The 57,358-nt window shown below is 34.8% G+C and carries 62 protein-coding genes and 1 pseudogene (1 of these 63 cut by a window edge); 43 read left to right on the top strand and 20 right to left on the bottom strand.

Translation table 11 applies throughout. From position 1 onward, the window contains the following. The first annotated feature begins 261 nt into the window (after positions 1-261). The 3 genes from I5M32_RS01320 to I5M32_RS01330 all read left to right on the top strand — a co-directional run bounded on the left by I5M32_RS01320 (position 262) and on the right by I5M32_RS01330 (position 1,853). Positions 262-537 (top strand): SelT/SelW/SelH family protein, encoded by a 276-nt coding sequence (locus tag I5M32_RS01320; protein ID WP_200584269.1) that lies wholly within the window; start codon positions 262-264, stop codon positions 535-537. A 127-nt stretch (positions 538-664) separates the two neighbouring features. Continuing rightward, positions 665-1,249, top strand: a complete 585-nt coding sequence (locus tag I5M32_RS01325; protein ID WP_200584272.1) for a molybdenum cofactor guanylyltransferase — start codon at positions 665-667, stop codon at positions 1,247-1,249. Between the two features lie 61 nt (positions 1,250-1,310). Continuing rightward, entirely contained in the window at positions 1,311-1,853 is a 543-nt protein-coding gene (locus I5M32_RS01330) for an META domain-containing protein (protein ID WP_200584274.1), read from the top strand. Between the two features lie 262 nt (positions 1,854-2,115). On the opposite strand, the gene I5M32_RS01335 is transcribed toward I5M32_RS01330, so the two are convergent. Then, positions 2,116-3,168: a helix-turn-helix transcriptional regulator gene (locus I5M32_RS01335; protein ID WP_200584276.1), complete on the bottom strand. Its 1,053-nt coding sequence runs from the start codon at positions 3,166-3,168 to the stop codon at positions 2,116-2,118. A gap of 270 nt (positions 3,169-3,438) precedes the next feature. Between I5M32_RS01335 and I5M32_RS01340 the strand changes: the two genes are divergently transcribed. Next, positions 3,439-4,644, top strand: a complete 1,206-nt coding sequence (locus tag I5M32_RS01340; RefSeq protein ID WP_200584278.1) for a DEAD/DEAH box helicase — start codon at positions 3,439-3,441, stop codon at positions 4,642-4,644. Here the strand turns inward: I5M32_RS01340 and I5M32_RS01345 are convergent. Next, positions 4,641-5,030, bottom strand: coding sequence for an acyl-CoA thioesterase (locus tag I5M32_RS01345; RefSeq protein WP_200584559.1), 390 nt, complete (start codon positions 5,028-5,030; stop codon positions 4,641-4,643). The two genes, I5M32_RS01340 and I5M32_RS01345, sit on opposite strands and share 4 nt — an antisense overlap. 127 nt (positions 5,031-5,157) lie before the next feature. On the opposite strand from I5M32_RS01345, the gene I5M32_RS01350 reads away from it, so the two are divergent. The 12 genes from I5M32_RS01350 to I5M32_RS01400 all read left to right on the top strand — a co-directional run bounded on the left by I5M32_RS01350 (position 5,158) and on the right by I5M32_RS01400 (position 13,730). Next, on the top strand, positions 5,158-5,307 hold the full coding sequence (locus I5M32_RS01350; RefSeq protein WP_317193086.1) for an FAD-dependent oxidoreductase: 150 nt from the start codon (positions 5,158-5,160) through the stop codon (positions 5,305-5,307). A gap of 140 nt (positions 5,308-5,447) precedes the next feature. After that, positions 5,448-5,579: a hypothetical protein gene (locus tag I5M32_RS16805; RefSeq protein ID WP_262895576.1), complete on the top strand. Its 132-nt coding sequence runs from the start codon at positions 5,448-5,450 to the stop codon at positions 5,577-5,579. 215 nt (positions 5,580-5,794) lie between these two features. Further along, positions 5,795-6,868 (top strand): HindVP family restriction endonuclease, encoded by a 1,074-nt coding sequence (locus I5M32_RS01355; protein WP_200584282.1) that lies wholly within the window; start codon positions 5,795-5,797, stop codon positions 6,866-6,868. Continuing rightward, positions 6,868-7,812: a DNA cytosine methyltransferase gene (locus tag I5M32_RS01360; RefSeq protein WP_200584284.1), complete on the top strand. Its 945-nt coding sequence runs from the start codon at positions 6,868-6,870 to the stop codon at positions 7,810-7,812. The genes I5M32_RS01355 and I5M32_RS01360 overlap by 1 nt, the downstream gene beginning before the upstream one ends. Positions 7,813-7,996: 184 nt before the next feature. Next, a complete protein-coding gene (locus tag I5M32_RS01365; protein WP_200584286.1) occupies positions 7,997-8,257 on the top strand; it encodes a hypothetical protein in 261 nt (86 codons plus the stop codon). Between the two features lie 14 nt (positions 8,258-8,271). Beyond that, on the top strand, positions 8,272-8,616 hold the full coding sequence (locus I5M32_RS01370) for a hypothetical protein (protein WP_200584288.1): 345 nt from the start codon (positions 8,272-8,274) through the stop codon (positions 8,614-8,616). Positions 8,617-8,871: 255 nt separating this feature from the next. Beyond that, positions 8,872-9,444, top strand: coding sequence for a UbiX family flavin prenyltransferase (locus I5M32_RS01375; protein WP_200584291.1), 573 nt, complete (start codon positions 8,872-8,874; stop codon positions 9,442-9,444). A 38-nt stretch (positions 9,445-9,482) separates the two neighbouring features. Then, positions 9,483-10,802: a tRNA (N(6)-L-threonylcarbamoyladenosine(37)-C(2))-methylthiotransferase MtaB gene (gene mtaB, locus I5M32_RS01380; RefSeq protein ID WP_200584294.1), complete on the top strand. Its 1,320-nt coding sequence runs from the start codon at positions 9,483-9,485 to the stop codon at positions 10,800-10,802. A 16-nt stretch (positions 10,803-10,818) separates the two neighbouring features. After that, a complete protein-coding gene (locus I5M32_RS01385) occupies positions 10,819-11,982 on the top strand; it encodes a prolipoprotein diacylglyceryl transferase (RefSeq protein ID WP_200584296.1) in 1,164 nt (387 codons plus the stop codon). A gap of 1 nt (position 11,983) precedes the next feature. Beyond that, on the top strand, positions 11,984-12,454 hold the full coding sequence (locus tag I5M32_RS01390; protein ID WP_200584299.1) for a GtrA family protein: 471 nt from the start codon (positions 11,984-11,986) through the stop codon (positions 12,452-12,454). Further along, on the top strand, positions 12,447-13,244 hold the full coding sequence (locus I5M32_RS01395; protein WP_234461828.1) for an inositol monophosphatase family protein: 798 nt from the start codon (positions 12,447-12,449) through the stop codon (positions 13,242-13,244). The genes I5M32_RS01390 and I5M32_RS01395 overlap by 8 nt, the downstream gene beginning before the upstream one ends. 3 nt (positions 13,245-13,247) lie before the next feature. Further along, positions 13,248-13,730: a heme-binding domain-containing protein gene (locus tag I5M32_RS01400; protein WP_200584302.1), complete on the top strand. Its 483-nt coding sequence runs from the start codon at positions 13,248-13,250 to the stop codon at positions 13,728-13,730. A 384-nt stretch (positions 13,731-14,114) separates the two neighbouring features. On the opposite strand, the gene lpdA is transcribed toward I5M32_RS01400, so the two are convergent. Continuing rightward, positions 14,115-15,503, bottom strand: a complete 1,389-nt coding sequence (lpdA, locus tag I5M32_RS01405) for a dihydrolipoyl dehydrogenase (RefSeq protein ID WP_200584305.1) — start codon at positions 15,501-15,503, stop codon at positions 14,115-14,117. 202 nt (positions 15,504-15,705) lie between these two features. On the opposite strand from lpdA, the gene I5M32_RS01410 reads away from it, so the two are divergent. After that, positions 15,706-19,026 (top strand): TonB-dependent receptor, encoded by a 3,321-nt coding sequence (locus tag I5M32_RS01410; RefSeq protein WP_200584308.1) that lies wholly within the window; start codon positions 15,706-15,708, stop codon positions 19,024-19,026. Between the two features lie 75 nt (positions 19,027-19,101). Here the strand turns inward: I5M32_RS01410 and I5M32_RS01415 are convergent, their stop codons facing one another. The 3 genes from I5M32_RS01415 to I5M32_RS01425 all read right to left on the bottom strand — a co-directional run bounded on the left by I5M32_RS01415 (position 19,102) and on the right by I5M32_RS01425 (position 20,190). After that, entirely contained in the window at positions 19,102-19,263 is a 162-nt protein-coding gene (locus tag I5M32_RS01415) for a hypothetical protein (RefSeq protein WP_200584311.1), read from the bottom strand. Between the two features lie 10 nt (positions 19,264-19,273). After that, positions 19,274-19,633: a SpoIIAA family protein gene (locus I5M32_RS01420; RefSeq protein ID WP_200584314.1), complete on the bottom strand. Its 360-nt coding sequence runs from the start codon at positions 19,631-19,633 to the stop codon at positions 19,274-19,276. A gap of 95 nt (positions 19,634-19,728) precedes the next feature. After that, positions 19,729-20,190: a DUF4126 family protein gene (locus I5M32_RS01425; RefSeq protein WP_200584317.1), complete on the bottom strand. Its 462-nt coding sequence runs from the start codon at positions 20,188-20,190 to the stop codon at positions 19,729-19,731. A 169-nt stretch (positions 20,191-20,359) separates the two neighbouring features. On the opposite strand from I5M32_RS01425, the gene I5M32_RS01430 reads away from it, so the two are divergent. From I5M32_RS01430 to I5M32_RS01440, 3 genes are all read left to right on the top strand, one after another. Then, positions 20,360-21,394, top strand: a complete 1,035-nt coding sequence (locus tag I5M32_RS01430) for a quinone-dependent dihydroorotate dehydrogenase (protein WP_200584320.1) — start codon at positions 20,360-20,362, stop codon at positions 21,392-21,394. Further along, the gene (locus I5M32_RS01435) at positions 21,395-21,751 is read left to right on the top strand and encodes a DoxX family protein (RefSeq protein WP_200584322.1); all 357 of its coding nucleotides are present in this window, start codon (positions 21,395-21,397) and stop codon (positions 21,749-21,751) included. Between the two features lie 243 nt (positions 21,752-21,994). Continuing rightward, complete coding sequence (locus tag I5M32_RS01440; RefSeq protein WP_200584325.1) at positions 21,995-22,978, top strand: acyl-ACP desaturase; 984 nt, start codon at positions 21,995-21,997, stop codon at positions 22,976-22,978. Positions 22,979-23,227: 249 nt separating this feature from the next. Here I5M32_RS01440 and I5M32_RS01445 read toward each other — a convergent pair whose 3' ends face one another. The 7 genes from I5M32_RS01445 to I5M32_RS01475 form a co-directional block, all read right to left on the bottom strand. After that, positions 23,228-23,902 carry a hypothetical protein gene (locus tag I5M32_RS01445; protein WP_200584561.1) on the bottom strand — a complete coding sequence of 225 codons (675 nt, stop codon included), beginning with the start codon at positions 23,900-23,902 and terminating at the stop codon, positions 23,228-23,230. Positions 23,903-24,517: 615 nt separating this feature from the next. Continuing rightward, positions 24,518-25,171 (bottom strand): YceH family protein, encoded by a 654-nt coding sequence (locus tag I5M32_RS01450; RefSeq protein WP_200584328.1) that lies wholly within the window; start codon positions 25,169-25,171, stop codon positions 24,518-24,520. A gap of 22 nt (positions 25,172-25,193) precedes the next feature. Next, positions 25,194-26,333: an MFS transporter gene (locus I5M32_RS01455; RefSeq protein WP_200584330.1), complete on the bottom strand. Its 1,140-nt coding sequence runs from the start codon at positions 26,331-26,333 to the stop codon at positions 25,194-25,196. Between the two features lie 52 nt (positions 26,334-26,385). Continuing rightward, on the bottom strand, positions 26,386-28,299 hold the full coding sequence (locus I5M32_RS01460) for an AMP-dependent synthetase/ligase (protein ID WP_200584332.1): 1,914 nt from the start codon (positions 28,297-28,299) through the stop codon (positions 26,386-26,388). Positions 28,300-28,411: 112 nt separating this feature from the next. Then, complete coding sequence (locus tag I5M32_RS01465) at positions 28,412-28,738, bottom strand: HesB/IscA family protein (RefSeq protein WP_200584334.1); 327 nt, start codon at positions 28,736-28,738, stop codon at positions 28,412-28,414. A gap of 93 nt (positions 28,739-28,831) precedes the next feature. Further along, positions 28,832-29,245 carry a Fe-S cluster assembly scaffold IscU gene (gene iscU / locus I5M32_RS01470; protein ID WP_200584336.1) on the bottom strand — a complete coding sequence of 138 codons (414 nt, stop codon included), beginning with the start codon at positions 29,243-29,245 and terminating at the stop codon, positions 28,832-28,834. A gap of 117 nt (positions 29,246-29,362) precedes the next feature. Continuing rightward, complete coding sequence (locus I5M32_RS01475) at positions 29,363-30,577, bottom strand: IscS subfamily cysteine desulfurase (protein ID WP_200584338.1); 1,215 nt, start codon at positions 30,575-30,577, stop codon at positions 29,363-29,365. A gap of 118 nt (positions 30,578-30,695) precedes the next feature. Here I5M32_RS01475 and mce point away from each other — a divergent pair, with 118 nt between their 5' ends. The 8 genes from mce to I5M32_RS01515 all read left to right on the top strand — a co-directional run bounded on the left by mce (position 30,696) and on the right by I5M32_RS01515 (position 36,916). Further along, the gene (gene mce, locus I5M32_RS01480) at positions 30,696-31,097 is read left to right on the top strand and encodes a methylmalonyl-CoA epimerase (protein ID WP_200584340.1); all 402 of its coding nucleotides are present in this window, start codon (positions 30,696-30,698) and stop codon (positions 31,095-31,097) included. A gap of 3 nt (positions 31,098-31,100) precedes the next feature. Next, positions 31,101-31,787, top strand: a complete 687-nt coding sequence (locus I5M32_RS01485) for a sensor histidine kinase (protein ID WP_200584342.1) — start codon at positions 31,101-31,103, stop codon at positions 31,785-31,787. An 80-nt stretch (positions 31,788-31,867) separates the two neighbouring features. Beyond that, positions 31,868-32,116 carry a type B 50S ribosomal protein L31 gene (locus I5M32_RS01490; RefSeq protein ID WP_200584344.1) on the top strand — a complete coding sequence of 83 codons (249 nt, stop codon included), beginning with the start codon at positions 31,868-31,870 and terminating at the stop codon, positions 32,114-32,116. A 69-nt stretch (positions 32,117-32,185) separates the two neighbouring features. After that, a complete protein-coding gene (locus I5M32_RS01495; RefSeq protein ID WP_200584347.1) occupies positions 32,186-33,361 on the top strand; it encodes a putative sugar nucleotidyl transferase in 1,176 nt (391 codons plus the stop codon). Between the two features lie 9 nt (positions 33,362-33,370). Beyond that, complete coding sequence (gene tpiA / locus I5M32_RS01500) at positions 33,371-34,141, top strand: triose-phosphate isomerase (protein WP_200584351.1); 771 nt, start codon at positions 33,371-33,373, stop codon at positions 34,139-34,141. A 163-nt stretch (positions 34,142-34,304) separates the two neighbouring features. Then, entirely contained in the window at positions 34,305-35,141 is an 837-nt protein-coding gene (gene prmA, locus I5M32_RS01505) for a 50S ribosomal protein L11 methyltransferase (protein ID WP_200584353.1), read from the top strand. A 5-nt stretch (positions 35,142-35,146) separates the two neighbouring features. After that, on the top strand, positions 35,147-36,511 hold the full coding sequence (locus I5M32_RS01510; protein WP_200584356.1) for a UDP-N-acetylmuramate--L-alanine ligase: 1,365 nt from the start codon (positions 35,147-35,149) through the stop codon (positions 36,509-36,511). A gap of 63 nt (positions 36,512-36,574) precedes the next feature. Then, positions 36,575-36,916 (top strand): helix-turn-helix domain-containing protein, encoded by a 342-nt coding sequence (locus tag I5M32_RS01515; RefSeq protein WP_200584359.1) that lies wholly within the window; start codon positions 36,575-36,577, stop codon positions 36,914-36,916. A gap of 45 nt (positions 36,917-36,961) precedes the next feature. Here the strand turns inward: I5M32_RS01515 and I5M32_RS01520 are convergent, their stop codons facing one another. After that, positions 36,962-37,513: a NifU family protein gene (locus I5M32_RS01520; RefSeq protein ID WP_200584362.1), complete on the bottom strand. Its 552-nt coding sequence runs from the start codon at positions 37,511-37,513 to the stop codon at positions 36,962-36,964. Between the two features lie 80 nt (positions 37,514-37,593). Then, the gene (gene purB / locus I5M32_RS01525) at positions 37,594-38,937 is read right to left on the bottom strand and encodes an adenylosuccinate lyase (RefSeq protein ID WP_200584365.1); all 1,344 of its coding nucleotides are present in this window, start codon (positions 38,935-38,937) and stop codon (positions 37,594-37,596) included. 160 nt (positions 38,938-39,097) lie between these two features. Here purB and I5M32_RS01530 point away from each other — a divergent pair, with 160 nt between their 5' ends. The 15 genes and pseudogenes from I5M32_RS01530 to I5M32_RS01595 all read left to right on the top strand — a co-directional run bounded on the left by I5M32_RS01530 (position 39,098) and on the right by I5M32_RS01595 (position 53,172). Next, positions 39,098-39,721, top strand: coding sequence for a TetR/AcrR family transcriptional regulator (locus tag I5M32_RS01530; protein WP_200584368.1), 624 nt, complete (start codon positions 39,098-39,100; stop codon positions 39,719-39,721). After that, on the top strand, positions 39,721-41,061 hold the full coding sequence (locus tag I5M32_RS01535; RefSeq protein WP_200584371.1) for a TolC family protein: 1,341 nt from the start codon (positions 39,721-39,723) through the stop codon (positions 41,059-41,061). Before I5M32_RS01530 ends, I5M32_RS01535 begins: the two co-directional genes overlap by 1 nt. 27 nt (positions 41,062-41,088) lie before the next feature. Then, positions 41,089-42,177, top strand: coding sequence for an efflux RND transporter periplasmic adaptor subunit (locus I5M32_RS01540; RefSeq protein WP_200584373.1), 1,089 nt, complete (start codon positions 41,089-41,091; stop codon positions 42,175-42,177). Positions 42,178-42,225: 48 nt separating this feature from the next. After that, positions 42,226-45,609: an efflux RND transporter permease subunit gene (locus I5M32_RS01545; RefSeq protein ID WP_200584375.1), complete on the top strand. Its 3,384-nt coding sequence runs from the start codon at positions 42,226-42,228 to the stop codon at positions 45,607-45,609. Positions 45,610-45,741: 132 nt separating this feature from the next. Continuing rightward, positions 45,742-46,281 carry a C40 family peptidase gene (locus I5M32_RS01550; protein ID WP_200584377.1) on the top strand — a complete coding sequence of 180 codons (540 nt, stop codon included), beginning with the start codon at positions 45,742-45,744 and terminating at the stop codon, positions 46,279-46,281. Next, complete coding sequence (locus I5M32_RS01555; protein ID WP_200584379.1) at positions 46,278-46,961, top strand: mutarotase; 684 nt, start codon at positions 46,278-46,280, stop codon at positions 46,959-46,961. Before I5M32_RS01550 ends, I5M32_RS01555 begins: the two co-directional genes overlap by 4 nt. A gap of 33 nt (positions 46,962-46,994) precedes the next feature. Next, positions 46,995-47,477, top strand: coding sequence for a TlpA disulfide reductase family protein (locus tag I5M32_RS01560; RefSeq protein ID WP_200584381.1), 483 nt, complete (start codon positions 46,995-46,997; stop codon positions 47,475-47,477). A 5-nt stretch (positions 47,478-47,482) separates the two neighbouring features. Then, the gene (locus I5M32_RS01565) at positions 47,483-48,115 is read left to right on the top strand and encodes a thioredoxin family protein (RefSeq protein ID WP_200584383.1); all 633 of its coding nucleotides are present in this window, start codon (positions 47,483-47,485) and stop codon (positions 48,113-48,115) included. Then, positions 48,105-48,716 (top strand): redoxin domain-containing protein, encoded by a 612-nt coding sequence (locus I5M32_RS01570; protein ID WP_200584384.1) that lies wholly within the window; start codon positions 48,105-48,107, stop codon positions 48,714-48,716. Before I5M32_RS01565 ends, I5M32_RS01570 begins: the two co-directional genes overlap by 11 nt. Positions 48,717-48,810: 94 nt before the next feature. Then, the gene (locus tag I5M32_RS16810) at positions 48,811-48,933 is read left to right on the top strand and encodes a hypothetical protein (RefSeq protein WP_262895577.1); all 123 of its coding nucleotides are present in this window, start codon (positions 48,811-48,813) and stop codon (positions 48,931-48,933) included. Between the two features lie 109 nt (positions 48,934-49,042). Then, positions 49,043-50,053 (top strand): 3'-5' exonuclease, encoded by a 1,011-nt coding sequence (locus I5M32_RS01575; protein WP_200584385.1) that lies wholly within the window; start codon positions 49,043-49,045, stop codon positions 50,051-50,053. Between the two features lie 5 nt (positions 50,054-50,058). Continuing rightward, the gene (locus I5M32_RS01580) at positions 50,059-50,925 is read left to right on the top strand and encodes an aldose 1-epimerase family protein (protein WP_200584386.1); all 867 of its coding nucleotides are present in this window, start codon (positions 50,059-50,061) and stop codon (positions 50,923-50,925) included. A 66-nt stretch (positions 50,926-50,991) separates the two neighbouring features. After that, entirely contained in the window at positions 50,992-51,264 is a 273-nt protein-coding gene (locus tag I5M32_RS16625; protein WP_317193087.1) for a nucleotidyltransferase family protein, read from the top strand. A gap of 95 nt (positions 51,265-51,359) precedes the next feature. Continuing rightward, positions 51,360-51,605: pseudogene (locus I5M32_RS16960) on the top strand (HepT-like ribonuclease domain-containing protein); the annotation flags it as partial. A 202-nt stretch (positions 51,606-51,807) separates the two neighbouring features. Beyond that, positions 51,808-53,172 carry a GH1 family beta-glucosidase gene (locus I5M32_RS01595; RefSeq protein WP_200584387.1) on the top strand — a complete coding sequence of 455 codons (1,365 nt, stop codon included), beginning with the start codon at positions 51,808-51,810 and terminating at the stop codon, positions 53,170-53,172. Here the strand turns inward: I5M32_RS01595 and I5M32_RS01600 are convergent. The 5 genes from I5M32_RS01600 to I5M32_RS01620 all read right to left on the bottom strand — a co-directional run. Then, positions 53,169-53,861 carry a class I SAM-dependent methyltransferase gene (locus I5M32_RS01600; protein WP_200584388.1) on the bottom strand — a complete coding sequence of 231 codons (693 nt, stop codon included), beginning with the start codon at positions 53,859-53,861 and terminating at the stop codon, positions 53,169-53,171. The genes I5M32_RS01595 and I5M32_RS01600 overlap by 4 nt on opposite strands. Continuing rightward, the gene (locus I5M32_RS01605; RefSeq protein WP_200584389.1) at positions 53,858-54,880 is read right to left on the bottom strand and encodes a patatin-like phospholipase family protein; all 1,023 of its coding nucleotides are present in this window, start codon (positions 54,878-54,880) and stop codon (positions 53,858-53,860) included. The genes I5M32_RS01600 and I5M32_RS01605 overlap by 4 nt, the downstream gene beginning before the upstream one ends. Positions 54,881-54,922: 42 nt before the next feature. Continuing rightward, positions 54,923-55,882 carry a CvpA family protein gene (locus I5M32_RS01610; RefSeq protein WP_200584390.1) on the bottom strand — a complete coding sequence of 320 codons (960 nt, stop codon included), beginning with the start codon at positions 55,880-55,882 and terminating at the stop codon, positions 54,923-54,925. A gap of 64 nt (positions 55,883-55,946) precedes the next feature. Continuing rightward, positions 55,947-56,630, bottom strand: coding sequence for a VIT1/CCC1 transporter family protein (locus I5M32_RS01615; RefSeq protein WP_200584391.1), 684 nt, complete (start codon positions 56,628-56,630; stop codon positions 55,947-55,949). An 82-nt stretch (positions 56,631-56,712) separates the two neighbouring features. Beyond that, positions 56,713-57,358, bottom strand: the 3' portion of a protein-coding gene (locus tag I5M32_RS01620; protein WP_200584392.1) for a type I phosphomannose isomerase catalytic subunit. The gene runs 329 nt beyond the window's last position; 646 of the gene's 975 nt are visible here — the last part of the coding sequence; its start codon lies beyond the right edge, outside the window; its stop codon occupies positions 56,713-56,715.

A 57,358-nucleotide genomic window follows, 5' to 3' on the forward strand; every position in this document is an offset into this window, starting at 1 on the left:
ACCTTATGTTATGGTGATTAAATTTAAGAGTTAAGATGCAAGAAACAAGTATCAAGAAGCAAGAACATATTTAATAAAAATAATGAACTAATAAACCACAACGCAAAACACCAATGAACCAATGCCTAATGAACTAATAAACCACAACGCAAAACACCAATGAACCAATGCCTAATGAACTAAAAGACTGCAACGCAAATACCAATGAACTAATGCCTAATGAACTAAAAAAGCCATTTTGTATGTACTAATAAACCATTTATGAAACCAATAATACAAATAGAATACTGCCCAAAATGTGGTTGGATGTTGCGATCGGCATATATGGCGCAAGAGATATTGAATACTTTTGTAGATGAGATTAAAGGAGTAATGTTGGTTCCGAGTGAAACAGGAGGCAAATTTACCATCAAAATAAATGAAGAATCAATTTTTGATAGGGCAAAAATGGATCGTTTTCCAGAAATTAAGGAGCTTAAAAAGCTGATAAGGGATGTGGTCAATCCGGATAAAAGTTTAGGACATACAGATAGGTAATTGAATGTGAAGAGATAAACATCAAGAATTAATAACCAAGAATAAGGAGCTAAGAATCCAGAGCCAAGAATCAAGAATTTACGGCATGGCAACTAAATACTAGCACTTAGCAAATACCAATAAACCAATGCCTAATAAACTAAAAAACAATAACTTAAAAGGTTTGATCCTCTGCGGTGGCGAGAGCAAAAGAGCGGGTACAGATAAAGGTTTGAAAACTGGCAATGGAACAACTTGGGTAAAATTGGTGGCCAATAAATTGGAAAATTTAGGTCTAGATTATTTCGTTAGCATTAATTCTTCACAGATCGAAAAATATAAAAATGAAATAACTGAAAAACTATTTATCTTAGATGATTTAGATATTCTAGGGCCTTTAAGGGGCATTTTATCTGCGCACCAAAAATACCCGAAAAACAATTGGCTCATCTTGGCCTGTGATATGATAGATATGGATTTGCAAACTATCCGTAGCTTAATCAATGAATTTCTATATACAGAAAAGCATGATTTTTATGTTTATAAAAACGAAGAATTTTACCAGCCTTTTTGTGGGATATATACTGCTGATGGACTTTCTAAACTGTTAAAAAAATACTCAAATAAAGAACTGGATACTTTCAAATTGCAAAATGTCTTCAAAAACCATGATACCTTGGCTATCCCGATTAATTTGAACGATCCATCTTTCAATAATTACAACCAACCCTAAAAAATATAAAACAAATTATGGCATAATTATTTCTGATTTTAATTTACCAACAAATTAGATCATGAAAGCAAATCAATTAAAATTTATGGTTATAGGCTTATTGGCATTCATTATTGGCTGCACAAACTCAAAACCATCGTCAACCACCCAAAAAAATCTCGATTCTGCAAACATTAAAAGAAATACTGATGATACTATTCAAAACCTACCATCAGTTGCAGAAAAAATCACCTCAATAAAGGCCGATATTACAAAAATGAAATGGAATTTGATTTTCTTTTCTGGAATTAAGAATGAAACCGAGCCTTTTAAGAATGAAAAAGCTACCATTAAATTTAATAACGATGGAACTTTTAATGCTAAATTTTGCAATAACATGTCAGGGAGTTATGTAATAGATGAAGAAAAGGGAGCCATCACACTTTCAAAAATAATAGCTACAAAAATGCTTTGCCAAGGAAATTTGATGAAGGCCGAAGATGGTTTAAAAGAAGGGACCTATCAAATGGATATTACTAAAGGTCGTTTATCATTAAATGCAAAAAACCGATTTTTTACTTTTGATAGAGAAAGCACACCAACAGAAAACCCCATGGCCAATTAAATAGGCATCAAAAAAAAATTATTGCGACTTTTTCTGATTATAAATATTAGAAACCAAGCATATAATTAAAGATGCAAATAGCACCCAACAAACTATTAAAGGTATATATGAGTTCCAACTATCAATGAAATAATAGGCAACTATAAAAGAAATTGAGCATAATGCCACTAATAGATAAATTAATCTCATCATTTTAAGAATGAAATCTAATTAAGCTTAAATTAAGCAAAAAAGAAAAAAAACGACGATTTAGACTATTAATTTAAGTTAAAGGTCTATTCCTTTGCCTTTTATTGGCATTTTTGGCTATCTGTAAAGAAAATTCTTTAGGGTTTAATTGAAAAGTGGCTTTAAATAACCTAGAAAAGTAACTTTTATTGGCAATCCCAATATTGTTGGCAATCTCGCTGATGTTAAGTTCGCCGATCATAATCTGTTCTTTGGCATAGTCTAGCCTAATTTTATTGAGGTAATTATTTACCGTTAGGCCAAAATTGTACCTAAAACCCTCTTGCAATTTGGTGGGGTTGGTACCTACCTTGTTGGCTAGTTCTTTTATGGTTAAAGGTTTTGATAGCTCAGATTTTAATATCTGAACGGCTTTTTGTATCTGCACCAATTCAGATTTCCTTAGTATTTGCCTTTTAGGAATATCTTTTTTATCATCCTCATAATCAGATATTTGTATGCTCAAAATCTCGTTAGATTTGCCTTCTAAAAATAAAGACCGGGCAATTCCAGAGAACTTACTTGTTTTAATGGTATCAATACAATCAGACATTGCAAGGCTATAATTCCCTTGGTAAAAGAAAAGGTTGCGAGCCGTTAAATCTTTAAAAAGCTTTTTAAGGCCAACATCAAGGATATTTAAGTCGCAATCTATTTTTGTTTTAAATTCTTTGCGGCTAATTTCCAAACTATTCAAATGGATGTTTTCATTTTTAGGGAAAATTAGGATGTGCCCGTTCTGCTGGGTGCTTGCAACAATGATATTTTGGAATTGCTCTATCTGGTGTAAAACATCATGCTCTTCAAATTTATGCTTCACAGATCCTTTAGAACAATAAATAAATTTTAAAGGATGTATGCTGTTAACGTTAAAGTGTATTTTTAGAGCTTCTTTTAAAGTACAGTTGTATTCTATTAAACCAAAGCCGTTTAAAAAATTAATCCCTCTAATAGAGCCCTCTCCGTATATTTCGGGGATATTTAATATGTACTCGTTGCATCTATTAAAATAAGTAGTGTCTAAAGCCTCTGCAATATTAGCGATAACATCTTTTAATGGGAGCGATTTTACAAAAATCTCGTTCATTCAAGTATAATAAAACAAATTGAATTTTATGGTTCTTCCTTAAATTTTTATCGAAATTATAAAATACTTATGAAATAAAACCTGCCTTTTCTTTAGTGTTATTTTTATATTCATTTAAGTTAAAAAATAGCTTTTTATAAATTAAAACAACTTTAATTATCAACTCGGTACTGTTTTACAAGATTATTGCAACCTTATATGATGTTGGTTTACAAGAGGATTGAAATAAATGTTTTATATTTGCTATCCTACGCTTAAAAATAATAATATTTGAAATTCCAAGATTTTAATTTCGTCTCCCAATTGCAAGAGGGTTTAGACACTATGGGTTTTACAAAACCAACCCCAATCCAACAAGAAGCAATTCCGCATATTTTAGCAAATAAAGATCTAATAGCTTGTGCGCAAACGGGTACGGGTAAAACCGCGTCCTATTTATTGCCGCTGCTACATAAGATACAAGAGGCAGGTATTTCCCATACAGATACCGTTATATTATCCCCAACTAGAGAATTGGCTATGCAAATTGATCAGCAAATAATGGGGCTAGCCTATTTTACAGGTTGCACTTCAATTGCAGTTTATGGCGGTGGCGATGGTTTTAGTTATGAACAGCAAAAACGTTCATTAACCGATGGAGTAAACATTGTGGTAGCAACACCAGGGCGTTTGATCGCACATTTAACATCCGGAACAGTGAATTTGAAAAAAGTAAAGCATTTGGTTTTGGATGAAGCCGATAGGATGTTGGACATGGGCTTTTATGATGATATTGTGCGCATCATCAGTTATTTACCTGCTAAAAGGCAAAACTTGCTTTTTTCGGCAACCATGCCTCCCAAGATAAGGTCTTTATCAAAAAAAATACTGCATAACCCCGTAGAGGTTAATATTGCGATTTCACAGCCCTCCGAAGGGATTTTACAACAGGCTTATCTGGCCTTCGATGATCAAAAAATGGCTTTGCTAAAGCTGATACTATCCAATAAATCTTTTAAAAGCGTGATCGTTTTTGCATCGAGAAAAGAAACAGTCAAAAAATTGAATTCGGCTTTAAACCGGGCTAATATTTCCTCAGAAGCCTTTCACTCCGATTTGGAACAAGAGGATAGGGAAGATATTATGGTAAGGTTTAGGGGGAAAAGCTTACCAATTTTGGTAGGTACAGATGTGATTTCTAGAGGGATTGATGTTGTGGGGATAGATCTAGTGGTAAATTATGATGTGCCGCCGGATCCAGAAGATTACATCCACCGCATCGGGAGAACCGCAAGGGCAGAAACAACAGGTACGGCCATTACTTTCATCAACGATAAAGACCAACAAAAATTTGCAAGGATAGAAACCCTGATAGCCAAAGAAATCCCAAAGCTGCCATTGCCAGAAGGTTTTGGAGATGCCCCTGTTTATAATCCAAAAGCAAAAAAAGCTTTTAACCCTAAATGGAAAAATAAGAATTTTAGAAAGAAAGCCTAATCTTTAAACCTATCGGCAGAATAAGTGATTTTTGTTTTGCCATGTGGTATAGGGTTAAACTCTTTATCTATATTTACGAACACGATCTTATCGATGGTTAAAATACTCTGACGCGTGATCTTATTTCTTACCTCGCAAAATAACGTAAGCGAGGTTGTACCAAATTTTGTGGCAATGATCCCCATCTCTATAATATCCCCTAATATTGCCGAACTCAAGAAATTGATTTCAGACATATATTTGGTAACCACCCTTTTATTGTCTAATTGGCAAATGGCATAAATTGCGGCCTCCTCATCAATCCATTTTAATAAACTTCCGCCAAATAAAGTTCCATTGGGGTTTAAATCTTCTGGCTTAACCCATTTTCTGGTATGGAAATTCATTTTTTCTTTAATATCCTCAGTCATTTTAATTTCGATTTTTATGGTACAAATATCTTAAATTATCACAAACAAAATTTCGGATTAAGCATTTAACGGCATAATGGGCGCATAAAAGAGTAAAGTAACCATAATAGGTGCTGGTATAGCTGGCTTAATGGCGGCAAAAGTTTTAAATGAAGCGGGTTTTAGAGTTTTAGTTTTGGAAGGTTTTGATCGTATTGGAGGTAGGGCAACCACCACCAACAAAGAGGGTTATTTGCTTGATCGCGGCTTCTAAGTATTATTGGGCAATTATCCTTTGGCAAAAGAACTGTTAAACTATAAAAGTTTAAACTTAAAAGCCTTTGATCCTGGGGCCAAAATTTTATATCAATAAAAATATACCATGTTTTAGATCCCCTAAGAAAACCCTTGAGTTTGTTTAATACAGTATTATCGCCAATAGGTTCTTTTGCCGATAAGTTGTTGATGTTTAGGCCTAAGATAAGGCTAAGGTTTAAAACTATAGAACAGGTTTTTGATGAAGATGAGCAAACCACCATCAGCTAATTGTTAAAGCTAGGCTTTGATGATAAAATGATCGATCGGTTCTTTATCCCCTTTTTAGGCGGCATTTTTTTAGAGAAAGAGAGAATTAACCACCTCAAGCAGGGTGTTATGCCCAATGCTACTAGCGGTCTTACTAAAACGAACTGACAGACAAAACCCAACGACTTTACCAAAACTATTAGTAAATTTGAAACTGAAATTAGATATAGAAATTTATGGACATACAAAAAGTAGGGCTATTCGGAATTAAGCATTCAAACAGGGATTTTACTCAAGCAGACACTTGGGGCAAAAACCAGTTTAATTCTTCGTTTCCTGCTGGTTTGACTAACTTTCTTGCTTCAAAAAAATTAGAAAACGTTTATATTTGTCTTGATAAAGACCTCAAAATTGAACATCAAAAAATCTCGGCAGAACAACTTTACGGAATAGACTCAACTTCTGAAGATTTGTTTTTCTCTTTTGAAAGTCAATACACACCATACCAACAATTGGTTATAGGTACTTTACCGAGAGTGGATTTAGTTACTCAATCACGAAATAGTGGACAGGTTTTACGACCTATTGAAGTAAAGCTAACTGCATTGCCCGATAATTCTACTTACAATTTAAGTGAAGAATATTATGGTTGCGAAATAGTAATAAGATCAGACACAATCGTGTATCTGGCTTGTAGTATTGCCTCAAATTTCAAAGACAAACAAAAGCAACTTTCCAAATTAATCGGGAATAAATTTGACAATATAACAGACTGGGCAGACGGAACAGCGGTTTGGGCGCATATAACTGAAATGATTGTAACTATTGACAAAATCATTCTTTCGGTCTTAGAAAAACAAGAACCTATTTTATTACAACCAATATGGAAAACAAACGGAAAATCACCAAAACTTTCTGATAATTGTTTGGATGCTTTTGTTTGGAGTAATATCGCTTTTACTCAGTTTTTTGTTGATGTGGCAAGAGGCGAACTATCATCTAACAATAAAATTACAAGACAAATAAGAACCATTATTTGGTTATTCAAAATGCTTTATGATTTTGCCAAAAACGGACAAATAAACCATCATAAAATCATTGACGAACTTTCTTACAATACCAAAAACGATAAAGCATTTGCGGTAAGCGGACGTGTTACGCACCGCTACATGACTTGTGCAGAACTCACAAAACCAAGAATTGAGAAAAAGGACATCAAGAAAATTATCCTTGGTGGAGGACAGAATTTACTTAGTCCCGAAAGACGATTTGATGCTATTATTTTTAACTCACCTGAATTATTTAGCTAATGGAAACAGTAGATTTATTTTCGGGTTGTGGTGGTTTATCACTTGGATTTCAAAATGCAGGATTTAAAATTCTAGCTGCTTTTGACAATTGGGAGCCAGCCGTAAAAGTATATAAAGAAAATTTTGACCATCCTATTTACGACACAGATTTAGGTTGTAAAGAAGAACTTGAATTTGTAAAAAGCTTTAAACCCCAAATGATAATTGGCGGTCCACCTTGCCAAGATTTTTCAAGTGCTGGAAAGCGTGACGAAACCTTAGGGAGAGCAGATCTAACTATATCATTTGCAAACATAGTTTCAGAAGCAAAACCAGAATGGTTTGTAATGGAAAATGTGGAAAGAATTACAAAAAGTAGTATTCTTAAAGAAGCATTACAAATTTTCAAGAAAGCGGGTTATGGTATTTCTTATCAAGTTTTAGATGCTAGCTTTTGTGGTGTTCCTCAATCAAGAAAACGCTTTTTCTTGATCGGACATAAATATTCGCAAGACAATTTTTTAAATCCATATTTTTCTAAAAAACAAACTACAAAACCAACGACTTTGTTTGATTATTTTGGTAATTCGTTAGGTCTTGAATATTATTACAGACATCCGAGAAGCTATGCAAGGCGTGGTATTTTCAGTATTTATGAACCAAGTCCAACAATACGCGGTGTAAACCGACCTATTCCAAAAGGCTACACAAAACACGAAGGCGACCCAGTAGAAATTACGGAAGATTTAAGACCTTTAACAACAAAGGAAAGAAGTCTAATACAGACTTTTCCAGAGGATTTTGTTTTCAATGGAACAAAAACAGACCTTGAACAAATTATTGGTAATGCTGTACCTGTGAAATTGGGAGAGTTTGTAGCAAATTGTATTAACGATTACATCATCGACAAACAACAAAACAAACAGATTTCAATCGGACAATTGGAATTAATATACGAAAACTAAAACAGAACTGTGCATAACAAATTATTGGCGTAATAGCCGTTGAATGGATTCTATTAAGCATTTGTACAAAGCTGAACGGTAGTAATTCTACTGAACTTTTATACTGAAAATCCGCCAATACCCAAACCGTTCAATTTTGTGTTTAAGATGTTTGGGGAAGGGGATGCGCTAATCTCGGCAGGGAATGCAAGAGATACCTAATCAATTAGCTACGGGGCTATTCAGCAACAAAATAATTTACAACAGTTTTGTTACTCAAATGAAAGAAAATAAGGTAATCTGTGAAAATGGTAAAGAATATGTTTCAGATCATATTGTTTTCGCAACAGACCAGATGAATTTACCAAAACCATTTGCCCAAACACCAAAAAATTACAGATTTGTTCATGATTTTTTTATTATTGATAAACTACCTTTTAAAAAGCCAATGATAACACCGGGATAAATAATATGGCAATTATGGATAATATCTCAAAAAATTATACCTCTAACCAAAAGCATTTAATCTCTATTTCGGTAATCAAAAATAGGGGTCAGTTGCCACAAGAAAACATGATCGAAAAAATAAAACTTGAAATGGCAGAATGGTTTGATGTTAGTGATTGGGATTTTTTAGATAGTTTCAAGATCAACTACCTATTGCCCTATCAGTTAAGCGTAAAAAATCCATTGGCAAACTCAGATATAATCAAACAAGAAAATAGCTACAATTGCGGTGATTATTTGTGCAATAGATCCACCAACTCGGCAATATATTCTAGAAAACGAGTTTTTGAAATAATTAACAACTTTAACAAAAATTAATTAACTAAATAGGTAAATCGATTTTTTTTAATTAACGAATGGTCTATTTACAATGGTTAAAATTAACACATCCAAAAAAAATCGAATTATTTCTCAATTATTTTCTCAAATAATTTGCTTAATCAAGTTATTTGTTTCTATATTTGTCATGCCCTCCCAAAGGGCATGTTTTTCATAGGTAGATGTAGGGTCGAATATTTATATTCGGCCCTTTTTTGTTTTAGAACCTTTTTATCATGATTTTGTTAAACAACCATGGCGAATAAAAAAATTGTAGTGGCAATTACCGGTGCTAGTGGATCTATTTACGCAAAAATATTGTTGCAAAAATTAGCCCAACTTAAAAAGCAAATATCAGAAGTGGGCGTGGTGATGTCTGATAATGCCAAAGACGTATGGAAATTTGAATTAGAAGATGAATCTTATCATGATTTTGATTTTAAATTTTACGATAAAAACGATTTTATGGCCCCCTTTGCCTCGGGGTCTGCAAAATACGATACCATGATCATTGTTCCTTGTTCTATGGGCACCATGGGCCGCATAGCCTCTGGTATATCTAATGATTTAACCAGCCGGGCTGCAGATGTTATCCTAAAGGAAAGAAGAAAATTGATCCTAGTGGCAAGAGACACGCCTTTAAGTCTTATCCATATCAACAACATGAAAGCCATAACAGAGGCAGGCGGAATAATTTGTCCGGCCGTTCCATCATTTTATAACAAACCAAAAACTATTTACCAAGTAGCAGAAACGGTTGTTAATAGGGTGTTAGATTTGGCAGGATTAGAATCTGATAGCTTCCGGTGGGGAGAAACCAAGGCCTAATTAAGCAAGAAATTTATATCTTTGCAGCCTTGATCAAGATGAATAAAAAAGTTGCATTTTATACTTTAGGTTGTAAGCTCAATTATTCTGAGACTTCTACAATTGGCAGGCAATTTAGTAATGCCGGTTTTGAAGTGGTAGATTTTGCCAGCCAAGCAGATGTTTACATCATCAATACCTGCTCTGTAACAGAAAACGCCGATAAGAAATGCAGAAAAATTGTAAAGGAAGCCTTAAAGCATTCTCCATTTGCATATATTACCATAGTTGGTTGTTACGCCCAGTTAAAACCAGAAGAAATTTCTAATATAGAAGGGGTGGATATGGTTTTGGGCGCAGCAGAAAAATTCCGCATAGTAGAGTTTATTACAGACCTCACAAAAGAAAATAAACCGAAAATATTCAATAGCCCAATTTCAGAAACCAACCAGTTTGTTGCCTCATATTCTTTTGGCGATAGAACCAGAACGTTCTTAAAAGTTCAGGATGGTTGCGATTATTCTTGTACCTTTTGCACAATTCCGTTGGCAAGGGGAGAGAGCAGGAGCGATAACATAGAAAGCGTTGTTGATCAGGCTAAAGAAATTGCAGCATCTGGGGTTAAAGAAATTGTTTTAACAGGTGTTAATATTGGCGATTTTGGCATTAGGGCAGGTAAAAGAGAACACAAGTTTTTAGATTTGGTAAAAGCTTTAGATAAGGTTGATGGCATCAATAGAATACGTATTTCTTCAATAGAGCCTAATCTTTTAAGCAATGAAATTATTGGGTTTGTTGCACAATCTAATAGGTTTGTGCCGCATTTTCATATTCCTTTACAATCTGGATCTGATAAGATTTTGGGTTTGATGCGCAGGAGGTATAAAAGGGATCTATACATAGATAGGGTAAAAACCATTAAACGGTTAATGCCAAATGCTTGTATAGGTGTTGATGTTATTGTTGGTTTCCCAGGAGAAACACGTGAAGATTTTATCGATACTTATAATTTTTTGAACGATTTGGATATTTCCTATCTACACGTTTTTACCTATTCAGAAAGAGAAAACACACCAGCTTTTGAAATGGAAGGCGTGGTGCCGGGTTCGCAAAGGGCCGATAGGAGTAAAATGTTGCACATCCTATCAGAAAAAAAGAGAAGGGCTTTTTATCAGACCCAGTTAGGAAAAGAAGCAGAAGTTCTTTTTGAAGCAGATCATAAAGAAGGTTTTATGCATGGCTTTACCGCTAATTACGTAAAGGTTAAAGTGAAGTACGATCCCCTTTTAGTAAATGAGCTAAAACAAATTAAACTCGATTTCATTTTGCCCGAAGGCGATGTGAGCATTACGGAACCAGCCGAATTATTTATACATTAACATACCAAAAACCTATATGTTTCCAACTCTTTCGCATCTTATCGAATATCTTTTCGGGATAAATGTTCCCTTGCCAATACAAACATTTGGCTTTTTTGTGGCCCTGGCTTTTGTGGCCGGTTATTGGGGCTTTTCTGAAGAACTAAAACGTAGGGAAAAACTAGGTCAAGTACACCCGGTAAAAAAGGAGGTTATTATAGGTGCCCCCGCATCTATTACAGAATTGATCCTAAACGGGCTTTTTGGCTTTTTAATAGGTTATAAAATTGTTTACGGACTTTTAAATTACACTGCTTTTGTTAACGATCCGCAAGGTTTTATTTTATCTACCAAAGGAAATTTTATCGCTGGTATAGCGGTGGCCGCTTTGTTTGCTTATTGGGCTTATCGCGAAAAAAAGAAAACAGAATTACCTACTCCAAAAAAAGTAACAGAAGTTGTTCATCCTTATCAAATGATGGGGACTTTTATCGCATACGCTGCCATTGCAGGTATTATTGGGGCCAAAATTTTTGATAATTTAGAGTATTGGGATCGTTTTATGCAAGATCCAATCCAAAACTTGCTTTCATTTAGTGGTTTAACCTATTATGGAGGTTTAATTTGCGGGGCATTTGCGGTATTATATATATCTGGCAAAAACGGTATTAAAGCCGTTCACATGGCAGATGTTTGCGGCCCGGGTTTAATGTTGGCTTACGGAGTGGGCAGAATTGGCTGCCAAATGGCTGGTGATGGCGATTGGGGAATACAAAACCTTAACCCAAAACCACATTGGTTTTCTTGGGCACCAGATTGGATGTGGTCTTTTAAATACTCCCATAATGTTATTAACGAAGGTATTGCCATACCGGGTTGCGTGGGTAAGTTTTGTAGCGAGTTGGCTGTTGGGGTTTACCCAACTCCTTTTTATGAAACAATAGCCTGCTTTATACTGTTTTTGTTCTTATGGTCTATTCGTAAAAAAATCAAAACTCCAGGGATATTTTTCTGTATCTATTTAATATTAAATGGTTTAGAAAGGTTCTTTATCGAGTTAATCCGTGTAAACTCTAAATATCATATTGGTTCTTTTGCTTTTACACAAGCAGAATTAATTTCTACTTTATTGGTTTTGGGCGGCTTAATTGGGATGGTTTTATTTTACAATGCCGATAAAAAAAGAAAGGGAATAGCATAGTATGCCTTCTAATGTTATCGGTAAAACCTTAAACCAATATCGTTTTTTTCAGAATAAGGTAGTTAGGTTTTTTCTTTCTGCGGGTGTTGCCATGTTGGTAGATGTAACCATTTACTTCATCACCTTCAACTTTATATTTGTCAAAGACGTGGTCATGATCTTTGGGCATCCAAACAAGGCACATAACGTTTCTTTACTTATTTCTTACAGCTGCGGCGTAATCGTAAATTTTTTATTAACTAAATATGCGGTCTTTGCCAACTCTACTTTGGCCAGTAGAAGACAGTTTATCCGGTTTAGCTTTATCGCCTTTATAGGTTTTTTTGCTAACTATGCCTTGTTAAGGTTTTTTATAGAGATTTTCTACATTGCGCCAACCTTGGCCAGGATAATATCGGCATTAAGCCTAGGTTTTTCTAGTTATTACGTTCATAAATTATTTACCTTTAAAATAAAACCTAATAATGATTGATTATGAAAACCTTTGTAAACAGGTAATTGAGGTAGCTAAAATGGCCGGAAAATTTATCATTACAGAATCCAAAACCTTTAATGCCTCTAAAATTGAGTATAAAGGTGTAAACGATATGGTTTCTTATGTAGATAAAACTGCCGAAAGGATGATCATCGAAGAGCTTTCTAAAATTCTACCACAATCTGGTTTTATAGCAGAAGAAGGTACTTCAAACAAAACCGCAGAAGAATTTAATTGGATCATAGACCCCTTGGATGGGACAACAAATTTTATACATGGCATACCCGCTTTTGCAGTTAGCATCGCTTTAAAACAACATAACGATTTAGTTGTTGGAGTTATTTATGAGATTAACCAAGATGAATGCTTTTATGCTTGGAAAGACAGCAAGGCGTATTTGAACGGGAAGGAAATAAAGGTATCTGATAACGAAAAGCTAAACAGCAGTTTGGTGGCCACGGGTTTTCCTTATTACGATTTTGAAAGGCAAAACGCATATATGGGTTTATTTACAGAAGTGATGCGAAAATGCCATGGTTTAAGAAGGATTGGAGCAGCTTCTGTAGATTTGGCTTACACCGCCTGCGGTAGGTTTGATGCCTATTTTGAATATAACCTAAAACCATGGGATATTGCAGCCGGTTTATTGATCGTAGAGCGGGCAGGGGGCAAATACTTTGATTTTGATGGCGGAGAAAACGCCTTAACAACCTATGATATAGTGGCCACAAACGGTAAGATATCTGAAGAACTCAATGAAATTATACATTCACATTTTAAAAAATAAGAAATGGCAAAGAAAATATTATTGGCAATAGCGGTTATATTAGTTGTTATCCAATTCATTAAACCAGAAAAAAATATACACGCCGGTACGCAGCCAAATAGCATTACTTCTAAATATGCAATGCCAGATACGGTAAACAAAATATTAACCGTTGCTTGTTATGATTGCCATAGCAACAACACACGTTACCCTTGGTACAACAAAACCCAGCCCATCGCGTGGTGGTTAAATGATCATGTAACAGGCGGTAAAAAACATTTTAATTTTGATGAGTTTACCACCTACTCTTTAAAGAGACAAGATCATAAATTAGAAGAATTGATCGCTTCTCAAGATGAAGGTTGGATGCCGCTAGAATCTTATACCTTTATACATAAAGATGCCCTTTTAAATGCTTCGCAGAAAAAAATATTGACAGATTGGGCAAAAGATTTAAGAAAAGAAATTCAGGCCAATCCAGATTTTGCAGCATCTCCCGCAAAGTAGATCTGTTTAACTTATCTTTTAAAAATTAAAAATAATTTGGCGTTTTAACGGTTATCAGGCTGGCTAATACCTCTTTTTATTTGTCATCCTTTTCCCTTCGCACAGCGCAAAAATGCTAAGGATCACAAATAAAAAGGATGCGTTTCTATTCCTAACCCACTCATAATCATGGGGAACTACCGCTTTAATAACTCTTTAAAGGTTATAAAGTTATTCTCTTTCTGTAGCAACCGCTAAAAACAAATAAAAAAACCGACGATTAATATTTGTCGGTTTTATATTTTGGGTATTTTTTATTTCCTATCCTTAAAATCTCGCTTCTTAATATCTCAATACTCAATACTCAATACTCAATACTCAATACTGAGTAAAATACTAAAAACATTAAAGATGTATCACTTCTCCGTAAGCATCAGCGGCGGCTTCCATAACGGCTTCGCTCATGGTTGGGTGAGGATGTACTGTTTTGATGATTTCCATCCCGGTAGTTTCTAATTTACGGGCAATTACCAATTCTGCAATCATTTCGGTAACGTTATTACCGATCATGTGAGCACCTAACAGTTCTCCGTACTTTGCATCAAAAATCAACTTAACAAAACCATCCTTAGCGCCAGAAGCACTTGCCTTACCAGATGCAGAAAAAGGGAATTTACCAATTTTAAGCTCGTAACCTGCCTCTTTTGCTTTTTTCTCTGTCATCCCCACAGAAGCAATTTCTGGGGAGCAATAAGTACAACCCGGAATGTTACCATAGTTTAATGGTTCTGGATGATGGCCGGCAATTTTCTCTACGCAGATAATCCCTTCTGCAGATGCCACGTGAGCCAAAGCCTGTCCGCCAACTATATCTCCAATTGCATAAACACCATCTACATTTGTTTTGTAATAAGCATCGGTAACAACTCTTCCTTTATCAACTTTTACCCCTAACTCTTCTAAACCTAAATTCTCTAAATTTGGTGTATAGCCTACGGCAGATAAAACAATTTCGGCTTCCAATTCTTTTTCTCCGGCTTCTGTTTTAACTGTTACTTTACAAATATCGCCAGAGCTGTCGATTTTTTCTACAGAAGCCTTGGTCATGATATCGATACCTACTTTTTTGAAAGAACGATTCAATTGTTTAGAAACGTCCTCGTCTTCTACCGGCACAATATTATCCAAAAACTCTACAATGGTTACTTTTGTGCCCATGGTTGCATAAAAATACGCAAACTCTACGCCTATTGCTCCAGAACCCATCACAATCATAGATTTTGGTAATTGAGGTAGGGTCATTGCTTCTCTATAACCGATAACTTTTTTGCCATCTTGTTTAAGGTGGGGCAATTCTCTTGATCTGCCGCCAGTTGCCAAAATAGTATGCTTGGCTTCATATTCTTTGGTGCTACCATCGGCAGCTTTAACCTCAACCTTACCACCCTTTTTGATTTTTCCAAAACCCATGATCACATCAATTTTGTTTTTCTTCATCAAAAACTGGATCCCCTTGCTCATTCCATCGGCAACACCTCTACTTCTTTTCACAACAGCGCCAAAATCTGCAGAAGATTCCCCTACATTGATCCCGTAATCTGCGGCGTGGTGTATATACTCGAAAACCTGTGCGCTCTTTAATAATGCTTTAGTTGGGATACAACCCCAATTTAAACAAACGCCACCTAAAGACTCCTTTTCTACAATTGCAGTTTTTAAACCCAACTGAGCTGCCCTAATTGCCGCAACGTAACCACCGGGGCCGCTACCTATAACTATTAAATCGTAATTCATGTGTTTATTTTTAAAGAGTTGCAAATTTAAGAAAATTATTAGATAAGGTTATTAATTATGAAACAACTAAGGTTATATGTTAAAATGTTTGTAAAGTGTTAATAAAATTAAGGGATTGTTAACATTAATTTAATATAACTTCTGCTATAATATCAAATTACCTATTTACATTTGTCCAAAATTCATTTTTCAATTAACACACATGAAAAGAAAATTACAAAGAAAATTATTGATGTTCTTCGCATTGATAAGCTTCACAGCTTTATCTGCGGTAGGGCAGGTAACAACTAGTTCCATGTCTGGTATAGTAAAAGATTCTAATGGCGAGACAATGCCTGGTGCATCTATCAAAGCTATCCACACTCCAACAGGATCGGTTTATACCACCCAAACCACATCTAGTGGTAGATTTACCATCCCAAACATGAACACAGGCGGTCCTTACACCATTGAATTTACTTTTATTGGTTTTAATCCAAAGAAGTTTGATGGAATTTTTTTAAAATTAGGTTCTACCTATAATTTAGATGTTGTAATGGAAGCAGGCGGTAAAACTTTAAATGAAGTTGTAGTTACCGCACCAGACAAGAACTCAATTTTAAATTCAACTAGAATTGGTGCAGCAACAAACATCAGTTCTAAGCAATTAACTACCTTACCAACAATTAACAGAAGTATCACTGATTTCGTAAGAACTACACCACAAGCAAGTGGGAATGGCTTTGCCGGCAGAGACGGTAGGTATAATAATTTACAAGTGGATGGTGCTAACCTAAATAATAATTTCGGTTTGAGTAGTGATCCTCTTCCGGGTGGTGGTGCACAACCAATATCTATTGATGCTTATCAAGAAATATCTGTAAACATTGCTCCTTATGATGTGAGACAGTCTGGTTTCACTGGTGCAGGTATCAATGCAATTACTAAAAGCGGAACTAATAAATTTAGCGGCACTGCTTACACTTTTTATAGAAATCAAAATTATTTAGGTACTAATGTTGGTAGCACAGATATTTCTAGTCAAATACAAGACACAAAAAGTAATATTTATGGTTTTAGCTTAGGTGGGCCTATTATTAAAAACAAGCTTTTCTTTTTTATAAATGCAGAATCAGAAAAAAATGTTAACCCAGGCATTAGCTATACCCCAACTGGCGGTTCTGGCTCTGGAAACGTTTCTACAACAACTGCGGCAGACTTAAAAAAAGTTTCAGATTATGTAAAACAAAAATTTGGTTATAATACTGGTGCTTATGATAACTTCCCTAATTTTGAAACAAAAAACACTAAGATACTGGCAAAATTAGATTGGAATATTAATAAAATAAACAAATTAACACTTAAATATAGTGATCTTGATGGTACTGATGACCAGTCTTTAAATGGTTCTAGTGTACCTAATGGAGGTGGTTTTAATGTTACTGGTAAATCTAATATCACAAGATTACCATACAACCGTTTTAGCAATAATTCTATGTCTTATAATAATTCTAATTATTTTTTCAATAATAGAGTGAGGACAGGTACTTTGGAGTTAAAGAGCAATATTAATTCACAATTCTCAAATCAGTTTTTAACCACTTACACCAAAATAGGAACATCTAGGGACGTGAATTCTTCATTTTTCCCTACTGTAGATGTTTTTGATGGTGCTGGCGGCAATTTGCTAACCTTTGGTACAGACCCTTTTACCGCAAATAATAATGTTAAAAATAATATTATTAGCTTTACTGATAACCTAACTTATTATAAAGGTATTCATACTTTTACTGGTGGTTTAACCTATGAACAACAATATGTTGGTAATCAGTTTATGCCTGCTGCCAAAGGATATTATGCTTTTAATAGCGTTGATGATGTATTAAATAACGCTGCCCCTGCTTATTTTGCCTACACTTATTCTTTAAAACCTGGTGATCCCGCACCTTATGCAGCTGAAATAAAAGTGGGTCAATTGGGGATTTATGCACAAGATGATATCGATTTTGACAACGGTTTAAAGTTGACGGTTGGCTTACGTGGTGATAAGCCGATTTATTTAGATGATCAAATTGAAAATACTGCAATTACTGCATTACAGTTTTACGATAAGAAAGGTAATTTAAAAAATTACAAAAACTCTGATAGGCCAAGTAACAACTTTTTGCTTTCTCCTAGATTAGGATTTAGATATGATGTTAAAAAAGACAATTCTCTTATTCTTAGAGGCGGTACAGGTATATTTACAGGTAGGATTCCATTTGTTTGGTTAACTAATGCTCCATCTAATTCTGGTGTTATCCAATTTGGTGGCAGGTTAAGAAATTCTAATGCTACTGAAGCAGTTTCTTTAGCAGGTATCAGACTTACCGAGGATCCAACTGTTTATGCTAATTTGTTTCCAACAAACTTAACTCCAACAGCTCCTGGGAACATAGTTTTAATAGATCCAAACTTTAAATTTCCATCTGTATTTAGAACAAACTTAGCAGTGGATAAAAAAATAGGTAACGGATATTCTTTTACTCTTGAAGGTTTATTTACAAAAGATATAAATGGTGTAGTGATGAGAAACGCTAATAACAAAGCACCAAACGGAGCAATTGTTGATGGCCCTAATGCTAGTAGATTAAGATATACCTCAACTGCAAATAGAGATTTGAATAGTTCCATTACATCTGCTATTGTATTAGAAAATACCAATAAAGGCTATTCTGGTGCAATTACTGCATTGTTATCAAAAGATTTTTCTTCTAATTTCTATGGTTCTATTGCTTATACTTACACAAGCTCTAAAGATGTAACTGCTAATCCAGGTTCTCAGGCTGCATCAGTTTGGAATGGTAATCCAGTTGTTGGAACTCTAAATAATCAAGAGTTATATAATTCTAGTTATTTAACCCCACATAGAGTTGTAATGAATGCTTCCTATAACTTTAAATATGCCAAATATTTTGGAACAACAGTTTCTTTATTTTATGAAGGTGCTTCACAAGGAAATTACAGTTTTGTAATTAATGGAGATGCAAACTTAGATGGAGGAAGTTCTACCGACTTAATGTATATTCCTAATAAAACATCAGATGTAGTTTTTGAACAATATACTGCAACTGTAAATAATGCGCCTGTAACTTTTACTGTACAACAACAACAAGATGCGTTTGAGAAATTTATCGAAAGTTCTCCGTATTTAAGTAAGAACAGAGGTAAATATGCTGAAAGAAATGGGGCGCAATTACCTTGGTATAATGAAATAGATTTTAGATTACTGCAAGATTTTATGATAAAACAAAAAAGTATTAATCATAATCTTCAGCTAAGCGTCGATATTTTTAATCTTCCAAATTTATTAAATAAAAATTGGGGTATAAAGGATAGGTATGTTACCAATAATCCTTTAGGCTTTAGAAGTATTAACGCCAACAACCAACCTGTTTATAGATTGCAAAACAATAATGGAAATTTAGTAACCAATTACATTCAGGATAATATTAGTACAGCAAGTACTTGGAGAATGCAAATTGGTTTAAGATATAAATTCTAATATTTTATTTGTTCCATAAAAAAGCCTCTTAACTGTTTAGTTAAGAGGCTTTTTTGTTTTAATAGGTAAGAAAAATCAAACCGTTTTTTTATTTTTCTCCTCCAATTCAGCATTAACCTGTTTATATACAGATTTTGGTTTATTGGCTTCTTCTAGGTTTTTATCATTCAGTTCTTTCCTTTTTTCCTGAGTTTTTTCCCAATCTTTCCCTTTATTTTTTCTGTCTTGAAAAGTCATGATTGAATATTTATTTAACAAATGTTTTCGCTTGTTCTATTTCTTCTGGAGAGAAACCTTTCAATTCCCCGGGTATGATAGCAGAAACAACACCGATTACATTTTTCAAATAATCTTTGTTAACAACTATCGCAACCTTGTTCCATTTGTTATAATATTTAAAATCTGTTTTTAGGTCTTCTAACATGGCAGATGAGCTAAAGTTAGCTATCTCTGTATCATATATGATAAGGCAATTTAGCTTATCATGCGTTTTATGTTGTTTCTCTATGGCGGGCTCCAAAACTTTTTTATAGTCTTCTTCCTTAACTTTGCCGCTGATATTAATTCCGATTACGTGTGGAGGTAAATTTTCTATTAAACTTATCATGGTTTTATTTTTTAAGATGTATATATTTAATAAAAAGAAAATTCCATGCCATCATCAAACTGCTTGTTAGTAGATTTTAAATAAATGACAAACCATCAATAAAACATATTTCCTAAACCATAGGCTAAAACATCTTCTGCCATTCCTAAAACTTTGTCTTTACCGGTTTTTTTTGCTAATTTTTTTCTTAGATAAAAAAAGGCATAAGTAGATGCTACCGCGGATATTGCACCAACAGCAGCTCCTTTTAACGGATTGTTAAAGGATGCTTTGTAAATAGCCGCCCCAACAAATGCCCCAGAAATTGCCCTCGCAATTATACCTAAAGGCTCTGTCCTATTTGGTGCCTGCTCGCTTTTATCTCCCGCCAGCTCACCAAAAGCTGCCAAACCTAAAAGGCCAGAGGTTAAACCAGATTGTATGAAATTAAACTTGGTATGGGTTAGGCTTGCTTGTTTATGTTCATGAAACCTAGCGCTCATGATGGCTAGGGGAGCCATCGTTCTCATTCCGGCGCTCATCCCCAACATAACTGTTTTTATAAAAATATTTTTCATGGTTTTGATGTTTGATAAGTAAGATCAAAAACCTTACCCTTTATTTGGGTTAAAAGCTAAAAGCCAGTTGCTAAAATATAAGTTGTTAAAAATCATATAATTAAGATAGATTTTAGGGATTTTTTCTTTATAGGTTAATTTAAACTAAAATAGATCTTAAATTTGTTTCATGTACAAATTCATCAAATCCATATTTTTTCAATTTGATCCCGAGGCCATCCATTATACGGTTACAGATACCTTAAAGATGATGCAAAAGTTTTGGGGCTTTCCAAAATTGATGAGAGGGATTTACAATTTAGAGTACCCCTTGTTAAATAGAAAGGTTTTTGGTCTTGATTTTAAGAACCCGGTTGGTTTGGCCGCTGGATTTGATAAAAACGGAGATTTTATAGAAGAGTTTGCCAATTTTGGCTTTGGTTTTATTGAAGTAGGTACGGTTACACCTTTGCCGCAACCAGGTAACGATAAACCGAGAATGTTTAGGCTCAAGGCCGATGAAGCATTGATAAACCGAATGGGTTTCAACAATATGGGGGTTGATGTTTTGGCGAGAAAACTGAAATCGGTTAAAAGGGAAGGATTGATCATCGGTGGGAATATAGGAAAGAATAAGAATACACCCAACCAAGATGCCGTAAGTGATTATATTAAATGCTTTGATGCTTTATTTGATGTGGTAGATTATTTTGTGGTAAACGTAAGTTCGCCCAATACACCAGGATTAAGGGAACTTCAAGAAAAAGAACCTTTAATGCACATTTTAAATGCTTTGCAAAAGCGCAATCTTAAAAATGATATTTCTAGGCCTATTTTATTAAAGATTGCCCCAGATTTAACAGATCCCCAGTTAGATGATATTGTGGAAATTGTGCAAGAAACCAAAATAGCCGGCGTAATAGCCACCAATACCACCATTTCACGCGATCATTTAACATCAAGCGAAAGCGAAAAAAATGAAATAGGAGGTTTAAGTGGGAAACCGTTAACAAAACGTTCTACAGAAGTGATAAAATATCTATCCCAAAAGTCAAATCATTCTTTCCCAATAATTGGGGTCGGGGGGATCCACTCCGCAAAAGACGCTCAAGAAAAATTAGAGGCCGGAGCTAGTTTGGTGCAAATTTATACTGGTTTTGTTTACGAAGGCCCCGGTTTGGTAAAAAGAATTTTGAAAGGTTTAATTAAACATAATAAATTGTAAATGATTAAACATTATTATCCCTTGATAATGGGCATCGTTTTTATCATTGCGGGAACCAATCATTTTTTGATGCTGGGCTTTTATATGAAAATAATGCCATCTTACTTTCCGTTCCCAAAAGTACTGATTTACCTGAGTGGGGTTGCCGAGATAATTGCAGGTGGGTTATTGACGATAAAGAAAACCAGAAAAGCAGGAGCGTGGTTACTTATTTTATTGTTGATCGCCGTGTTCCCGGCCAATATACAAATGGCCATCAATCAATCTAAAAATATCGATTTGATGTTTTATCTCTCCTTAATAAGATTACCTTTTCAGTTTCTATTTATTTATTGGGCGTATATTTTTACAAAATAGTTGATCAGGTATTTTTTCATTATTGATTGTTTTATGCTAAGTTTTGATATTCAGTTGCCATAAGGTCTTGTTTCTTGCTTCTCGTCTCTTGTTTTTTGATGCTCCAATACCTTAACCAATGATCATCAAAATTGGCAAGGGCTTTGCTAATTAATTTAACAAACCGTTAAACCAAAATCAGATATTAGAGCTATTTATCGTTATTGTTGGGGATATGCTTATATTTGTAATTCAATTTTTTTTATGATAGACTTACCTGTAGGATCCCGAAAAGAAGTAATGAGTTATTTGGAACCATTTATGGTAAACGATATGGCTGATTATTTAAAGCCCGTAGAAGATATGTGGCAGCCGGCAGATTTTTTGCCCGATGCCAGCAAAGAAACTTTTTTTGATGAGGTTAGGGATTTGCAAGGTAGCACCAAAGAACTTTCTTATGATTTAATGGCCGTTTTAATTGGTGATACCATCACCGAAGAGGCTTTACCAACCTATGAATCTTGGTTAACCATGGTTGATCATGTTTCTAGAAGCGAGCAGGGCGGCTGGATGAAGTGGGTTAGGGCATGGACGGCAGAAGAAAACCGGCATGGAGATTTATTGAACAAATATCTATACCTATCAGGAAGGGTTAATATGAGAGAGATGGAAGCATCCACACAATATTTAATCCAAGATGGTTTTGATATAGGGACCGGCCATGATCCTTACCGAAATTTTATCTATACCTCATTTCAAGAGATAGCAACTAATATTTCACACAGAAGGGTAGCCCAATTAGCAAAACAGAGCGGCGATAAATTATTATCTAAAATTTGCGGCTTAATTGCCGCCGATGAAGCTCGCCATGCCAAAGCATATAAAGCATTTATTGGTAAAGCCTTTGAGGTAGATCCAAATGAAGTAATGCTAGCCTTTGAAGATATGATGCGAAAGAAGATTGTTATGCCCGCCCATTTTTTGCGTGAGATGGGAACAAAAATAGGCAGCACCTTTGGTCATTTTACCGATGCTGCGCAACGTTTAGGTGTTTATACTGCTTTAGATTATGTAGATATCCTAAAAAACTTGATAGAGGATTGGAACATAGAAAGCATTAAAGATTTGAATGAAGCAGGGGAGAAGGCCAGGGATTACCTGGTTGCCTTACCAGATCGTTTAACGCGTATCGCTGATAGGATAAAAATCCCTAACCTAGAATATAAGTTTAGTTGGATTTATGGATAAAACATAAAGGAGAATGATAAAATAAAGAAAGCTCAGAATTTATATTTTGAGCTTTTTGTATTTATGGGATATTTACTTATTTAAAATTTACTCCTTTTGGGCACAAGACTTATATCGGTAAATGTAATCAATCCGGTTATATTGATTGATAATGAAACATCACACAAATAGGCAAACATTCAGCGAGGCAATTTTGCAATTGAGATGGTTCCCCACAACCACCTTAGCCATAAACAAAAGGATTAAAACTTAATTAAATTTTGTCCCACCTACGTTTAAAACAATTCCAATTGTAAAAACCGAACTTCCAGCAGTCATAAAATCCCTGTTTTTTAGGCCAAAGTTGCTGCCCGAGGTATATTGCAATTGTAGGTTTTGATTTAACTTTAAGCGGGTAAAAAAAACAGGTTCGATAAAGATATTATCCTCTAATGGTTGGTTGATGTTATTTCTCTTAAAATCTGTCATGCTAACATGGCTAATCCTAAATATGGTCCCGTAATTTAAGGGGAAAGTCTTAGAGAAAAGTTTTAAGTCTTTTTGTTCTTTAGAGCTATAATTTACCTGAAAAAACAGCTTATCGAAATTTACATTTTGTACGTCTGTTGTTATTGTTCCGTCTTTTTCCTTGTTTCTAAAAACACGTTCTGTGCTGCCCCTGCCCAAACCGCCGTAAAATTCTAAAATCCTGCTATTATCCGTACCAAATGTTGTGAAATAACCTGCGCCACCTTCTACCAAATCTTGCCTAAAATCTTTTTTGTTTTTTTGTTGATTGATAAACGAACCATTAAACAAAACCCCAACATGATCGGAAACGGCATAAGCGGTATTAATGTTAACGTTTCCACGCAAAGATAAATGCCCAGAAGCGTGAACTTCGTTTTTCTTGCTCAACATTGGGCTATTGGGCACATTAGGCATATAAACAGAAGAACATGAACTAGATAAAAGGATAACGGAGAGTATAAGAAGGAGATGCTTAAATTTACATTGCATATTGGCTAAAACGTAAAAATTAAAGTATATTGTTTAAGGTATTTTAAATGATTAAATTAGTTAAAATTTTAATGCTATGAATATTCGATATTAAAAACTAGACTTGTTAGAAACAATCGTGAATATTAAAGATGAATCTCTGATTTTAGATTTAAAAGCATTTATAAATACTAGATCAATAGATTGGTTTGATGAGTTAAAAGAAGAAAAAAAAGGAAATTAAGGAAGGATTAGACGATGCGGATAATAAATGAACTGTATCGCACATAGAAGCTATGAAATTATTAGCGATCGTTTAGAATATCTAGAAATCCATTTTAGTGATAAAATAATTTTAGAATTCGTTAGTCAAGTATCAAGAACTTTAGATAATATTAAACATAGTTCTTTGATTTTTAGAAAGTCCACTTCATTTAAAGACGTTTATAAATGATTAATCATTAAACAGGTCTCAGTCATCTACAGAATAAAAGAGGAATCTAACACTATCGAGTTAATCGCTTTTATTGATAATAGACAAAAACCAATCAAGCAAAATTTTTAACCCATCAATTCTTTCATCAGTCTATCAAAATCAGCTTTAAGCTGATCATAGTTTTCTTCTAAAACAGCTATTCTTTGTTCTAGTTCAGAAACAGATTTTTTTGTAGGTTCTACAAGATCATCCTCGTGATCTATATTTGGTTCGCCGCCAAGTAAGTGCATAAACCTTGCTTCTTTTTGTCCAGCTTTTTTTGGGAGTTGAACTAAATAGGGCATATCAGGATTAGATAATTGCTCTAAAACATCATTAACCTGCTCCAAAGATTCAAATTCATATAACCTGCCGGCATTGGTATTAATTTCGCCCGGTGTTTGCGCCCCTCTTAATAATAACAAACAAATGATGGCCAATTGCGAAGGTACCACGGGAAACATAATGGCAAAATTATGTTTATATTTAACTACTCTGCTTCCTCCGCCTGTTGCTGTAGAAACCAATCCCTTTTTCTTTAAACTATCCAAGGTTAAAATCACGGTTTGCTCATCATAATCTACCACAGGTTTCCTTGAGCTTTTTTGATTACAAGCCGCTGTTAAAGCGTTCAAAGTCAATGGATAATAATCTGGAGTAGTTTTGCTTTTTTCTATTAAACAGCCCAAAACCCTTATTTCTTCTGGGTTTAAAAAAGGTAATTTTTTTGTTTCTTCCATTATTTTTAAGTTAAAAATAAAACTAAGATCTAATTTTGAACAAGCTTTTTGATACAGGAACAAACATTAACCCGGCAACAATAAATAAAATAAAAGCGATGCGTAGGTTAAAAAGATGAGAAAGATAACCTATTAAAGGTGGACCTAACAACATCCCTACTATAGAGTAGGTGGCAACAATTGATATGCCCATACCGGCAGAATATTTTGATGATTTTCCCGCTAGCCCCAATGTCATCGGGAAAATGGATGCTGTTCCCATTCCTGTTAATGCAAACCCAATTAATGCTACCCAAAAGTATGGGAAAGTTATAGATAGCAAAATTCCGCTTACGATTAAGCAAGTACTTAAAATATAGGTATTGGCAATGCCTATCTTGCCTATCACTTTATCAGAAACAAAACGAAAAGAGGCCATAAATACCAAAAAAGTAAAATAACCATAGGTAAATATTGGGGTGTGCAATATCTCTTTAAAATATACTCCGCTCCAATCAAACATCCCGCCTTCGCAAATTGCAGCAAAAAAGCCTAGCAAACCTAATCGCATGATAAATGGATCTGGTTTACCGAAAATAAGTTTGTTCCCTTTTTCTGCTCTATCTTTTCCCAATAATCTTGGGTATGAGATTGCCGACCCAATAAAAACGAGTACTGTTATGGCTAAAAAATGGTAGCTTATATCAATTTTTAATAATAATAACAAAGAGGTAATTCCTGCGCCAAATATCCCGCCTAAACTCCAAATTCCGTGGAAACTTCCAATAATAGGTTTATCATAAAACTTTTGAAGATTAACAGATTGCGTATTAACGGCGATGTTGATCAACCTCATGGCAAAAGCAAATAAAAACAAGAAAATGCCTAAAATGAAAATATTTTGGGCAAAGCCGATGCCTGTTAGTGCGCTTGCCTGTAAAATGGAAGATGCTAAAATTAATTCTTTACTGTTAAATTTTGAGATTAAATAGCCCGAAAGTGGCAGGCCAACCAAAGAACCTATTGGCAAGACAAAGAGCAGGCTTCCAAGTTCAGCATCGTTTAAGGATAATAACAATTTGATCGTAGGAATCCTTGATGCCCATGAAGCAAATAATATCCCAGAAAGAAAGAAGAATACCTTAAGAAATATGCGTTTTGTTTTTAATTCTCCCAATTCCATATTGGGTGCAAATATCTGTTTTAATAAAGTAAAATCATCCTAAAAAAATAAATTAATCTGTTTCTATTGTATTCAAATACATTTCTTCAATAGCGCCAGCATATTTTTTCTCTATCACTTTTCTTTTAGGTTTCATTGTAGGGGTCATCTCACCATCTTCTATCGTAAAAGGATTGCGCTTAATTTTAAAGTTTTTAATGCGCTCAAACTTGGCAAGTTCATTAGAGAATTTTTTAATGTCTTGCGCTATCCAATCTACAATTTGTGCATCATCTATAAAAACATCTGCCGTATCAAAAAAAGCATCTTTTAAACCAAAATTTTCTTGTAATGTTTCTTTGTTTGGGGTAATAATTGCGGTAATATATTCTTTTTTATCCCCTAATAAAAAAACAGCCTCAATTTTTTGACTTTTTAAATAGGTATTTTCTACTGGTGTAGGATAAATATTTTTGCCATAAGCATTTACCAACATATTTTTGATCCTATCGGTAATTTGCAGGTTACCTTTAAAAAACCTGCCAACATCGCCAGTATGAAACCAACCTTCATCATCAATCACTTCTGCAGTTTCATCGGGTTTGTTCCAATATCCCTTCATAACACAATGCCCGCGTACGCAGATTTCGCCCTCGTTGCAAGTGAAGTTAGGGTTAAAGGATTGGTGATTTTGTATAGAGATAAAATTTTTGCTTTCTACATCTTGGATACCGATTTCTATCCCTGGTATAACCCTCCCTACAGTTCCATAAACCTGGCGGTGATATTCTGTGACCGACATTACGGGTGAAGTTTCTGTTAATCCAAAACCTTCTAGAATTTTGATGCCTAAATTCCCGAAAAATTCCCCAACATTTTTTGGCAAAGCCGCACCACCAGAAATCATAAATTTTAAGTTACCACCTGTTTTTTCTTTAATCTTGCTAAAAACCAATTTTTCTGCTATGGCATGTTTTACATTTAAGAGAATAGACGGGTTTTTGCCAGCTTCTTTGATTTCCCTATGCTTTTGTCCAATATCTAAGGCCCACAAGAATATTTTAGCCTTTGTGCCTCCGGCCGCTGTTCCTCCTTTTATGGCTTTATCATGGATTTTTTCTAATAGCCTTGGTACACAAGACATTACCGTAGGTTTAACCTCGCCCATGTTTTTGGCCAATAATTCTAAACTTTGGGCAAATGCTATTTTATTACCTTTTGCACAACAAACATGGTAAGTTGCCGTACGCTCAAAAACGTGTGATAAGGGCAAAAATGAAAGAAAAGTTTCGTTCGAATCAATCACGGGGATTTGCTGCAAGCAAACTTTTACATTTTCTACAAAGTTAGAATGCGTTAGCATTACACCTTTTGGTACGCCGGTGGTGCCAGAAGTATAAATTAGTGCAGAAATATCAGAAGGTAAAACTTGGTCCCTTAAATGGTTGATTTCATTTTCAAAGCCATCTAATTTAGAATGGCCCTCCTTGATTACATTTTCTAAACTGATTACGCCAGCATTTAAAGCAATTTTTTCTGTTATTTTTTCAAAATCATCAAAAACGGGGATTATCCTTATTAATTCTTTACTGCTATTGGCAACCTTAACAACTTTTTTTAACAAGAAAGGGCTACCAACTAAAATGGTTTTTGCGCCAGAATCGTTTAAGATATATTCTATTTCCGCTTCCGATAGGGTAGGATAAATAGAAGTGTTTATAGCTCCAATTTGTTGTAAAGCCTGATCGTAATAAACATATTCTGGAGAGTTTTCAATAATGAAAGCTAGTCTGTCCCCTTTTTTAATACCAATTTCTAAAAAATAAGCCGAAATAGCATCGGCTTTAGCCAGGGTTTCTTTAAAAGATATTTCTTCCCATTTTTCTTTTACTTTTCTGATCAAAAAAGTATCCGTTTCTGGATGAATGTTTTTAATAGCATTGCGTAATAATTGCGGAACGGTTGTTTTTTTGGTAATTAACTCCATCTATTTAACCTTAGAATTTAACTGGTATAGCTCACAATTATAATGTATTTAAGCTTAAAACACAAAAAGGGCCCTTAATTAAAAGTGCCCTTTTTAACATATTTCGTTTTTGTTATACAGAGAAGCTTTCCCCGCAACCGCAAGTACGTGATGCGTTTGGATTGATAAAGTTAAATCCTTTACCGTTTAATCCATCAGAAAAATCCAACTCTGTTCCTGCCAAGTAAAGGAAAGATTTCATGTCTAAAACAATTTTTAAGCCCTTATCTTCAAAATCTTGATCGCCTTTTTGGGTTTCGTTATCAAAATCCATATTGTAAGATAAGCCAGAACATCCCCCGCCTTTCACAGAAACACGCAGGAAATAAGACTGATCTAACCCTGCATCTTTCATCAGCTCTTCTATCTTACCTTTTGCTTTATCTGTTATTGTTACCATGTTTTTAGAATCAAGTATTTAGTATCAAGAAGCAAGATTTAAAAACGATAGAAAATCGTCTTGATTCTTGCTACTTGCATCTTGCTACTTAAATTAATGATGTGATTTCTCCAATTCAATCGCTTCCATGCCGTTTTTCACACGATAATCATTAATCGCTGACTTAATTGCATCTTCCGCTAAAACAGAACAGTGGATTTTAACCGGAGGTAATGCCAATTCTTCAACAATGTCCATGTTATCGATAGTTAGGGCATCATCAATAGATTTTCCCTTTAACCATTCTGTTGCTAATGATGATGAAGCGATTGCAGAACCACATCCAAATGTTTTGAATTTGGCATCGGTAATTACGTTGTTTTCATCAACTTCAATTTGTAAACGCATAACGTCGCCACACTCTGGTGCGCCAACTAATCCCGTACCTACGCTTTTTTTAGATTTATCTAGCGTACCCACGTTTCTTGGGTTGCTATAATGATCAATTACTTTATCTGAATATGCCATGTCTTTTTTAATTAGTTAATTTAATAATTAGTCAATTTGAAAATGACTTTTAATATTATTTATGAACGATTTTTATTCCATTGTCAAATTTTCAAATCGACAAATTGTAAAACCGAATTAATGCTCTGCCCACTCAATTTTATCAAGATCTATGCCTTCCTTAAACATTTCCCAAAGCGGAGACAATTCTCTTAGATGAAGAACTGCTTTTTTTGTATTTTCTATTGCAAAATCAACTTCTTCCTCGGTGGTAAACCTCCCTAAGCCAAAACGGATGGAAGAATGAGCCAAATCATCTGAAAGGCCTAAGCTTTTTAAAACATAAGAGGGTTCTAAAGAAGCAGATGTGCAGGCAGAACCAGATGAAACCGCCATATCTTTCATTGCCATCATCAAACCTTCGCCCTCAACATATTTAAAAGAAATATTTGCGGTATGAGGTAAACGATGTGCGGGGTTCCCGTTTACATAAGATTCCTCTAACTCGGTTAAGCTTTTTTCTAATTTATCCCTTAAAGTAGAAAGCCTGACAGCTTCTTCTTCCATTTCATTGTAACAAAGCTCACAAGCTTTACCTAAACCAACAATACCAGGAACGTTTAAAGTACCCGAACGCATCCCTCGTTCATGGCCACCACCATCCATTTGAGAAGTTACTTTAACCCTAGGGTTTTTTCTTCTCACATATAAAGCCCCAACACCTTTTGGGCCGTACATCTTATGTGCCGATAATGCCAATAGGTCAATACCGTCGGCTATTACATCAACAGGAATTTTTCCAACAGCTTGAACAGCATCGGTAAAATATAAAGCACCATGTTTATGGGCAATGGCAGCTATTTCTTTAACAGGTTGTATTACGCCAATTTCATTATTTGCATACATGATAGCAACCAAAATAGTTTGGTCTGTAATGGCCGCTTCTAATTTTCTCAAATCAACCAAGCCATCAGATTCAACATCTAGGTATGTAATGTTTGCACCTAATTTTTCTAAATGTTTACAAGCATCTAAAACAGCCTTATGTTCTGTGGTTAAGGTAATGATATGGTTACCTTTATCTTTATACATCTCATAAACACCCTTTATCGCTAAATTATCGGATTCTGTTGCGCCAGAAGTAAAAATAATTTCTTTTTCTGAAGCACCTATTAATTTAGCCACTTGTTCACGGGCGTAATCTACCCCTTCTTCTGCAACCCAACCAAAAGGATGGTTTCTACTAGCAGCATTCCCAAATTTTTCTGTGAAATAAGGTAACATTGCTTCTAATACCCTTGGATCCATCGGTGTAGTTGCATTATTATCTAAGTATATTGGTGTTTTTAACATCTTATTTAGAATTGTTTTTATTATTGTTACAAATATACTAAAAAACTTTTGGAGCAATGATAGAATATCTCTATATAAGTATAGGTTTAATGGTCATTAAAATGCAATTTTGGGGTTAATGGATAAGATAGAGCATATAGGTATTGCGGTAAAAAATTTAGCAGATTCTTCCCTTGTTTATCAAAAGATTTTGGGGGTAAAAAGCTATAAAAAAGAAATTGTGGAGAGTGAAAACGTGACCACGGAGTTTTTCAAAATCGGCGAAGCCAAAATAGAATTGTTGCAAGCCACAAACAAAGATAGCGCAATCATTAAATTTATTGAGCAAAAAGGTGAGGGCATACATCATATCGCATTTGAGGTTAAGGATATTTATGCCGAAATAAAACGATTAAAATCTGAAGGCTTTAAAATGATAAATGAAACTCCTAAATTAGGTGCCGATAATAAATTAATTTGCTTTGTTCATCCTAAATCTACAAATGGCGTTTTAATAGAAATATGTCAAGAAATTGATTGATAAATGATTGAAAATAATGAACTAGAACGCCTAAAAGCCGTTGGTAAATATCTGATGTTTGATGTTAAAAAAGAGGTTGGGCAAATTGCCAAGCTAGCTTCTGTTTTAACCAAAAAGCCAATAGCCTTGGTTACGTTAATTGATGAAAGCGAGCAAATTATACTTGCAGGCGAGGGGATTGATTTAGACCGCATGCCAAGGGCCACCTCTTTTTGTGCACAGGCAATAAAAGAGAATGATGTTTTGGTAGTTGAAGATGCTACCGAAGATGAGAGATTTAAAAACCTACCTTCGGTAACGGGCGAATTCAATATTAGGTTTTATGCCAGCGCAAACCTCAACTCAAACGATGGTTACAAGATTGGCACCTTATGCGTTTATGATATTAAGCCCAGCCAATTTTCTGATGAGGAAAAAGGATACCTTAGAATTTTGGCAGCCCAGGTAGATCATGTTTTAGAATTGAATAGGCAGCTAAGCTTATCGGTAAAAAAAAATCAAACCTTGGCCCAAGTTGCTTGGGTACATTCGCATCAGTTTAGGGGACCTTTAACATCGGTTTTGGGAATGATAGATTTAATTAAACTAGACAATTATAAGTTTAACAAAGAATACATAGATTTATTAGAAAAATCTGCTAATCAATTAGATAAAGTGATCAATCAGATCATTAGGGATACAAGCAACTAATTATTATTAATTTCTTGTAAACAATAATTTTTTAATTACATTTGCACCTCTAAAAATTAGGGAATAAAGATTAGAATACAATGAAAAAAGATTTGCATCCATCAAATTATAGATTAGTAGTTTTTAAAGATATGTCTAACGATTATGCCTTTTTAACTAAGTCTTGCATCAACACAAACGAAACTGTTAAATGGGAAGATGGTAATGAATACCCGCTTGTTAAATTAGAGATTTCTCATACTTCGCACCCATTTTATACAGGTAAAATGAAATTGGTAGATACTGCGGGTCGTATTGATAAGTTTAAAACTCGTTACGCTAAGAAATAATTTTAATAAAATTGATAATATATTTGGGTCCCGTCTTGATAGTCGGGACTTTTTTTGTTTTTTTGTAGCATGACAATCATTTTTTTTGATGATAACAGTAGGGAAACTTTGCTACCCCTTACCTATACCCGCCCAACAGCAGATTTACGCATTGGCATTCTAAAAATATCAGAGAAATGGTGTCAACATTTTAAAGTGGATATTTCTTATCAAACTGCAAGTTATTTACAGAAGAAATTTCCGATGGTCAATGATCATGATCAATTGTTCATAAATGGCAGCATTTGTCCAAATGCAGAACTAGTAAGCGCTATTTACAGTTTAAAAGATGGTGATGTTTTAGTAAAAGGGGAAACTTGTATAGCTGCAAAAATCAATCATGATAAACTAAATTCAGAGGATTTATCAAATCATCATAAAATTAAATTTGAGCAAGATTTTACAAAAATCAACTACCCTGAAGATATTTTTAAATACAATGACATTGAACTGAGAACCGATTTTAAATTGCTCACAAAGAACAGGGTTTCTCAAAAACTTAGCGCAAGCAACACCGTCATTGGAGATGATATTTTTGTTGAAGAAGGGGTAGAGGCAGAATGTTGCACCTTTAACACCAAATACGGGCCAATTTATTTGGGAAATAATTCACAGGTTTGGGAAGGTTCTCACATACGTGGTGGTTTAGCGCTCTGTAATGATTCTCAAATAAAATTAGGGGCAAAGATTTATGGCGCAACAACCATAGGCCCAAACTGCAGGATAGGAGGAGAGATAAATAACGTTGTGATTTGGGGAAATTCCTCTAAAGGGCATGATGGTTATTTGGGTAACGCAGTAGTTGGAGAGTGGTGTAACTTTGGTGCCGATACGAACAACTCTAATCTTAAAAATAATTATGCAGAGGTTAAGCTCTGGGATTATAAAACAGAAAGATTTAGGAAAACAGGCCTACAATTTTGCGGATTGATTATGGCAGACCATGCAAAATGCGGCATTAACACCATGTTTAATACCGGTACAGTTGTAGGTGTTGGTGCCAACGTTTTTGGGGCAGGTTTTCCTAGAAACTTTATCCCAGATTTTTCTTGGGGCGGCGCACAAGGTTTAGAAACCTATACCATCAACAAAATGTTTGAAACATCGCAAAAGGTATATGATAGAAAGAATAAAGAATTTAACGATATAGAGAAAGATATTTTGACAGAAATATTTGATCAAACCAATAAATACAGAAGATTTTAAAATTAAATTATGAGAAAGAAAATTGTTGCAGGAAACTGGAAAATGAACAAAGATTATAACGATGGACTAGCTTTGTTCTCTGAGGTAATCAATATGGTTAAAGATGAAGTGGTTGGAGACCTTAAGGTAGTGGTTTGTGCGCCTTTTATTCATTTGAATAGTTTAGTGGGTTTGGGTAAAGGATACGATAAGGTAAGTGTAGGAGCCCAAAACGCACACCAAGAAGAAGCAGGAGCATATACCGGGGAAATCTCCACATCTATGTTAAAATCCATCAATGTAGAATATGTGATCTTAGGCCATTCTGAAAGAAGACAGTATTTTGGGGAAAACAACGCATTATTGGCCAAAAAAACAGATGCCGCTCTAGAAAACGGCCTAAAACCAATTTTCTGCATCGGTGAAACCTTCTCAGAAAGAGAAAGCGGCGAATATTTTAATGTGGTAAAATCTCAATTAGCAGAAGCTACTTTCCATTTATCGGCAGATGGATTTTCTAAATTGGTGATCGCCTATGAGCCTGTTTGGGCAATTGGAACAGGTGTAACTGCATCATCTGCGCAAGCACAAGAGATACACGCTTTTATCAGGAAAGAAATAGCCGCCAAATACGGACAAGAAGTTGCAGATAATACCTCCATCTTGTACGGTGGGAGCTGTAACCCAAAAAACGCCGAAGAATTATTTTCTCAAGCAGATATTGACGGAGGTTTAATTGGTGGCGCATCTTTAAAATCTAGGGATTTTGTAGATATCGCAAAAGCATTCAATAGCAAATAAATGTTGCGCCCAAATTTTTCTTTAATTATTTGGGCGTTTTAACGGGCTGTCCGTTATATCTTTTTTTGCAATTTGCAAATCGCATAAAGCAAAAAAAGGATGTCACTCCCATCCCTAACGCTCTTATTAAGGTAATGATCTTAAATCCAAATTAAATCTTTTTATGAATTATAAAGAACTAGTGTTCACTATTGTCTCTGATCAAGATTACCACCAAGATTTATTGATAGCCGCCTTAGGAGACATAGGTTTCGATACCTTTGAGGAAACGGATTTTGGTTTTAAAGCCTACATCCCTTCAGATAAATTGAACGAAAACGAAATTAAAGAGACGCTAAGCCCCTATCATGATCAATTTTCTTTTTCTTACGAGGTAAACCTTATCCCACAAAAGAATTGGAACCAAGTATGGGAAAGCAATTTTGAACCCATACAGATTAAAGACCAAGTTTATGTGAGGGCAAACTTTCATCAACCAAAACCTAGTTTTAAGCATGAAATTGTGATAGACCCAAAAATGGCTTTTGGTACGGGGCATCACCAAACAACTGCCATGATCATGGAATATCTTTTAGAAATAGACTTAAATAATAAATCTGTTTTAGATATGGGATGCGGTACAGGGATTTTGGCAATTTTGGCCAGTAAATTAGGGGCAAAGGAACTGGTTGCCATAGATAACGATCAAATTTGTTATGAGAGTACTTTAGAAAACACCGTTCTAAATCATATTAAAAACATTGAAGCATTATGCGGTTCTAAAGAAGCTATACCAAACACGTTATATGATGTGATCTTAGCCAACATTAATAGAAATATCTTGATCGATCAAATGGAAAACTACGCTAAAGCTTTGAAAAGCGATGGCGAAATATTTTTTAGTGGCTTTTACCAAAGCCCCGATTTAGAAATTATAGAAACAGCGGCATCAAAATTTGGCTTAAAATACATTAGCCATAAAAAAAAGGATTTATGGGTGGCTGCAAAATTTATTAAATAAAAACTTTGAGGGTACATTTTATTGCCATTGGAGGTGCTGCTATGCACAATTTGGCTATCGCTTTACATTTAAAAGGTTTTAAAGTAACAGGTTCTGATGATGCTGTTTATGAACCTTCAAAAACCCGATTAAACAAACACGGCATTTTGCCAAAAGCAGAAGGGTGGCACCCACAAAATATCACAAAAGACCTAGATGCCATCATATTGGGTATGCATGCCCGGATTGATAACCCAGAACTATTAAGGGCGCAAGAATTAGGTCTTAAAGTTTATTCTTACCCAGAGTATGTATATGAGCAATCTAAAGATAAATTAAGGGTTGTTGTAGGCGGCAGCCACGGCAAAACAACCATTACCTCCATGGTTTTGCATGTACTCAACTATCATCGTAAAGATTTTGATTATTTAGTGGGTGCGCAGATTGCCGGTTTTGATAATATGGTAAAATTATCAGGTGCACCAATCATTGTGATCGAAGGGGATGAATATTTAGCTTCACCAATAGACAGAAGACCAAAATTCCATCTTTACAACGCAAATATCGGTATCATAAGCGGTGTGGCATGGGACCATATCAATGTTTTCCCAACTTTTGAGAGTTACAAAAATCAATTTAGCTTGTTTATTGATACCATAACACCAAACGGCACATTGATCTATTGTGAAGAAGACGATGTTTTAAAAGATTTGGTAAACCTGCATCAATTTAAAAACAAGCTGGAAAAAATCCCATACCACACTCCTTTATTTGAGATTAAAAGCGGGAAAACTTATTTAAAAACCAAACAAGGAGAACTTGGGATAAACATTTTTGGCAAGCATAACCTAATGAACCTTAACGCGGCTAAATTGGCCTGCGAAAAAATTGGTTTAAGTAACGAGGAGTTTTATGAGGCTATTGTTTCTTTTGCCGGTGCGGCAAAGCGTTTAGAGCTTTTGGCACAAAACGAAACAAGCGTGGTTTATAAAGATTTTGCCCATTCTCCTTCAAAATTGAAAGCAACTATTGAAGCGGTTAAAGAGCAATATCCCGACAGAAAATTAATTGCCTGTATAGAATTGTATACTTTTAGTAGTTTAAATGAGGATTTTTTAGAAGAATATGCCGGTACCATGAATGGCGCAGATATTGCTATTGTATTTGTAGATGAGAAAACCTTCTTTCAAAAAAGTTTAAAACCGTTTTCTGAAAATAAAGTCATAAAAGCGTTTTCTAACGATAAAATAAAGTTTTTTAATCAAGCAGAAAAAATAAAAGGTTACTTAGAATCGTTAGAAATTAAAAATACTAATTTATTGATGATGAGTTCTGGGATTTTTGGAGGTATTGATTTAGTTACATTGGCTAAATCTATGTTAAAGAAATAATTTGTTCATATCTTTGTATAAATTAACTTTTAAGTAAGTGTTTTAATAAATAATGTTTAAGAGATGAAATTTTTAGGAAAAAAAATTAGGCTATTAAGGCATCAAAAGGGATGGAGCCAAGAAGACGTTGCAAGGCAACTAGATATATCTATACCCGCATTCTCTAAAATTGAGACTGGTATTACAGATATAAACATATCGCGATTAGAACAAATTTCTGCACTTTTTAATTTAAGTGTGGTACAATTGTTAACTTATAACGATCCTGAGCAAGAGATAAAAAATGCTTCAGATTTAGAACTTGTAACCAAAAAGCTTCAGGATAGAGATTCTGAAATAATAGAATTACAGAAAAAAGTGATCGAGCTTTACGAAGAGATCAGAAACGTTAAAAGTTTCGTTTAAAAAAAAGTCCTAAATTTTAGGACTTTTTTTTAACTGTTTTTTGCTTTATAAAGCCTCAGATACAACTTCTTTTACCTCTGGTATCATTCTTTGCAATAAGCTTTGAATACCAGATTTTAGCGTTATTGTTGAAGATGGGCATCCACTACAAGAACCTCTTAATTCTACGGTAACAATACCATCATTAAAAGAACGATAACTGATTGCACCACCATCTTGTTCTACGGCGGGCCTTACATAATCATTTAAAATCTGTTGAATTTTAATCTCGGTCTCCGTTCCTTCAAAGTTTAAATTTTCTTCCTCTGTATTTTCTTGAACGGCATATTCTGATTCTATCGCACCTTTTATAAATTCTTTTAATAGAGGCTCTATATCTGCCCATGCAGCATCTTCTGTTTTAGTAACCGTAACAAAATTACTGGCAAAAAATACCCCGTTTACAAAATTGAATTTATAGAGCTCTGTTGCAAATTTAGAATGCTCTGCACTTTCTTTTGTTGAGAAATCTACACTACCATTGATCAACAATTTATTTACTATAAATTTCATTGTTGCAGGGTTGGGGGTAGATTCTGTATATACGGTAATGTTCATATCAAAAATATTTTTTGTAAAAGTACTCATCAATAAATAAAGCCAAGCCTTACTGTTTTGTTTTTACCTCAACATGACTATTAAATACCTGTATAATTAGAAGGATTTATCGCTTTCAATTCTTTTTTCACATCATCTTTTATAGCTAAGCCATCTATAAAACTGGCCATTGTATCAGCATTAATTTGGGTATTGGTACGTGTTAAATCTTTTAAAGCCTCATAAGGGTTAGGATAATTTTCACGCCTTAAGATAGTTTGGATGGCTTCTGCAACTACTGCCCAATTATTATCTAGATCTTTCTGAATTTCTGCCTGATTTAACAATAACTTGTTTAAACCTTTAATGGTAGATTTTAAAGAAATGATGGTGTGTGCTAAAGGTACGCCTATATTTCTTAACACGGTAGAATCTGTTAAGTCTCTCTGTAACCTGCTAACAGGTAATTTTGCCGATAAATGTTCTAATAGTGCATTGGCAATGCCAATATTGCCTTCAGAGTTTTCAAAATCTATAGGGTTTACCTTATGTGGCATGGCCGATGAGCCAACTTCTCCATCTTTAATCTTTTGTTTAAAATAATTCATAGAGATGTAAGTCCAAAAATCTCTATTTAGATCTAGAATGATCGTGTTGATGCGTTTTATGCCATCAAATTGTGCTGCCAAGTAATCATAATGTTCTATTTGGGTTGTATTTTGTAAACGTTTTAATTTAAGCCTGTTATTCACAAAATCATTCCCGAAATTTTTCCAATTGATTAAAGGAAAAGCAACATGATGGGCATTAAAATTACCGGTGGCCCCACCAAATTTAGCTCCGTAAGGAATGGCTTTTAACAGCTCAACCTGGTTTTCTATCCTTTCTATAAAAACCGTTATTTCTTTACCTAAACGAGTAGGAGAAGCTGGCTGCCCATGGGTATGCGCCAACATAGAAACATGATCCCATTCTTTTGCTAAATCTTTTAAGGTATGGATAAGTTCTTGCAATTGCGGATAATAAACAACCATCATCCCAGCTTTAAATGAATAAGGAATGGCGGTATTGTTAATATCTTGAGAGGTTAACCCAAAATGGATATATTCTTTATATTGGGATAATTTTAGTTGATCAAATTTTTCTTTGATAAAATATTCTACCGCCTTTACGTCATGGTTGGTTACTTTTTCTATCTCTTTAATTTTTAGAACATCATCTTGTGATAAATTGATGATTTCTGATTTAATAGCTTCTAAATTGTATTTCTTTAAACCATTTAAAGCAGGTATGGGCAGCTCGCTTAAGGCTAAAAAGTACTCCATTTCTACAAAAACCCTAAATTTAATAAGGGCAGCTTCTGAAAAATAGTGGCTTAGATTTTCGGTTTGTTTATGATAACGGCCATCTATTGGCGATATGGCGTTTAAACTAGCATCGTTCATTTTTTGCGTTTTGCTGCAAAAATACAAAAATGGATGGCTTACTGTAATCAAATTTGAAATTGTAATTTAATTGCAACGAAAATAAACCAAATTAAAATATCGATAAAATAAACGGAAACTTTGGAAATGTAAAAAGTTTCCATAGTTTTGTGCTCGAATTATGACAGAGAATATCGAAACCTATATTTTAGAAGAAGCCGAAAAGCTTTTTATGAAATACGGAACAAAAAGCATTACCATGGATGATATTGCCAAGCAGTTGGGGATGTCTAAAAAAACCATCTATGCAAACTTTAAAGATAAGGATGAGTTGGTTACCAACTTAATTATCTCAATGATGCAAAAAGATGAGTGCAACATGGCAGAATTGACCAATAAATCTGAAAATGCGATAGATGAGATTTTTTTGATGATGGATTTTTTGAAAGAGATGTTGGCTAATATCAACCCCGTAATTTTTTATGATTTAGAAAAATATCATAACAAAGCCTATAAGATCATGATGGAATTCCATGAAAACCATATCTATAAAAACGTTAAAATTTGCTTAGAGAGAGGGATCAAAGAAAATGTTTTTAGGGACGACATCAATACAGAAATATTATCCCATGCTAGGGTGGCGCAAATTAATTGGACTTTTGAAACAGATCTGATAAGGAGCGGTAAACATAGTCTTTATGAAGTGATACAAGAACTAACCACACATTTCCTTTTTGGGATTTGCACACTAAGTGGACATATCTTAATCAATAATTATACAAACAAGAACAAACAAACCATATAATGAAAACAAAAACAATGCTGATTACGGCTTTTTTAAGTTTAACTATTGGGAGTTTAATGGCGCAAACAGATACTGCCAAAACTTACAATTATAATTTAGAGCAATGTATAGAATATGCTTACGGGCACCAAACGGCCTTATTAAATGCTGCTTTAGATCAAAAGATAGCCGATGCCAAGGTAAAAGAAACCATCGGGATTGGTTTGCCGCAGATTAGCGGTACTGCAGATTTTAAGGATTTCTTAAAAGTACCAACCTCTTTACTGCCAGGTGAATTCTTTAACCAACCAGGAACCTATATTCCAGTAAAATTTGGGGTCAAGTACAATTCTAGCCTAGGTGCTTCCATCAACCAATTATTATTTGATGGTAGTTATATTGTAGGTTTACAGGCATCAAAAACATATAAAGAGCTTTCACAAAGGGCTTATAACCGATCTAAGATTGAAACCAACGTAGCTGTAACAAAAGCTTTTTACATGGTTTTGGTAAATAATAAACAGATTGATCTATTAAATGCCAACATTGCGCAATTGAAAGACCAACTAGATCAAACACAGGCCTTGTTTGATAACGGCTTTGCAGAAAAAATTGATGCGGATAGGCTAAAAGTTTTATATAATAACTTAACCACAGAGAAAGAGAACGTTTTGCGTTCTTTAGAATTGGGTAAAAGTATGTTGAAGTTTCAAATGGGAATGCCAGTTGATGATAATTTATCACTAAAGGGATCTATTGAAGGAGTAAAATTAGATAAGAATTCTATTTTGGCCGATAGCACCGCCTATGCCAATAGGGTTGAGTATGCACTATCGCAAACACAGCTTAAACTTAACCAGTTAGATTTAAAAAGGTATAAATCTCAGTTTCTCCCTAGCTTATCTGCTTTTGGGAATGGCTCATATCAATACCAGAACAACAATTTTAGTGATCTGTATGATAAAAGCTTTCCTACGGTAGTTGTTGGGCTACAATTAAATGTCCCGATTTTTAGTGGCCTACAAAAAATTAACAGGGTAAAACAAGCGGAGTTTACTGTCTTAAAATCAAAAAATGATCTGTACAATACCAAAAACTCTTTGAATTTAGACATTAAGAATAGCATTACCACTTACACAAACAGCATTAACTCTCTAGAGAACCAACAAAGGAATTTAGATTTAGCCAATGATGTTTTAAGGGTTTCTAAGATAAAGTACGAACAAGGCGTGGGTTCTTCTATAGAGGTAACCCAAGCCCAAACATCGCTTAAAGAAGCAGAAAACAATTACATAAACGCACTTTACAATGCCTTGATCAGCAAAGTGGATACAGAAAGAGCAACAGGAAAAATTAATTAAAGCAAACCTTATCATATCAATAAAATCATGAAAAAAATATTAATCGCATCGCTGGTACTGTTTTTAGCAGCTTGCGGAAACAAATCAAAAGATAAAAAAGCCGAGCTAGAAAAATTGAAGAAAGAGCAGGCGGACATCAGTGGCAAAATTGCCGATTTAGAACAGGAAATTGGTGCCAAGAAGGAAATTATTACCAAAGATGTAAATGTTTATGAGGTAAAGACATCGCCATTTAAAAATTATATTGAAATACAAGGTAAAATTGATGCCGAGAAAAACGTACAGGTAACGCCAGAAGCTGCAGGTGTAATTACCAAAGTGTATGCTTCTATTGGCCAAAACGTTTCTGCAGGGCAAATTTTAGCACAGATAGATGATGCGGTTCTTCGCCAAAATATGGCTCAGTTACAAACACAATTAGATTTGGCAACCAATTTATTTAAAAGGCAAAAAAATCTTTGGGATCAAAAAATTGGTACAGAGGTACAATATTTAAACGCAAAATCTCAAAAAGAAGGTTTAGAAAAGCAAATGGGCGTTTTAAAACAACAAGCAGACTTGTATAAAATCAAATCGCCCATTTCCGGTACCATAGATCAAATGGATTATAAGGTAGGGCAAGCCGTACAACCCGGGGCACCGGGCATAAGGGTTGTAAATGCCAATGATCTAAAAGCAAAAGCATTAGTTTCTGAAACCTATGCCGGTAGAATTAACCAAGGCGATGAGGTTATTGTTGTAGTGCCAGATGCCACAGATTCTGTTAAAACAAAAATCTCTTTTGCGGCAAAAACCATTGACCCAATGAGCAGGAGTTTTGCCGTAGAGGTAAAATTGCCTAGTAAAAAATCGTTTAGGCCAAATATGTTGGCAGTTTTAAAAATTGTTGATTATGCCAACCAAAAAGCAACGGTTGTACCAATTAAAGCAATACAAAAATCAGAAACCGGTGATTACCTAATGTTGGATGATAATGGGAAAGCTAAAAAAGTAGAAGTAAAAGTAGGCAATATCTATAACGGCGTAGCAGAAATATTAGAGGGTATAAAGCCTGGGGATAAAGTAATTACGGTAGGTTTAAATGGCCTTAACGAAGGCGATAACGTTAAACTTTAGAAGATCATTCTCATAAAAGATGGTAACATCATTTTAATTAATAGCTAAATGAAAGATTTAGAAAAAGAATTTAAGCCCTCTAGTTGGGCAGTAGAAAACAGAACGGCTATTTATGTATTAACCTTTATGCTGTTGATAGCTGGTTATTTTGCATACAATAGTTTACCAAAAGAAAATTTCCCCGAGATTTCTATTCCAAAGATTTTTGTACAAACAGTATATCCGGGAACATCTCCTGCAAATATGGAGAATTTGGTAACCAAACAGTTAGAAAAACAGATTAGATCAACCCAAGGATTAAAAAAGGTTACCTCTAACTCTTACCAAGATTTCTCCATCATCACGGCAGAATTTAATGCCAATGTTGATATTGTGGTTGCAAAGCAACGTATAAAAGATGCGGTAGATAAAGCAAAAACAGATCTACCAAGTGATTTGCCCAACGATCCAACCGTACAAGATATTAACCTTTCTGATCTGCCGATCATGTACTTAAATATGTCTGGCGATTATGATTTGAAAACGATAAAAGGTTATGCAGATGATTTAAAGGATAGGATAGAAGCACTTCCAGAAATATCTGGGGTTGATATTGTAGGTGCTTTAGATCCTGAAATGCAGATCAACGTAGATATGAATAAAATGGCCGCCGCCAAGATTTCCTTTATGGATATTCAAAATGCGGTAGGTTCAGAAAATATTTCTGCATCTGGTGGTACTATCCCTATTGATGGGGTTAGAAGAACCTTAAACATAAAGAAGGAATACAAGTCTGCAGAAGAAATCGGAAACACCATCATCAATACGCCAACTGGTGGGTCTGTTTATTTAAAAGATATTGCCAACGTGGTTGATGGTTTTAAAGAGCAAGAATCTTACGCAAGGCTTTACGGTAAAAACGTAATAACCTTAAACGTAAAAAAGCGCTCTGGAGAAAATTTGATTGAAGCGTCTGATAAGATCAGGGAAATTTTGGCCGATATGAAGGCCACGCAATTCCCAAAAGGCTTAAACATTGTAGCCACCGGCGATCAGTCTGATAAAACAAGGGTTACCCTTCATGATCTGATCAATACCATTGTTATCGGTTTTATATTGGTTACCTTGATCTTGATGTTCTTTATGGGCATCACAAACGCATTGTTTGTGGCACTCTCTGTACCGCTTTCTATGTGTGTAGCATTTTTGGTGATGCCAACCATTGGCTTTACCATGAACATGATCGTACTGTTCTCGTTCTTGCTTGCCTTGGGGATCGTGGTGGATGATGCCATTGTGGTGATAGAGAATACGCACCGGATATTTGATAATGGAAAATATACGGTAAAACAGGCTGCTAAAATGGCTGCTGGCGAGGTGTTTTTACCTGTCTTTTCTGGCACCATGACTACCTTGGCACCATTTATTCCATTAGCGTTTTGGCCAGGGGTAATTGGAGAGTTTATGTTCTTTTTACCAATTACATTGATCATCACCTTGCTGGCATCTTTGGTGGTTGCTTATATTATCAACCCGGTTTTTGCGGTAGATTTTATGGAGTCTCACGACGAAAACGAGGTTTATAAGCCAACCTTTGATAAGAAAGTGAAAAAGACGTTGATGTATTTGGGTATTGCAGCGGTAATTGCTTACCTCATCGATTTTGGTTTTGGAAACTTTGTGATCATTATTGCTTTATTCTATCTATTGCAACATTTTGTACTAGAAAAAGTTATCAGAAAATTCCAAAGAAATACATGGCCAAGGGTACAGGCTAAGTATGGTAGGTTTTTAGAATGGGCTTTGCATCGCCCTTATACTATTTTGGGCAGTACATTTGGTTTGTTGATCTTTTCTATCGTTTTAACAGGAATAATCCCACCAAAATTTGTGTTCTTCCCATCATCAGATCCAAACTTTGTTTACGTTTATACCTCATTGCCAGTAGGTACAGATCAAGCATATACCAATGAAATCACTAAAAAAATAGAGAAAAAAGTTACCGCGGTTGTAGATAGTTTAGGTAGCCAAAACGTATCGTCTATTATCTCTAATGTTACCGTTGGCGTAACCGATCCGCAAGATGAGGATCAAGGGAATTATCCAAACAAAAGTAAAGTAACGGTTGCTTTTAAAGAGTTTGGGGAGCGTACCGGAAATCCTTCTACTGCTTATTTAACAGCGATCAGAAAAGCGATAAAAGGTATCCCTGGCGCAGAGATTTCTGTAACCCAAGAGCAATCTGGCCCGCCTACGGCAAAACCGATAAGTATAGAAATTACGGGTGATAACCTAGATTCTTTGGTAAGCACTTCACAAAGATTAAAAAATTATCTAGTCGCAAAAAATATCGGGGGAATAGAAGAATTGAAATCGGATTTCCAAAACAACAAACCCGAGGTAATTTTCGATATCGATAGAGAAAGGGCAAACAGACAAGGAATTGCCACAAGAACCATTGTTTATAATTTAAGAACAGCTCTTTTTGGAACAGAAGTTTCTAAGTTTAGGGATCTTAAAGAAGATTATCAGATTAATGTGAGGGCGCAAGAGGATCAAAGAAATAGCTTGCAAGCGTTAAGAAACATCCAAATTACCTATCGCGATATGGCAATGGGCGGCATTATTCGCCAAGTCCCTATTTCTGCTTTCGCTGATATCGACTATGTGAACACTTACGGGGGTATCAAAAGAAAACAAGGGAAAAGGATAATTATCCTATCATCTAATGTGCTTTCTGATTTTAACCCTGGCGAGGTTAATAAAAACATAGAAAACGCAATTCAGAATTTTAGGAAAACGGATGGGGTGGTGATAAAAATGGGCGGGGCGCAAGAAGAGCAAGCAGAAACATCGGCCTTCTTAGGTTTAGCTTTAGGGGTCGCTTTTTTCTTGATATTGATTATTTTGGTTATCCAATTTAATTCTATCGGTAAACCTATCATTATCTTGAGCGAGATTTTATTCAGTATTATAGGCGTGTTGCTAGGAATTACTATTTTCCACATGGAAATGTCTATTGTAATGATGGGGATCGGTATAGTGGCCCTTGCGGGGATAGTAGTGCGTAACGGTATCTTGTTGGTAGAATTTGCCGATTTGATGATGGAACAAGGGATGGAAGCTTACGAGGCAATATTAGAGGCCGGTAGAACCCGTATGACACCGGTTTTATTAACGGCAACGGCAACCATGTTAGGTTTAATTCCGCTGGCGGTAGGCTTAAACTTAGATTTTACCGCATTGTTGAGTACAGGAAACCCCCATATTTATTTTGGTGGAGACAACGTGGCGTTCTGGGGGCCTTTATCATGGACAATGATATTTGGTTTAAGTTTCGCCACTTTCTTAACCTTAATTTTGGTGCCTTCTATGTATTTGATCAGGGCAAAAATCAAGAACAGATTTGCAAACAGAAAAAAGAAAGATGTACCGTTGATAGAAAACGAGTAAAATTTATAAAAATATTTAGCCTTAACGTCTGTTCTTATCAAATTGAACAGGCGTTTTTTTTATGGAAAAAATCTCGTTTTATATCTTTTTTTTAACTTAGAGAATCTTTAAAATAAATCTTAAATAATTCTCGTGAACAAAAAACATCATATTTTCTTTTGTATCATAGTTAGCATATTAGTGGTGCTTAGCTCTTGTAAATCAAAGAAAAATACACTTAAAAACGCCAATTATAAAATAGAAAAACCTTCAAATAAAATAGCTGCCAAATATGCCGAAGAAATGGATGTTTCTAAAAGCGATATTAAAAACGGTAAACTTTACGAGTTTATTGATGATTGGGAAGGCACTAGGTATGAGTTTGGTGGCCTAACAAAAAAAGGTATAGACTGCTCTGGCCTAGTTTACCTTATCTATCAGAACGTTTATGATAGGCAGATCCCCAGATCTACAAGCCAACAAGTAAATATCATCAAAAGAAAATACGAAAATCAATTAAAAGAAGGCGATCTTGTTTTTTTTGATTTTGATGGTAAAAAATTTAGTCATGTAGGTTTGTACCTGCAAAATGGTTATTATGTTCACGCTAGTACCAGAAAGGGCGTAATGTTAGAAAAATTGAGAAACCCTTATACGTATAAATATTTTTCTAGGGGAGGGAGTGTAGAATGAATTTAGAGGAGCATTATGAGCAAATGTGGTTGCATGCTCAAGAAAAGTTTAAGCAAAATCAATTAAGTTTAGATCAACAAATTAATGCTAAGGATGATTCTCGTAGAGGAGTTACATTAATCATAAGACCTACCACTGAAGTTTTAAAATCCATATCAAAATTTTTGAACGAGTTAAAAGAGATAGCTCCAAATCAATATATTTATCCTGTTTCTGATATTCACATTACGGTAATGTCTATCATTTCTTGTTATGAAGGATTTAAGCTAGAAAATATACAAGTGGAAGAATATATTAAAATCATAAAAAGCAGTTTAAAAAATTTACCTGTAGAAGAAATCCATTTTAAAGGAACCACTGCTTCTGATGCAGGCATTATGATTCAAGGTTTCCCTAAAAATGGAGTATTAGATAAACTGAGAGATATTTTGAGAGTTAATTTTCGTCAATCTGATTTGGAAAGCTCATTAGACAACCGATATCAAATCAAAACGGCACATAGTACTATTTTAAGATTTGAATCAACCGTTAAAAAAAATGATGAATTTTTGAAACTCTTAAATAAATATCGTCAATTTAATTTCGGAACTTTTGAAGTGCATAGATATGAGTTTGTATTTAATGATTGGTATCAAAAAAAGGAATTGACCAAATGTTTGGATATTTTAAACCACAACTAAAAGCTAAATAAAAATAAAAGGCGTTATAAAACTATGAAGAATAAATATCTATTTATTTTCTTTGTGATGTTTTTTATAGCAAAAATATCCTTAGCACAAGTAAGATTATTATCTATCAACCAGTTAGAAAACAGGATACAACAAGGAAAAGATACAGTTTATGTAGTCAATTTTTGGGCTACTTGGTGTGCGCCTTGCGTTAAAGAACTTCCAAATTTTGAAAAACTAAGCCAAACCTATAAAAACCAACCTTTAAAGGTGATTTTAATGAGTGTGGATTTTAAATCTAAACTAGAAAAAGCGGTTGTGCCTTTTGTAAGGCGGAACAAGATCCAATCTGAAGTATATGTAATCAATGAAAAATCTGAACAAGGATATATAGATAAGGTAAGTAAGGATTGGACGGGTTCTTTACCCGCAACTTTGATAGTTAATAAATTGAAAAACTCAAGAAAATTTTACGAGCGAGAATTTACCTACCCACAATTAGAAGAAGTATATTTAGCAAATAAATAAACCTTATGAAAACAGCCGGTATAAATTTTAAATCCCATTTTTTGTTGTTGCTGATAATTGTATCGAGCAATTTTGCAAAGGCACAAACAGGATATAAAGTAGGGGATTTAGCCAAAGATTTCTCTTTAAAAAATGTAGATAACAAGATGGTTGTCTTGGCAGATTATCCCGATGCAAAAGGTTTCTTTGTGATTTTTACCTGCAACCATTGTCCTTATGCAAAAATGTACGAACAGAGGATTATGGATCTTGATAAGAAATTTGCACCACAAGGTTATCCGGTTATTGCCATCAACCCAAATGATCCAAAAGCTTATCCAGAAGATTCTTTTGAGAACATGAAAAAGCGTTCTGCCGAAAAAAAATATACTTTCCCCTATCTTTTGGATGAAACCCAAGATATAGCCAAAACTTATGGGGCAAAAGCAACGCCACATGTTTACTTGCTACAAAAAACCAAAAGAGGTTTAGAGGTAGCATATATTGGAGCCATAGATAACGATACCGAAAATGTGAACCAAAGTGGCAGAAATAATTATGCGGATAACGCCGTTGAAGCCATTATGAAGAATAAAAAACCTCAAATTACACAAACCAAGGCCATTGGCTGTTCAATTAAATGGAAAGATGAAAATTAAAGCACCAAAGATTATTTTATTATTTATTTGCTTATTGGCGATAAGCATTAAGGCCAAATCTGCAGTTTTAGAAATTGATACCCTGCATTTAGGCGATACCGTATCTGGATTTAACTTGCCCAACACCGTACCCAACCAGCCAAAAATGGTAAGTTTGGATGATTATAAAAACAGAAAAGGAGTAATATTGATTTTTATGACCAACGGTTGTTACCACTGCATCAGATATCGCCAACGTATTAAAGATCTGCATACAAAATATGCTAAAGATGGTTATCCGGTGGTAACCATTAACCCAAGTAACCCTAGCTATGCTTTTGAAGAAACCAACCAAGAAATGGTTAAAAATGCCATAAAAGAAAAATATGAATTCCCTTATTTAGAAGACTCTACCCAAAATGTTACCAGGGCATATAACTTGCGAAGCACACCAACGGCGTATGTTTTACAGCGGCAAAAAAACAATTGGGTTTTAAAATACAAAGGGCCAATTGATAACGATATGGATAACAAAAAGAAAGATAAAACAAACTTTGTACAAAACGTGGTTGATGCCTTGATCCATCATAAAAAAGATGTGGTTTACCCCATGAGGAGCTGATTTTTATTTTTAATTTAAGATCTTTTCTTTGGTAGCTTTTATCCCAAATAAAAATTCCCGACCTTCATCTTCTTAACCTATCAAAGCTATTTTAATGGGCAAACAGAAAAAAGATTATTCGTTTTGGAGCAAATACAAACAATTTGCCGGGAATGAAATATTGCTTTATGCCATTATGGTAATAGGAATTTTGTTAGGAATAATTATTTTTAGCTAAATTGAACCTGTAAAACTTTAATCATTTATTTATCAATCAACAGAAACTCGCATAGCTCAATTTTCACGTCTCAAACCTAAAAAATCACATCTAATACTCAAAAAATTAAATGAAACTTAACCTTAAACGCCCATTAGCATTTTTCGATTTAGAAACAACAGGGGTCAACATAGCATCAGATCGTATAGTAGAAATATCCATTCTTAAAGCTATGCCCAACGGAACCGAAGAAGTAAAGACCATGAAAATTAAACCTAGCATCCCCATTCCGCTAGAATCATCTTTGGTACATGGTATTTATGATGATGACGTTAAAGACGCACCAACATTTAAAGACGTTGCACAAGAAATCATTGCCTTTTTGGACGATGCCGATCTAGCGGGCTACAACTCGAATAAATTCGACATCCCTATCCTAATGGAAGAGTTTTTAAGGGCAGGTATAAATTTTGATATCGATAACAAGAAGTTTATAGATGTACAAAACATCTTCCATCAAATGGAGCAGCGAACCTTAAAAGCCGCCTACAAGTTTTATTGTGGTAAAGAAATCATAAACGCACACTCTGCCGAAGCAGATATTAGGGCCACTTACGAAGTATTGCTTTCACAGTTAGCTAAATATGAAGGCATCTCTTACGAGGATAAAAAAGGCAATGTTTCGCAACCCGTTATTAATGATGTTGATGCTTTACATCAATTTACAAACCTTAATAAACCAGTAGATTTTGCCGGACGAATGGTTTTTAACGATAATGATGAACCTTGTTTCAACTTTGGGAAGCACAAAGGAAAAACACTTTTTGAAGTTTTTGAAATTGAGCCCAGTTATTATTCTTGGATGATGAACGGCGATTTCCCTTTATATACCAAAAACAGGCTAGAGAAATATTGGAAACAACATCGCGAGAAAAAGAACGAAGCAAGGCGAGCAGAAGCACAAGAGAAAAAACCGGCAGAAAAGCCTGTGGAAATAAAAAAGGTTGATAACGATGCGAAACTTAACCCTCCAAAACCGGTTAATGAATCTCCAAAACCTCATCATAAACCTAAAAAAGACAACAGGCCTGCGAATGAGGATATGCTGAAAATGTTAGCTGATAAATTTAAAAAAATATAAATAGCATGATTGTTTTAGAAAACGAAGAATTAAAAGTTACCCTAAGTTCTAAAGGTGCAGAACTAGTTTCTTTAATAGATAAAAACGATCATACCGAGTATATTTGGCAGGGCAACCCAGATATCTGGGGCTACCACGCACCAAATTTGTTCCCAATAGTTGGCGGTTTAAAAGACGATACCTTATGGGTTGATGGAGAAAAGCATCATCTAAACAGGCATGGTTTTGCCAGAACAACCGTTTTTAGGAAAATTGAAGCAGCGCCACAACAGGCCATATTTGAGATAAGGTATGATGATGAGTTGCTAAAAATCTATCCTTATAAATTTGAGTTCCAAGTTATTTATTATTTAAAAGGCCGCACATTAGAAGTGTTATATAAAGTGATCAATATGGATGATAAAACCATTTATTTCTCCGTTGGTGCGCATCCCGGCTTTAATGTGCCTTTGGTTAAAGGAGAAAAATTTGAGGATTATAGTATAGAGTTTCAATACGATGACGATTTAATTACACATCAACTGTCTAAAAACGGGTTGTTTGATGGCAAAACCTTAAAAATACCTACGGTTAAACAAGAGCTTAAACTAACAAAACCCTTATTTGAGCATGATGCTTTGGTTTTTAAGAATTTAAAATCTAAGGCAGTTACCCTCAAAAGTAAATTTAGCACCAAAACTGTTAAGGTAGAATTCCCACATTTTGATTATTTAGGGATTTGGAGCAAAGCAGATGCTCCTTTTGTTTGTATTGAACCTTGGTTGGGCTGCGCCGATAACGAAGGAGAAATTAAAGACATTAAACAAAAAGAAGCCATACAAAAAGTAAAAAAGGGACACGTTTTCGAAACCGTATTTTGTATATCGGTTTAAATAAGTAATTATTATTTTTGATGATAATAAAATTAACTGGCTATGCTTTAGAATACACAGGAAATTATCCGATTATTAAAAGACAGTAAAGTCTATCTTCAAAAGAAATATCAAATTTCTGAATTAGGATTATTTGATTCTTTTGCAAATGGCACTTATACCAAAGAAAGTGATATAGATATTTTTGTTGATTTTAATAAAAAGATAGATGGGTTTGAATATATTAAACTTGCCCACGAATTTGAGGATTTATTTAATCATAAGATAGATTTGGTTTCTAGAGGTGGCGTGAAAGAAAAATATTTACCATCAATAGAAAAAAACTTGATCCATGTCTAATAGAGAAATACAATTATTGTTAGAAGATATTAATTTAGCAATAATTAAGGATTTTTGATTATACAAAAGAATTAAGTTTCTAAGAATATGAATCTGATTCTAAGACCAAAGATGCTGTTGAAAGAAATTTTGAAATAATAGGAGAAGCGGCATCAAGAATTTCTGAAAATTTCAAAATCAATCATTCACAATTAGAATGGAGAATACTAGAAGATTTTAGAAATTTCATTATTCATGAATATTTTGGTGTTATTAATCAAATTTTATATGATACTATTCAATTTAGATTGCCAGAATTACAAATAGAAATCCAAAAGTTAATTAACCTAAACTTATCATAAACTCAACATTCTCTTCATCTTAGCTTTTTATATTTACAAAAAACGAAATGAAAATGAAACTATTACAATTCATCTCAAAATCTATCAATCAAATTAAAGAGGTTTTGTTCTTAAACCAGATGAAAGCTTTATTCTCTCATTAAGGTTTGATAACCATTAAATTCCGTGTATTTTGCAAGCTTCTATAATCGCTTGCTTTTAAATGACCGATACTTTTTTGCCCAATAATAATTTCACTAAAGACCACTTTGGCCCTCGGTTTAAATGGGGGGTTTCTGCTGCGGCCTATCAAATTGAAGGCGCATATAAAGAAGACGGTAAAGGATTATCTATTTGGGATACTTTTACCAACACAAAGGGTAGGATTAAAGGAAACCAAAACGCCAATATCTCTAGTGATTTTTATCACAGATATAAAGAGGATATTGATCTGATTAAAAAACTAAATATCCCAAATTTTAGGTTTTCTATTGCCTGGGCAAGAATTTTACCCAATGGGATAGGAGAAATAAACCAAGCCGGAATTGCTTATTATCATGATGTAATAGATTATTGTTTGGGCTTAGGGATAGAACCTTGGCTTACCATTTACCATTGGGATTTACCTGCCGCATTAGAACAAAAAGGAGGTTGGACAAATAGAGAGGTAATTGCTTGGTTTGAAGAATTTGTTGCAGTTTGTGCAAATAATTTCGGTAGCAAGGTAAAAAATTGGATGGTAATGAACGAGCCCGTTGTTTTTACCGGAGCGGGTTATTTTTTAGGCTTGCATGCCCCGGGAAAGAGGGGAATGAAAAATTTTCTTCCAGCGATCCATCATGCAGCTTTAGCTATTGCTGCAGGGGCAAGGGTTTTGCGTAAGATAATTCCTAAAGCAAATATTGGCACTACCTTTTCTTGTTCTTACTTAGCACCTTACCGAAAATTAAAAAGAGATAAAAAAGCCGTTGAAAGGGTAGATGCGCTATTAAACCGTTTGTTTATTGAACCTTTGTTGGGTTTGGGTTACCCCGAAAAAGAGTTGCCAGTTTTAAAAGGCATTAAAAAAATTAGTAAACCAGAAGATGAAAAAAACTTGGTCTTTGATTTTGATTTTATCGGGATACAAAATTACACTCGTGAGATCATCAAAAATTCTTGGTTAATTCCTTATATCAAAGCATCATTGGTAAAGGCAGAAAACAGAAAAGTGCAATTAACGGAGATGAAATGGGAAGTTTATCCAGAAGCTATTTATCACATGATCAAGCAATTTAACAAGTATCCTCAAATTAAAAAATTATTGATCACTGAGAACGGTGCTGCTTTTGCAGATAAGATCATAAACGGAGAGATTAATGATGAAATGCGTACCAAATACATCCAAGATAATTTAAAACAAGTTTTAAGGGCAAAAAAAGAAGGCTTAAAAATTGATGGTTATTTTGTTTGGACTTTGACCGATAATTTTGAATGGGCAGAAGGTTACCATCCTCGTTTTGGATTGGTACATATAAATTTTGAGACTCAAAAAAGAACGGTTAAAAACTCTGGAAAATGGTATGGGGAATTTTTAGCGAAAAGCTAAACCAAGGTTAATTTGCCTAAATAGGCGTTATCATCATCCCTAAACATAATTTGCAGCTGATAACCTGTTTCTTTTGCTAAACCTGCCACTAAGTTTTCATCGGCGTAAAGCCAGCTAAACCAATCTCCTTTTTCTCCGTTAAACTCATATTGATAGTCGATCTCACCATAATAGCTATCTGGCTCTGGGGCTTCATCTTCATATAAATAAGAAACATCAGAAGAATCAAAAAGAATTTGCCCCGATGGTTTGAGGATATTTTTAGCATGGATCAAGAATTTTCTCAGCTCATCTACATAACCGCAAAAGCCGATCCCGTTCATCATCATCAAAAGGGTATCGTATTTTTCGGCTCGGTAATCCATTACGTTTGCATTGATAATTTTTCTTAAACCACGTTTTTTCATTACCTCGCAAGCCCCTTCAGAAATTTCTAGAGCGGTAACATCTAAATTATTTCTTTGTAAGATTAAGCTGTGCACACCTGCGCCGGCACCAATATCCAAAATTTTGCCATCGCAAAGATTAAGCGCAAAAACCTCAATATCATTCAGATCTTCATCTTCCCTAAAAAAAACACTTACCGGGAAATCTTCTGCAGTGGTATAATTGTTATGCAGCAAAACTTCTAGATCTTGATTACCAGCTTGATAAGCTTTTAAAAAATTACCGTAAATATCGGGGTTCAATGAGGTTCTTCGGTTTTAAGCTTTATCAAGTTATCTATAACCAAATCAATAACCCTAGATTGCTGGCTGATCATCCTATCTGCCAAGGCAATTAATTTACTGATGTTTTTTGGTGATGCTGCGTCTAGGTTTTCTTCTACGCTTTGCAGGTTAGCGGGTTCTAGTCTTAGGTAATGATCGGCAATCCCTAAAAAACTAAAAATCTTTTTCATGTAAAAATGGCTAGTTTCGGTTGCGCCGCTCATCATCATATCTAATAAAGCGGGAACAACAAAAAGTGCCTTTGTGTCTTTTATCTCATCACTATCATAAGCTTTTTTTGATGCGCCGGTTCCTAGAGATAAAATATAAACATCTTTTGGGATGAGTTCTTCTGGGTCTTTTTTTATTTCTACAAAAGCGCTCAATGAGGGGTTGGTGGCAAAAATACCGCCGTCTAATAAAGGATACCTTACGCCGGCCAAAGAGTGGATTTCTGCTACGCTAAAATAAGTTGGTGCAGCAGAAGTTGCCCTGCAAACATCCCTCACAAAAAAATCACGACTATCGCCTCTGTTCTGCGCAACTTTTTGTCTAAAAAAATGTGCCTTTCTTAACTCTATATTGTAAGCGGTAATGATGCAAGGTTTAATAAGTTGGCTTAGCTTTACATCATCAAAATAATCTAACAAGATCTTTTCAAGAATTTTTGCATCGTATTTTTCGGTTGTCCAACCAATATTGGCAAAAAACCTTTTAATGCCTTTGCTAGAGAAAATTTTAGTGCCGTTATCAATATATAGATCTAGTGCTTCTTTTGCAGAAAACCTGGGTTTTTTAGGGTCGCTTGTTGAAGGGCAAAGCAAAAGGCAGGTTAAGATACCACCAGTACTTGTGCCGGCAAAAAAATCAAAATACTCTGCAATATAGGCTTCTGGGTTTCCTGTTCTTTCTTTCAGCCTTCGCTCCATTTCTACCAGAACCATTCCGGGAATAATTCCCTTAATGCCGCCACCGTCAATAGATAAAATGGTATTCATTTTTCTAAAGTAGTGATAAATTATAAATAAGCTAACAGAATTTTAGTTGGTAAAATTTTGGGTTATCATTAGGCCGTTTATACCGCCGTCTAAAATCCCGATGCCAATTTTCCTAAATTTTGGATTGAGGATGTTTGCCCTATGCCCCGGTGAGTTCATTAAACCGGTATGCGCAATTTCTACGGTTTGGGCAAGGGCCAAATTCTCGCCCGCGGTTAGGTATGGTATATGATGTGCGCTGATACGATCAAAAGGAGATTTGTTCTCTAAATTGATATGGGAGAAATATCCCTTTTTAAACATATCGGCAGAATGCGCCCTTGCAACTGCCCTTAAGGCCGTATCTCTTTCTAATAAAGGGATTCCTGCCTTTTTTCTCTCTTGGTTTACCAAAACAAACAGGTGGTTTTCATAATTCTCGTTCACTTTGGCGTTTTCAACTGTGAAATGTAAGAAAACCGTCTTATCAGATTCTGGCTCTATTGTTAATTTACTGATAGATTTTTTTACCCTATCGCTAATATCCGGTGAGATATGGTTATCGATGTTCTCTAACTCTTGGCTTAAAAAATTAGCTAAAAAGCTGTTTCGGGTATTTGATATTAAATTTGGCCATAAAGGGAGAAATAAAAATATCAAGGCCAATAAAGCTGCGTAAAATAAGCCCCTGATCAAACCAGGAATTATCCCCAAGGTTTTGTTTAGAGAACTCTGGTGGGTTTTCTTAGAGATGTTTTTGATCAACTTGTAGATAATTGCCCCAATAATTAAGCGGGCAATTAGGATGGCAATAAAAAAAGAAAGCGGAAAAAGCCATCTTTCTTCAATTTGATAATGATCATCTAAAAAAGTGGCGATGTACAAATAAGAGAGAAAGGCTGTTAAAATACTGCATACTAAGGCAAGCAATTCTAAGGCGCCTAAAATAAAGCCCCTTCTAAAGCCGTGGTAAACGGCTAAGAAAATGATCGTCGCCAGAATAAGATCTACATAGGTTAACATATCGGGAAGCTTTACAAAAAACAATCCAATTAGTGCAAAGTGGAGCAGTTGAAGGTTTTTTGGGCTAAGAGATTAACTTTGCGATACCAAAAGCCGCACCAGCAGCTAAAGCGCCTATTAAAACTGTTTTAAAAGCCCCTTCAAGTGGTTTTTGCCCGGTTAGCTTAGTTTTAAAATAACCAAAAGCAAATAGCGCAATGATGGTAATAATGGCCGATATTCTTAAACCTTCTTCTGGGGTATTGGTAAAAAAATAAGCTAAAAGCGGGATAAAACCTCCAAGAACGTAGGATATGCCAATATTAAAAGCACTTTGTTTCGCTCTTTTTGGGTCGGGTTTTTCCATGCCCAATTCAAATCGCATCATAAAATCTACCCATTGGTCTTTGTCTAAACTCAACTGTTCTGCAATATCGTTTTGTAATTTTTCTGATAAACCATAATTGGCAAAAACTTCTTTTACCTCATCTTTTTCTTGTTCAGGGATTCTTTCTACCTCGGCATATTCTCTCTGTAATTCTGTTTGATAATGTTCTATTTCAGTTTTTGCCGATAAAAACCCACCCAAACCCATAGCGATAGAGCCTGCAACAATTTCTGCTATACCAGCCGTAATCACAAAGCTATTTGCATGCACCACGCCGCTTAAACCAGCCGTTAATGCAAACGGTACGGTTAAGCCATCAGACATCCCAATAATTACATCCCTAACTATTTCTGATGCCGTAAAATGTTTTTCTTGGTGCATACTTTTGGTTTTATGTTTAAATAAGATCAGAACTCAAAATAAAATATTAAAGCAGATCATTAAATCAGATATAGCTTTAAGCCTATTTAATATAGCTCTCTAAGATCTTAAAACCGCTATTTGTTTTTAATAGAACTTGATCTATGGTTGCAGGTATTAAAATACAATCACCCGTTTGCACCGGGATTTCTTCTACCCCATATTTTAAAATATAATTTCCTTCTACACAAATATGTATAACAAAACTATCAAGGTTATTGTAATCTTTTACCACTTCTTTGGTATAATCTAAGACGTTGGTTGTGAAATAAGGGCAATCTACCAGTTCTATGGGTTGGTTTTTGGTTGCCTGATATTTGGTTTTATATTCATCATGATAGGTAAAGTCAATAGCATCCAAAGCTTCTTCTACATGAAGTTCTCTTTTGTTGCCTTTATCATCAACACGATCAAAATCATAAATACGATAGGTAACATCAGAAGTTTGTTGTATTTCTGCAATCAATAATCCTTTACCAATGGTGTGCACACGGCCGGCAGGCAAAAAGAAAACATCGCCAGCGGCAACTTGCTCTTTATTTAAAATGTCGTTAATTTCTCCGGCATTAAACTTTTTAAGGTATTCTTTTTTATCTATTTCTTGGTTAAAGCCAGAAATAAGGGCAGCATTTTTATCGGCTTGTATCACATACCACATTTCTGTTTTTCCTTTAGAGCGATGGCGTTTT

It is taken from the genome of Pedobacter segetis (assembly GCF_016623585.1).
Lineage (GTDB): Bacteria > Bacteroidota > Bacteroidia > Sphingobacteriales > Sphingobacteriaceae > Pseudopedobacter > Pseudopedobacter segetis.

Excerpts from the sequence above, each read along its gene's own strand:
- I5M32_RS01320 (WP_200584269.1), top strand. The coding sequence starts at position 262 with ATGAAACCAATAATACAAATAGAATACTGCCCAAAATGTGGTTGGATG.
- I5M32_RS01325 (WP_200584272.1), top strand. The coding sequence starts at position 665 with ATGCCTAATAAACTAAAAAACAATAACTTAAAAGGTTTGATCCTCTGC.
- I5M32_RS01330 (WP_200584274.1), top strand. The coding sequence starts at position 1,311 with ATGAAAGCAAATCAATTAAAATTTATGGTTATAGGCTTATTGGCATTC.
- I5M32_RS01335 (WP_200584276.1), bottom strand. The coding sequence starts at position 3,168 with ATGAACGAGATTTTTGTAAAATCGCTCCCATTAAAAGATGTTATCGCT.
- I5M32_RS01345 (WP_200584559.1), bottom strand. The coding sequence starts at position 5,030 with ATGAATTTCCATACCAGAAAATGGGTTAAGCCAGAAGATTTAAACCCC.
- I5M32_RS01355 (WP_200584282.1), top strand. The coding sequence starts at position 5,795 with ATGGACATACAAAAAGTAGGGCTATTCGGAATTAAGCATTCAAACAGG.
- I5M32_RS01360 (WP_200584284.1), top strand. The coding sequence starts at position 6,868 with ATGGAAACAGTAGATTTATTTTCGGGTTGTGGTGGTTTATCACTTGGA.
- I5M32_RS01365 (WP_200584286.1), top strand. The coding sequence starts at position 7,997 with ATGCAAGAGATACCTAATCAATTAGCTACGGGGCTATTCAGCAACAAA.
- I5M32_RS01370 (WP_200584288.1), top strand. The coding sequence starts at position 8,272 with ATGGATAATATCTCAAAAAATTATACCTCTAACCAAAAGCATTTAATC.
- I5M32_RS01375 (WP_200584291.1), top strand. The coding sequence starts at position 8,872 with ATGGCGAATAAAAAAATTGTAGTGGCAATTACCGGTGCTAGTGGATCT.
- mtaB (WP_200584294.1), top strand. The coding sequence starts at position 9,483 with ATGAATAAAAAAGTTGCATTTTATACTTTAGGTTGTAAGCTCAATTAT.
- I5M32_RS01385 (WP_200584296.1), top strand. The coding sequence starts at position 10,819 with ATGTTTCCAACTCTTTCGCATCTTATCGAATATCTTTTCGGGATAAAT.
- I5M32_RS01390 (WP_200584299.1), top strand. The coding sequence starts at position 11,984 with ATGCCTTCTAATGTTATCGGTAAAACCTTAAACCAATATCGTTTTTTT.
- I5M32_RS01395 (WP_234461828.1), top strand. The coding sequence starts at position 12,447 with ATGATTGATTATGAAAACCTTTGTAAACAGGTAATTGAGGTAGCTAAA.
- I5M32_RS01400 (WP_200584302.1), top strand. The coding sequence starts at position 13,248 with ATGGCAAAGAAAATATTATTGGCAATAGCGGTTATATTAGTTGTTATC.
- lpdA (WP_200584305.1), bottom strand. The coding sequence starts at position 15,503 with ATGAATTACGATTTAATAGTTATAGGTAGCGGCCCCGGTGGTTACGTT.
- I5M32_RS01410 (WP_200584308.1), top strand. The coding sequence starts at position 15,706 with ATGAAAAGAAAATTACAAAGAAAATTATTGATGTTCTTCGCATTGATA.
- I5M32_RS01415 (WP_200584311.1), bottom strand. The coding sequence starts at position 19,263 with ATGACTTTTCAAGACAGAAAAAATAAAGGGAAAGATTGGGAAAAAACT.
- I5M32_RS01420 (WP_200584314.1), bottom strand. The coding sequence starts at position 19,633 with ATGATAAGTTTAATAGAAAATTTACCTCCACACGTAATCGGAATTAAT.
- I5M32_RS01425 (WP_200584317.1), bottom strand. The coding sequence starts at position 20,190 with ATGAAAAATATTTTTATAAAAACAGTTATGTTGGGGATGAGCGCCGGA.
- I5M32_RS01430 (WP_200584320.1), top strand. The coding sequence starts at position 20,360 with ATGTACAAATTCATCAAATCCATATTTTTTCAATTTGATCCCGAGGCC.
- I5M32_RS01435 (WP_200584322.1), top strand. The coding sequence starts at position 21,395 with ATGATTAAACATTATTATCCCTTGATAATGGGCATCGTTTTTATCATT.
- I5M32_RS01440 (WP_200584325.1), top strand. The coding sequence starts at position 21,995 with ATGATAGACTTACCTGTAGGATCCCGAAAAGAAGTAATGAGTTATTTG.
- I5M32_RS01445 (WP_200584561.1), bottom strand. The coding sequence starts at position 23,902 with ATGCCTAATGTGCCCAATAGCCCAATGTTGAGCAAGAAAAACGAAGTT.
- I5M32_RS01450 (WP_200584328.1), bottom strand. The coding sequence starts at position 25,171 with ATGGAAGAAACAAAAAAATTACCTTTTTTAAACCCAGAAGAAATAAGG.
- I5M32_RS01455 (WP_200584330.1), bottom strand. The coding sequence starts at position 26,333 with ATGGAATTGGGAGAATTAAAAACAAAACGCATATTTCTTAAGGTATTC.
- I5M32_RS01460 (WP_200584332.1), bottom strand. The coding sequence starts at position 28,299 with ATGGAGTTAATTACCAAAAAAACAACCGTTCCGCAATTATTACGCAAT.
- I5M32_RS01465 (WP_200584334.1), bottom strand. The coding sequence starts at position 28,738 with ATGGTAACAATAACAGATAAAGCAAAAGGTAAGATAGAAGAGCTGATG.
- iscU (WP_200584336.1), bottom strand. The coding sequence starts at position 29,245 with ATGGCATATTCAGATAAAGTAATTGATCATTATAGCAACCCAAGAAAC.
- I5M32_RS01475 (WP_200584338.1), bottom strand. The coding sequence starts at position 30,577 with ATGTTAAAAACACCAATATACTTAGATAATAATGCAACTACACCGATG.
- mce (WP_200584340.1), top strand. The coding sequence starts at position 30,696 with ATGGATAAGATAGAGCATATAGGTATTGCGGTAAAAAATTTAGCAGAT.
- I5M32_RS01485 (WP_200584342.1), top strand. The coding sequence starts at position 31,101 with ATGATTGAAAATAATGAACTAGAACGCCTAAAAGCCGTTGGTAAATAT.
- I5M32_RS01490 (WP_200584344.1), top strand. The coding sequence starts at position 31,868 with ATGAAAAAAGATTTGCATCCATCAAATTATAGATTAGTAGTTTTTAAA.
- I5M32_RS01495 (WP_200584347.1), top strand. The coding sequence starts at position 32,186 with ATGACAATCATTTTTTTTGATGATAACAGTAGGGAAACTTTGCTACCC.
- tpiA (WP_200584351.1), top strand. The coding sequence starts at position 33,371 with ATGAGAAAGAAAATTGTTGCAGGAAACTGGAAAATGAACAAAGATTAT.
- prmA (WP_200584353.1), top strand. The coding sequence starts at position 34,305 with ATGAATTATAAAGAACTAGTGTTCACTATTGTCTCTGATCAAGATTAC.
- I5M32_RS01515 (WP_200584359.1), top strand. The coding sequence starts at position 36,575 with ATGAAATTTTTAGGAAAAAAAATTAGGCTATTAAGGCATCAAAAGGGA.
- I5M32_RS01520 (WP_200584362.1), bottom strand. The coding sequence starts at position 37,513 with ATGAACATTACCGTATATACAGAATCTACCCCCAACCCTGCAACAATG.
- purB (WP_200584365.1), bottom strand. The coding sequence starts at position 38,937 with ATGAACGATGCTAGTTTAAACGCCATATCGCCAATAGATGGCCGTTAT.
- I5M32_RS01530 (WP_200584368.1), top strand. The coding sequence starts at position 39,098 with ATGACAGAGAATATCGAAACCTATATTTTAGAAGAAGCCGAAAAGCTT.
- I5M32_RS01535 (WP_200584371.1), top strand. The coding sequence starts at position 39,721 with ATGAAAACAAAAACAATGCTGATTACGGCTTTTTTAAGTTTAACTATT.
- I5M32_RS01540 (WP_200584373.1), top strand. The coding sequence starts at position 41,089 with ATGAAAAAAATATTAATCGCATCGCTGGTACTGTTTTTAGCAGCTTGC.
- I5M32_RS01545 (WP_200584375.1), top strand. The coding sequence starts at position 42,226 with ATGAAAGATTTAGAAAAAGAATTTAAGCCCTCTAGTTGGGCAGTAGAA.
- I5M32_RS01555 (WP_200584379.1), top strand. The coding sequence starts at position 46,278 with ATGAATTTAGAGGAGCATTATGAGCAAATGTGGTTGCATGCTCAAGAA.
- I5M32_RS01560 (WP_200584381.1), top strand. The coding sequence starts at position 46,995 with ATGAAGAATAAATATCTATTTATTTTCTTTGTGATGTTTTTTATAGCA.
- I5M32_RS01565 (WP_200584383.1), top strand. The coding sequence starts at position 47,483 with ATGAAAACAGCCGGTATAAATTTTAAATCCCATTTTTTGTTGTTGCTG.
- I5M32_RS01570 (WP_200584384.1), top strand. The coding sequence starts at position 48,105 with ATGAAAATTAAAGCACCAAAGATTATTTTATTATTTATTTGCTTATTG.
- I5M32_RS16810 (WP_262895577.1), top strand. The coding sequence starts at position 48,811 with ATGGGCAAACAGAAAAAAGATTATTCGTTTTGGAGCAAATACAAACAA.
- I5M32_RS01575 (WP_200584385.1), top strand. The coding sequence starts at position 49,043 with ATGAAACTTAACCTTAAACGCCCATTAGCATTTTTCGATTTAGAAACA.
- I5M32_RS01580 (WP_200584386.1), top strand. The coding sequence starts at position 50,059 with ATGATTGTTTTAGAAAACGAAGAATTAAAAGTTACCCTAAGTTCTAAA.
- I5M32_RS01595 (WP_200584387.1), top strand. The coding sequence starts at position 51,808 with ATGACCGATACTTTTTTGCCCAATAATAATTTCACTAAAGACCACTTT.
- I5M32_RS01605 (WP_200584389.1), bottom strand. The coding sequence starts at position 54,880 with ATGAATACCATTTTATCTATTGACGGTGGCGGCATTAAGGGAATTATT.
- I5M32_RS01610 (WP_200584390.1), bottom strand. The coding sequence starts at position 55,882 with ATGTTAACCTATGTAGATCTTATTCTGGCGACGATCATTTTCTTAGCC.
- I5M32_RS01615 (WP_200584391.1), bottom strand. The coding sequence starts at position 56,630 with ATGCACCAAGAAAAACATTTTACGGCATCAGAAATAGTTAGGGATGTA.